Raw genomic sequence first — 48,712 nt, forward strand, 5'->3', positions numbered from 1 at the left:
CTACCGCTGCTGGCCGGCCGCCGACCACGAACACCTCGCCGACCACGCCAGGCCGGAGATCGCGCTGGCCGACCTGACGGGGTTCGCGCTGCAGGCGGCCTGCTGGGGCGCGCCGGACGCGTCCGGGCTTGCACTCCTCGACCCGCCGCCGGCCGCCGCGATGTCCGCCGCCACCCGCGTGCTGGAAGCTCTCGGGGCTGTGGACGGAGGACGGGTGACCGGCCGCGGGCGGCGGATGGCGCTCGCCGGCGTGCACCCGCGTCTGGCCCGCGCCCTGCTCGACCTCGGGCCGCGCGCAGCCGAGGTGGTGGCCCTGCTGTCGGAGCAGCCGCCGCGCGACGCCGGCGACGACCTGGTGGAGTTCTGGCGTACGGCCCGCCGCGGCGGCATCCCGTACGCCGCCCGCTGGCGCCGCGAGACCGCGCGCCTGCGCCGCACCGCCACCGGAGACCACGAGAGCGAAGACGCGGGGGTGGACGACGGGACAGCTGGGGCGGCGGTGGCGCTGGCGTTTCCCGAGCGGGTGGCGCGCAGGCGGGGCGGCGGATATCTCATGGCCTCCGGCACCCAGGCCCAGCTCGCGGAGGGCTCGAAGCTGGCCACCGCGACCTGGCTGGCCATCGCCGTGGCCGACCGCCCGGCCGGGTCGGCGTCGGCCCGCATCAGGCAGGCGGTCGTCATCGACGAGGAGACCGCCAGGCTCGCCGGCCCCGTCACCACGGAGGACGAGGTGGCCTGGCGGGTGCCGCCGGGTGAGCGGCGCGGCGACGTGTCCGCCCGCCGGGTGGAGCGCCTGGGCGCGATCGAGCTGTCCGCGACGCCTCTCAAGGACGCCGACGTCCGCGCGGCCATCCTGTGCGGCCTGCGCACGGAGGACGTCCTGACCTGGACGAAGCAGGCCAGGGACCTCAGGGACCGCCTGGCCTTCTGCCACCGCGCGATCGGCCCGCCGTGGCCCTCGGTGGACGCGCTCGTCGACCTGGCCGACCGGTGGCTCGAACCCGAGTTGTCGAGGGCCCGCCGCCGCGCCGACCTCGAACGCATCGACGTGGCCTCCGCCCTGCGGCGCCTGATCCCGTGGAGCGAGCGGCTGGAGGTGGCCGCTCCCGAACGGATCGAGGTCCCGAGCGGCTCCCGCGTCCGGGTGGACTACTCGGGTGAGCAGCCGGTGCTGGCGGTCAAGCTGCAGGAGTTGTTCGGCCTGCAGGAGACGCCGGAGATCTCCGGCGTGCCGGTGCTGGTGCACCTGCTCTCCCCGGCGGGCCGGCCGGTGGCGGTCACCGCGGACCTGGCGTCGTTCTGGCGCGACGGCTACCGTTCCGTACGCGCGGAACTGCGCGGCCGCTATCCCAAGCACCCGTGGCCGGAGGATCCTCTCGCGGCCACGCCGACCAGGCAGGTGAAACGGAGCTTGTCATGACCGACCCGCAGGCTGCGGCCGTGCACGACAACGCCGGGTGGTGCGACGTGATGTGCCGCGCCCACGGTGTCCCCGGCACGTACGGCGACGGCAGGGTCTGGGCCAGTTCCGTCAGGACGCCGGTGTTCTACCCCGACGCCGTCACGCTCTCTCCCGGCGCGACGGCGGAGGACGTGCTCGCGCGCATCGACGCGGGGCCGGGCGCGTCGGTGAAGGACAGTTACGCGGCGCTCGACCTGCCGGGCTTCGAGGTGCTGTTCGAGGCCCAGTGGATCCACCGTCCGGCGCCCCGGCCGGCGGGCACCGCGATCGCGTGGGAGGTCGTCGGCGACGCGGCCACGCTGCGCGAGTGGGAACGGGCGGCCTTCGGCGGCGAGGTGACGGGGTTGTTCCTGCCCACGCTGCTGAAGGAGGTGCGGATTGTCTGCGCCAGGATCGGCGGCGAGATCGTCTGCGGTTCGGTGCTCACCGCGAGCGGCGGGGTGGCGGGCGTCTCCAACGTCTTCGCCTCCGGCTGCGACCCGGACACCGCGTGGGCGGGCACGCTGGCCATGGCCGCCGACCTCCTGCCGGGCCGCCCGCTGGTCGGCTACGAGAGTGACCTGGAGGTCCCCCTCGGTCACGGCTTCACCCCGGTCGGCCCCCTCCGTGTCTGGCTCAGGCCCTGACCACCCATCGCGCGGTAATCCGCCACCCCCGCCGCCCCCGACAGCTCCTGCCACGTGCCCTGCCCGGCCAGGTCGCGCTGCGCGGCGCGCAGTTCCTCGCCGGCCGAGGGTCACCGAGGGAGCGCTGACGGCGGGCGAGGGACGGTCCGTTCACGCGTACCGACCTCATACAGGCTCGCGTCCCCATGGGAAAAGCTGCACACTCTAGTCATGTTGTGGGCAGGCAGGTCCGCTGTCGAGATGGCGACGGCCGTCAGGAACGGGGACGTCACGGCCGTGACCGTCGTCGAGGAGCATCTCCATGCCATCTCGGAGCGCGACCCGAGGTTACGGGCGTTCCGACTGGTCAGAGAGCAGGCGGTGGACGAGGCGCGCGCGTTACAGAAGCGGCGCGACCTCGCGGAGCTGCCGCTGGCGGGCGTGCCGGTGGCGGTGAAGGACAACGTGGAGGTCGCCGGCGAGGCCATGCGCGCCGGTTCGAGGGCGACGCCCGACGTGCCCGCGCGGCAGGACCACGAGACGGTGGCCCGCCTGCGCGCGGCGGGCGCGGTGGTCGTCGGCCTGACCAACCTGCCGGAGCTGGGGCTGGTCGCGTTCGGCGACAGCGCCTACGGCATCGCGCGCAACCCTTGGGACCTGGCGCGCACGCCGGGCGGCTCGTCGTCGGGCAGCGCCGCGGCGGTGGCCGCTGGCATGGTGCCGCTGGCGCTCGGCAACGACGGCATGGGGTCGGTACGCATCCCGGCGGCGTGCTGCGGGGTGCTGGGCATCAAGCCGGGCAGCGGGCTGGTGCCGCCGCCCTCCGACGACTGGGACCGGTTGTGCGAGAACGGCCCGCTGGCCCGGACGGCGCCGGACCTGGCGCTGGCGCTGTCGGTGCTGGCGGCGGACCCGGCGCTGGCCCGTGCGTGGCGGTCGGGGCGGCGGGAGGAGCCGAGCCCGCCCATGTTGCGTTCGGTCTGGGCCGACGACGACAAGGTGTGGGAGCCGCAGCCGCCGTCCGACGGCCCTGAGCCGTTCGACCTTCGGGTCGCGTACGCCCCGCAGCCGCTGCCCGCGGGCCTGACCGTGGACAAGGAGTTCCAGGCCGCCGTACGCGCGGCGGGCGAGACGTTGCGCGTGGCCGGGCACACGGTGGTCGAGCACACCCGGAAGCTGCCCGCCTTTCTGGGGCCGGCGTCGGTGGCGGCGTGGCTGGTCAGGACCGCGGCGGCGGCGGAAGGCCTGGACAGGGGGCGGTTGGAGCGGCGTACGCGGGCGCTGAGCCGCGCGGGCCGGGCCCTCGGCGCGCTCAAGCTGGACGGCTCGCACGGCCGGGAGCGCTGGAGCGGCTACGGCGCCGACCAGTGGTTCGGCAATGCCGACGCCATGATCATGCCCGCTCTGGCCGCGCTCCCGCCGCTGGCCGACCGCTGGGGGTCGCGCGGTTTCGTCCGCAACACGGTGACGAACGTCAGGTACGCCCCCGCGACCGGCGCGTGGAACATGTGCGGCTGGCCCGCGATCAGCGTGCCGATCGCCACGCATTCGACCGCGCTGCCCATCGCGGTGCAGATCGTGGCCCCGCCGGGCGGCGAGCCTCATCTGCTCGGCCTGGCGGCGCAGTTGCAGGCCGCGCATCCGCCGCTCAGGCCGCCGGGCCTCGGCTTCTGAGACCCCGACGACGTCCGGCAGGCCGCCGCCCGCTCCACCGCCGGGGGACGGCGTGGTCAGATGCCGATCGGGTGCCAGACGGTCTTGGTCTCGAGGAACCGGGTCATCCGCCCGGTCCCGGGGTCGGCCGTCCAGTCCTGCGGCGCGGGCCGCAGCACCCGCTTGAGGTTCTCCGCCGCCGCCTGCTCGCACCGCAGCGCGAGATCGGCGTCGTCGACCCCGGTCAGGTCGAGCCCGTTGACGTCCATGTGGCCGGCCAGCCAGGGAGCCAGCTCGGCCTGCGACCCGGTCAGGATGTTGACGACCCCGCCCGGCAGGTCGGACGTGGCCAGCACCTCGGCCAGGGTGATCGCCGCGAGCGGGGACGGCTCGGAGGCCACCACCACGCAGGTGTTGCCGGTGACGATCACCGGGGCGACCACCGACACCAGCCCGAGCAGCGGATCGGCGGGTGCCACGACGGCCACCACGCCGGTCGGCTCGGGCGACGACAGGTTGAAGTAGGGTCCGGCCACCGGGTTGGCCGCACCGTGCACCGCGGCTATCTTGTCGGACCACCCCGCGTACCAGACGAGCCGGTCGACCGTCGCGTCGACCCGCTCGGCCGCCGCCCGCTTGCCGCCGCCGAGCTCCTCGGCGAACTGGCCGCGCCGGCCCTCCAGCATCTCGGCCACGCGGTAGAGGATCTGCCCCCGGTTGTAGGGGGTGGCGCCCGACCAGCCGGGGAACGCCTTGCGGGCGGCCACCACGGCGTCGCGGGCGTCCTTGCGCGAGGCGCGCGAGGCGTTGGCGAGAAAGTCTCCCTTGGCCGAGGTCACAGGGTAGGACCTCCCACTTTCCGAGCGCGGGAACGCCCCTCCGATGTACAGCTTGTAGGTCTTTCTGACGGACAACCTACTCATCGCCGCGCCCCCTCCACGTGGACTCCTGCGACATCTCGACCAGCACGAACACGTGGCCGCACCGGCTCACGCCACAGCGGTGCGCGAACAGGCCGGTGCGCACGGGACGCCCGGCCCTGGCGAAGGCGTGCCCGGTCGCGGCGCGCCCGCGGCGCAGCCCGCACCTGGAGCCGGGCGTGCGGCCCGGTTGGTGACGCTCACACATCGAGGTACGCCTCCAGCCCGTGCAGCCCGCCTTCCCTGCCGTATCCCGACTCCTTGTAGCCGCCGAACGGTGAGGCCGGGTCGAACTTGTTGAACGTGTTGGCCCAGACGACCCCGGCCCTCAGCCGGTCGGCCATCCACAGGATGCGCGAGCCCTTCTCCGTCCAGATGCCGGCGGACAGCCCGTACGGCGTGTTGTTGGCCTTCTCGACGGCCTCGGCCGGCGTGCGGAAGGTCAGCACCGACAACACGGGACCGAAGATCTCCGCCCTGGCGATGCTGTGCGACTGCGCGACCCCGGTGAAGACGGTCGGCGGGAACCAGAACCCCTTGTCCGGCAGCTCGCAGGCGGGCGACCAGCGCTGGGCGCCCTCGCTCTCGCCGAGGTCGCTCAGCGAACGGATCTTGGCCAGCTGCTCGGCGGAGTTGATCGCGCCGATGTCGGTGTTCTTGTCGAGCGGGTCGCCCAGCCTGAGCGTGCTCAGCCGCCTGCGCAGCGACTCCAGCACCTCCTCCTGCACGGACTCCTGCACCAGCAGCCGCGACCCGGCGCAGCACACGTGGCCCTGGTTGAAGAAGATGCCGTTGACGATGCCCTCGACGGCCTGGTCGACGGCGGCGTCCTCGAACACGATGTTGGCCGCCTTGCCGCCCAGCTCCAGGGTCAGCTTCTTGTCGGTGCCCGCCACCGCGCGCGCGATGATGCGGCCCACCTCGGTGGAGCCGGTGAAGGCCACCTTGTCGACGTCGGGGTGGCCGACCACCGCGGCGCCGGTCTCGCCCGCGCCGGTCACGATGTTGACCACACCCGGCGGCAGCTCGGCCTGGCGGCAGATGTCGGCGAAGACCAGCGCGGTCAGCGGCGTCGTCTCGGCCGGCTTGAGCACCACCGTGTTGCCGCAGGCCAGCGCGGGAGCGATCTTCCAGGCCAGCATGAGCAGCGGGAAGTTCCACGGGATGACCTGCCCGGCCACGCCGAGCGGCCTGGGCTCGCCGAACCCGGCGTAGGCCAGCTTGTCGGCCCACCCCGCGTAGTAGAAGAAGTGGGCCGCCACCAGCGGCACGTCCACGTCGCGCGACTCGCGGATGGGCTTGCCGTTGTCGAGCGACTCCAGCACGGCCAGCTCGCGGGCTCGTTCCTGGATGATCCGCGCGATCCTGAACAGGTATTTCGCCCGCTCCGCGCCGGGCAGGGCACTCCAGACGCCGAACGCCTTGCGCGCGGCCTGCACGGCCCTGTCGACGTCGTCGGAGGACGCCGTGGCCACCTCGGCCAGCGTCTCCTCGGTGGCGGGGTTGACGGTCTTGAACGGGGTGCCGGAGCCGTCGACGAACTCACCGTTGACGAACAGCCCGTAGGACGGCCTGATGTCGACGACGTCGCGCGACTCGGGCGCGGGTGCGTACTCGAAGATCGCCATCATCAGTCCAGGGTGAAGTAGTCGGGGCCCGCGTAGCGGCCGGTGGACAGCTTCTGGCGCTGCATGAGCAGGTCGTTGAGGAGCGACGACGCGCCCAGCCTGAACCAGTCGGGCGAGAGCCAGTCGTCGCCGGCCGTCTCGTTGACCAGCACCAGGTTCTTGATGGCGTCTTTGGCGGTGCGGATGCCGCCGGCCGGCTTGACCCCCACCTGGCGGCCGGTCGCGTCGCGGAAGTCGCGCACCGCCTCCAGCATGATCAGTGTCACCGGCGGTGTCGCCGCCGGCGACACCTTGCCCGTCGAGGTCTTGATGAAGTCGGCGCCCGCCAGCATCGCCAGCCAGGACGCCCGCCGGACGTTGTCGTAGGTGGCCAGTTCGCCGGTCTCCAGGATCACCTTCAGGTGGGCCGCCCCGCAGGCCGCCTTCACTGCGACGATCTCGTCGTACACCTTCATGTAACGGCCGGACAGGAACGCGCCCCGATCGATCACCATGTCGATCTCGTCGGCGCCGGCCGCGACCGCGGCCGTGGTCTCACCGACCTTCACGTCGAGGGAGGAGCGGCCGCTCGGGAACGCGGTCGCCACGGAGGCCACCTTGACACCGGTGCCGCCGAGCGCCCCGACCGCCACCGGGACGAGGTCGGGATAGACGCAGACGGCCGCCACCCTGGGCGCGTCACCGCCGGGCCGCACGGCCTTGGCGCACATCGCGCGCACCTTGCCGGCCGTGTCGGCCCCTTCCAGCGTGGTCAGGTCGACCATCGAGATGGCGAGGTCGATGGCCTGCGCCTTGGCCGTTGTCTTGATCGAACGGGTGCCGAGCATCGCCGCCCGCTGGTCCGCGCCGACCCGGTCGACACCGGGCAGGCCGTGCAGGAATGCTCGCAACGCGGTGTCGGACGAAGCGACGTCCGTGAGCGAGGTAGTCACAGTTGACACCCCCACAGCATCGCCGACCAGGGCCTCCACCTCCAAACCAGACCCCCTTAGGGCGGTCGTGCCCCAGGTCCTAGGTATGGCGGGCGTGCCCGCGTACCAGAGATAAGGCATCCACCCGATGTAGGGGCCGGGACCTTAGCACGAGTCTTGAAGGTGTCAAGAAGAAGCACGAGAACGCAGGAGACACCGTGAATCCCGAGATCGAGTACGAGCTCATGAAGAACCACGCCAGCGAACTGCGCAGGACGGCCGCCGAGCACCGGCGTGTACGCGAGGTGGAGCGGGCGAACAAGGCCGGGCGCCGCTCGGTCTTCCGCAAGCGCCGTTCGTCATGACCGTCCCACGAGTGCCCGGCCACGTTCTCCCTCGTGGCCGGGCCCACGTGCCTCCGTGAAAGCCCGCGCAACCCCCGTAAAGGCGTCGAAAGCAACCGATAAGGCATGACATGCTGGATGACATGCGGGGACGATCAGTCAGTCCCGTCTTCGTGGGGCGGCAAGAGGAGCTGAAGGCGCTCTCCGAATCGTTCGACGAGGCGCTCAAAGGGGCGGTGACCGCCGTCCTCGTCGGCGGTGAGGCGGGGGTCGGCAAGACCAGGCTCGTCCAGCGCTTCGCCGAGCACTGCGCCGCCGGGGGCGCGCACGTGCTGTACGGCGGCTGCGTCGAACTGTCCACCGAGGGTCTGGCCTACGCGCCCTTCACCGCCGCGCTCCGGCAGCTCGTCAGGGAGCGGGGACCCGACACGGTGACCGGGCTGCTGCCCGACGGCGCCGCACGCGACCTCGCCCGGCTGCTGCCCGAGTTCGGCGAGCCCAACGGCGACGGCGAGACCGACGCCGGCCGCGCCAGGCTCTTCGAGCAGTTCCTCACCCTGCTCGAACGCCTCGCGGCGGGCGCTCCCACCATCCTCGTCATCGAGGACATCCACTGGGCCGACAGGTCCAGCCGCGACCTCATCGCCTTCCTCAGCCGCAACCTGCACACGCCGCAGGTCCTCATCGTCATGACCTACCGCTCCGACGACCTGCACCGCCAGCACCCGCTCAGGCCGGTGCTGGCGGAGCTGGGGCGGGTCAACGGCGTGCACCGGCTCGACCTGCCCCGCCTGTCGAGGGACGAGGTCGCCCAGCAGATGACCGGCATCCTCGGCGAGGTCCCGCAGTACGCCAAGGTGCAGAAGGTCTACGAGAGCAGCGAGGGCATCCCGCTGTTCGTCGAGGCCCTGCTCGACAGCGGCGAGGACTGCACCGTCCCCGACTCCATGCAGGACCTCATCCTCAGCGCCGTCGAACGCCTGCCCGAGGAGACCCAGCGTGTGCTGCGCGTCGCCGCGGCCGGCGGCACCCGGGTCAGCCACGCGCTGCTGGCCGCCGTGAGCGGCCTGTCCGACATCGAGCTGGAGACCGCGCTGCGCCCCGCGATCGCGGGCAACGTGCTGCAGATCGCCGACAGCCGCGCCTACGTCTTCCGCCACTCCCTGATCCGCGAGGCCGTCCACGACGAGCTGCTGCCCGGCGAGCACCAGCGGCTGCACGCCAGGTACGCCGAGGAGATCTCCAAGGACCGCAGGCTGGTCCCGCCGGGCCGCGCCGCCGTCGAACTGGCCCACCACTGGTACGGCGCCCGCGACGACCACTGGGCGCTCATCTCCGCCTGGGAGGCCGCGCAGAAGTCGTTCAAGGCGTACGCCTACACCGAGGCCGTCCCGCTGCTCGAACGGGTCCTCATGTTGTGGGACCGCGTGCCCGACGCGGCCGAGCTCATCGACGCCGACCACACCGCCGTCCTGGAACGGGCCTCCGAGGCCGCCAACGCCGGCGGCGACGTCGACGCGGCGCTCAAGTTCGTCAAAGGCGCGCTCTCCGGGCTGGACGAGGCCGTGGAGTCGGCGCGGGTGGCCCAGCTGATCGTGCGGCGGGCCGGCATCAAGAACTCCAAGGGACATCCGGGGGTCATCGACGACCTCAGGCACGCGCTGCGGCTCGTACCCGAGAACAGCCCCGACTGGGCCGAGGTCGTCACGCCACTGAGCCGCCAGCTCATGCTGAGAGGCGAGATCACCGAGGCGAGCGAGCTGATCGCCGACGGCCTGCGGCTGGCCAGGGAGTACGGCGAAGCCGGCCTCGAAGCCGACCTGCTGATGAACCTGGCGCTCGGCCACTCGCTCAACGGCGAGCTGGAAACCACGATCATGATCAACGAGCAAGCCCTTGAGCTCGGCAGGGCAGCGAACGCCGGTCGCATCATCACCAGAGCCATGGGCAACAACATCGACGCCCTGACCGACATGGGCCGCCACGACGAGGCCCTGCGCATGGCGCAGGACGGCTGGCGGCTCGCCAAGCAGTACGGCAGGCTGCGCGGCAGCGGCCTGTTCATCCTGAACAACCGGGCCGAGGTGCTGGAGTCGCTCGGCCGCTGGGACGAGGCCATCGAGACCGTCGAGACCGCGCTCGGCCACGGGCCCGTCCTGCGCACCCGGTACGCCCTGCTGCGGGTGCGCGCCGACATCGCGCTGGCCAGGGGCGAGCTGCAGCTGACCGAGGGCATCCTGTCCGAGGTCGGCATCCTGAAGGAGCGCCAGGAGGAGTTCGTCCAGGACATCACCCACAACGCCCACCTGCTCATGCGCCGGCACCTCGCCAAGGGTGAGCCCGGCGCCGCCCTGGGCGTGGCCGAGCGGGTGTTGTCGCGTCCCCGGCAGTCGAGCAAGGCCATGCTCGGCTGGCGGCTGCTCGCCCTGCTGCGCGAGGTCTGCGACGCCGCCGGGACCGCCGAGCCCGAACGGGCCGCGGCCGTACGCCGGCAGGCCGCGGAGGTGGCGGCCGAGCTGTCGGTCATCGGGCCGGTCGTGGAGGCGTACCGGCTGTCGTACGCGGGGGAGTTCGACGCCGCGGCGGCGGCCTGGGAACGGCTCCAGCGCCCCCACAACCAGGCCAAGGCGCTGCTGCTGGCGGCGTCCGAGACAGCGCGCCGCGGCGACCGCGAGGGGGCGGCGACGCGACTGAAGGCGGCCCTGCCGCTGGCCGAGGCGCTGCGCGCGACACCGCTCGTCGCGGAGATCGAGGCGCTGTCCCGCCGGGTGGGCGGGCTCACGCAGGGGCAGGACCAGTCGGAGCTGCTGACGCCGCGCGAGCTGGAGGTGCTGCGGCTGGTCACCCAGGGCCGGACCAACCGGGACATCGCGGCCGAGCTGTTCATCTCGGCGAAGACGGTGAGCGTGCACGTGTCCAACATCCTGGCCAAGCTGGGCGTCACCACCCGGGGTGAGGCCGCCGCGGCGGCCCACCGCCTGTCGCTGCTGTCGCCGTGAGCCTCCTCAGAGGAACGGCTCGACCAGGAGCGCGATGCCGAACACCGCGAACGCCCCGGCGGCGCCGTACCTGATGATCTTCTCGGGCAGGTGCCTGCCCATCAGCCGCCCGACCACGATGGCCAGCGCGTCCGCCACCACCATGCCGACCGTCGAGCCGATCCAGGTGCCGACCCAGCCGTGCTGCGTCGCCAGCGTGATCGTGGCCAGCATCGTCTTGTCGCCCAGCTCGCTCAGGAAGAACGCCACCGTCACCGCGATCAGGGCGTTCCTGGTGGTGCGCTTGGCCTTCTGCGCCTCGTCCTCGGTCAGCTCGTCGCCGCGCAACGTCCACGCCGCGAACCCGAGGAAGGCGAGCCCCGCCACCACCGAGATGGCCGTCGTCGGCAGCGCGTCGCCGATCAGGCCGCCCACGGCGACGCTCAGCAGGTGTACGACGGTCGTGGCGATCGTGATGCCCGCGAGCACGGGCCATGTCTTGAAACGGGTTGCGAACGTCATCGCCATGAGCTGGCTCTTGTCGCCGAGCTCGGCCACGAAGATGACGCCGAGACTGATCCAGAACGCTTCCAACGGTCCTCTTCCGCGCGACCGGGCCGGAAGCGACTGGCCCGGGGAGATGCGGGCACGGCTTCGGCCCGGCAGCGACTTGTCGCATGGCTGCCAGGCCGAAGGTCTCGTCCGCCCGCGTGAGGCCCATGTGACCGGGCACGATGAAGCGCCAGTGTGTCGATCACACGATTGGGACTACTCCCCTTCGGTTCCGACCCACCATAACAGGCCGAAATCGCCCGCTATTCCCCCAGGGCGCAGCACACCAGCACCGGCTCGTTGACCAGCGTGACCCCGAACTTCTCCCGTACGCCGTCGCGGACCTGCCTGGCCAGCGCCAGCAGGTCGGCCGTCGTGGCGCGCCCGGTGGGATTGGTGAGCGCCAGCGTGTGCTTGGTCGAGATGCGTACGGGCCCGAGCTCGTAGCCCTTCGGGAAGCCCGCCTGCTCGATCAGCCATGCGGCGGGCACCTTGACCGACCCGCCGGGCAGCTTCCACTGCGGATGGCCGGGAGCGCGCACCGCCAGCGCCTTCGCCTGCTCGGCCGTCAGGATCGGGTTGGTGAAGAACGAGCCGACGCTGCGCGTGTCGGGGTCGGCCGGGTCGAGCACCATGCCCTTGCCCCGCCGCAGCTCCAGAACCGCCTCACGGGCCTGGGCGAGCGGCACCCGGCTCCCAACCCCGGCCCCCAACCGGCCTGCCAGCTCCGCGTACGCCAGCGGGCCCGACGACTCGGAGACGTCCAGCGCGTACGTCACCGCCAGCACCACGTGCCGCGACAGATCGCGTTTGAAGACGCTGTCACGGTAGGAGAAGCCGCACTGCCGCGCCTCCAGGTCGACCACCTGGCGGGTGAGCCGGTCGTAGGCGCGCACACACCTGATCGTCTGGGCGACCTCCTGGCCGTAAGCGCCGACGTTCTGGATGGGGGTCGAGCCGACCAGCCCCGGAATGCCGGACATGCACTCAAGGCCCGACCAGCCCTCGGACACGGCGCGGGCGACCAGCGAATCCCAGTCCTCGCCCGCCTCGACGGTGACCAGCACCTGCTCGCCGTCACGCGAGACGGTCAGGCCCTGGGTCGCGACCTTGATCACCAGCCCGTCGAACCCCTCGTCGGCGACCACGACGTTGCTGCCCCCGCCGAGCACCAGGGTGGGCACGCCGTTCCTGTCGGCCTCGGCCACCAGGGAGACGAGTTGCTCCGCCGTGGACCCCTCGGCGAAATCGCGGGCGGGCCCGCCCAGGCCCAACGTGGTGTACGGCGCGAGCATCTCCATGGGCCCACAGCTTACGGACAGTCCGCCGAGCGGTGGGCGCGGGTCCGCCCGTCAGGCGGAGGCGTGCAGGAGGCGGAGCACCCCGTCATAGTTGCGCCGCGACTCCCGCTCCAGGTAGTCGCCGGGCAGGTCGTCACGGTCGTGACGCTCCACAGGCGGCCGGTCGCGGGGGACGACCAGGGTGCCGTGCAGGGCGAGCGAGAGCTCCAGGTCGGCGTTCGCGCCGTGGTGGGCGTGCTCGGGAAGCGCTCCGATCGCCGCCGACCGGCGTACCGCCATGAGGTCCCCTCTGAGCGCCCGCACCGGGCCCGGCCCCGCCTCGCGCCAGCTTCGACCGTCGTCGAGCGGTTCCGCCCCCCACCAGCCGGCCGCGACGGCCCCTTCGGCGACGGCCGCGATCAGCGGGGTCAGCGCGTCGCCGCGCAGCACGGTGGTCGTCTCCATCAGTACGTGGACCTCGGATTCGTCGAGCCGCAGCAGCTTGGCCCGGCTCTCGCCCCAGGTGGCGGTGCCGCCGCGCCAGTGCGGCCGCTCGGCGACGTGCCAGGCGGCCATGCGCTCGGGCCAGCGGCGGGCCAGGTCGTCCAGCACGTTGCCGGCGCCGTCGACGTTGCCGAGGTCGAGCACGAGCACGCGGGCGCGGGTGTGGTCGATCAGCGACTGCACACACCGCTGTACGTCCTCGGGCCGGCCGTCCACGAGCAGGCCCACGCTCGTGGTGATCTCAGCGGTCTCGACGCGCTGCCGCTCGGTGTTGACGCCGAGGTCGTCGAGGCGGCTGGTGGCCAGCGACGCGTCCCAGATGCGCTGGGCGTGCAGCATGCCGTCGCCGTCGTCCCCGTGCTGGCCGGGGTCTCCGGAGAAGCCCAGCTCGGCGGCGGGGTTCTGGCGTGCGTGCGTGCCACGCGGCTTGGCCCCGGCCGTACCGACCCCGGTCGCCCGCCGCCCGCCCGCAGTCTCACGGCCCATGCCGGCGGCGTCCCGCCCGGAACCCGCGCCACCGGCGGGGTCGCGACGCGTGCGTGCGCCCTCAGTGGTGTCGCGGCCCGTGCCTGCCTGGTCGCGACCGGCGACCGCGCCGCCCGCGGTGTCGCGGCCGGTGCCGCCGCTGCCCGCCACGGCCTCGACGCGGGCGGGTCTGAGGTGTCCCGGGAGTTTCGCGTCGGTGACGGCGGAGACGGGGATCGATCGGACCGTGGGCCAGACTTCTCGCGCGGCTTCAGACATACCGTCACGGAGTACCCGGAAGCGGGCCCACTTATCATCGCCGGCCCGCCGGCGTTCAGGACAACTGCACCACCGCACGCGCCTTGGACAACACCTGAGCGTCGTCCGCCCTGGCGACGAGCCCGACGACCACGCGCTTGTCCTCGAGTTTCGCCTCTATCACGCCGCTGACCGTGATCGTGGCCCCCTGGTCGTCGTCGGGCACGACCACCATCGACGAGAACCGCACGCCGAAGTCGACCACCGCACCCGGATCTCCCGCCCAGTCCGTGACGAACCGCCCCGCCTGCGCCATCGTGTACATCCCGTGCGCGATCACGTCGGGCAGCCCCACCATCTTGGCGAACCGCTCGTTCCAGTGGATCTGGTTGAAGTCGCCGGAGGCGCCGGCGTACATGACGAGGTTGGAGCGGCGCACGCGGTAGTCGACGGCCGTGAGCTCCTGGCCGACCTCGACCTGGTCGTACTTCACCGTGGCGGTCATCAGGCGGCCCCTCCGCGCTCGACGATCGTGTTGTAGGTGACGCAGACGGGCTCGCCCTCGATGGTCGTCACGTCGCTGCGCACGGTCAGCAGCTCGTTGCGGCCGGCGGTGCGGATGTCGGTGATCGTCGCGGTGCTGACCAGCTCGTCGCCGGCGATGACGGGACGTACGTACTCGAAGCGCTGCTCGCCGTGGACGACCATGGCGAAGTTGAGCCCCAGACCGGGATCGGCCAGGGCCTCGCCGCCGCTCTGCAGGCTGAAGACGATGGGGAACGTGGGCGGCGCGATCACGTCGGGGTAGCCGGCGGCCCGCGCGGCCTCCTTGTCGCGGTAGAGAGGGTTGTTGTCGCCGATCGCGGTGGCGAACTCCCTGATCTTCACCCGGCTGACCTCGTATGGGGCGCTGGGCGGATAGCTCCGGCCCACGAAGTCACGGTTCAAGGCCATCGATGGCTCCTCGTATGTCTCCGACCGAGCGCTGCTGAGGGCGACGGTAACAGAACAACGTTCGGCTGTCGCGAGAGATGGCCGTGATTTTGCCGTGCCACCCTTGCTCCGAGCAGCCCTGTTCGGCCTCGTCGAGAGAAGGGCTCACCCGGGACTCACCAAACAGAACACTGTTCCGGATATCTCGGAATGCTGCGTTCGGGGCGGAGCACGGTCCTGGCGGGATTTCGCTGTACGAGACGCGCGCCTGGGCCGATGCGACTGCCGCGCTGGACGCCCTGCCCGAGCCGTTGGGCGGGGTCGAGTCGAGGTAGTGGGCCGGCTCAGCCACACCCGCGCTGAACGCGGCCGCCCGGTCGGCGGGCAGGTACGTCAGGGCACGCCCCCGAGAGCCGGCCACGGGCCGGAGCCACATGCGGCAGACGGGGGGCGGACACGACGAACCGGCGCCCTGCGAAGGGGACGCCGGCTGTGCGATGGAACGGATAAGGGGGGCGCGATGGCCCTGCCCGGTGCGAACCTAGCGGGTCTCGCGGTGCGCGCGGTGGCAGCGGCAGTTGGGGCAGTATTTCTTCAGCTCAAGCCGATCCGGGTCGTTGCGCCGGTTCTTCCGCGTGATGTAGTTGCGGTGCTTGCACTCCTGGCAGGCCAGCGTGATCTTCGGCCTAACGTCGGTGGCAGCCACTTGGGAGTGCCTTTCTACGTTCGGGACATGGACAGGCCCGTGCCCAGGCCGGTGACCTGGGAATGGGCAGTAGCGGAGGCCGGACTTGAACCGGCGACACAACGATTATGAGCCGTTTGCTCTGCCTGACTGAGCTACTCCGCCTTGAGCCGGTCAACGACACCGGCCATCGTAGAGAATACCCGACGCGGCGAGCACATCAGCAACTCGCTCCATCGGGCGGGATCTCTAGTATGCCTCAGAAACCCCGGCGACCAGAAATCGGGAGCGCAGCGGGGGCTCGCACGTCACCAGCGACGATAGACTCCTCCGCCGACCCATACAAGTCGGATATATCAACTATCTCCCCGTTGTCGGCGACGCAGGCGTTCGGTTGCTACCGGGACGGGCAGGCACAGGTCGCCCCGCGCGGTGATCTCCCGTTCGCTGGTCGCGGGGAAGTTTCTCAGCAGCTCAACGGGGCGGCCGGCGGGCCAGGGCAACGAGAAAAGCCCGGCACCGCGTGTGCGGACCGGGCGTTCTGCCTGTCGGGATTGCGAGCCCCCAAACGGAATCGAACCGTTGACCTTCTCCTTACCATGGAGACGCTCTGCCGACTGAGCTATAGGGGCCTGTCCGTCGCTGCGGACAGGTGTAACCATACACGGCGCTCAGCCCTGATGCGAACTTGTTCCGGCCTCCACGGGCGCCTCCGCGTGGCGCCGTGCGGGCAGCTCGATCACCTCGCACAACTCGGCCAGATCGACCAGCCTGGCCACCTGCGCGACCGACGTGCAGTCGGCGATCAAGCACCCGTGCCTGCGCACGCGTAGCACCTGCCGGCCGGCCCGGATGGCCGGCAGGACCTCGTAGCCGTCGAGGCCGACCCATCGCCTGTCCATAGCGGCACACATTAGCCGTCGGGTCTCTCAATTTCCGGCCGCCACATGCGTTTCCGGCATACCGGATGGTCAGCGGGATCCCGTAGGTGGCGGGCGGTAGCGGTAGAAGCCGGCGAAATTCTTCTTCTCGGCGATGTCGTCGACGCGCACGATGGCCCCGGTCTCGGGCGCGTTCATCATCGTTCCATTACCCAGGTAGATGCCGACGTGATGGGTCTTGACGGTCTTTTTGGTGATCTTGCCGAAGAACGCCAGATCCCCGGGCTTCGGGGACTTCACCCGGCGCATCCTGCGTACGTGCGCGTCGGTGTTGCCCGGTCCCAGCACGTCCCTGCCGTGCGCCAGCGCGTACACCCACCGGGTCAGCCCCGAGCAGTCGAGGCCGCGCGTCCTGGCCGCCGGGCACGGCTTGATCTTCCCTCGGTAACCCCGGCAGGTGCCCTTCGACGGTCCCGGCTCGCCGGCGTGGCCGCCGCCCCAGGCGTACGCGATGCCGTGCCGCTCGATCTCGTAGGCGAGCTGGACGATCCTGGGCGGGAGGGGCAGGCCGAGCGGCATCGAGGCCGTGGCGGTCAGCAGGATCAGCGCTGCCGCCACCGCTGACCGCCGCTTCACCCAAACACCCCTTATAGCCGGGTCTTGGGATACATCCTGCCTTATCGGGCTTTAAGGGTGAGCTTCACCGAACCGACGGTGATGTTCATGCCGACCGTGCCCTTCGCCTTCCTGGGCTTGGTGGTGAACACGAACAGCACCTTCTTCGCCTTCGGCAGCTCCTTGACCCGGCACGTCACCGCCGTACCGCTGAACTTGCACGCCGGCGCCTCGACCACCCGCTGCCCGCCGAACGCGCGCCCGGACACCTTGATGTCCTTGACCGGGTAGGGGCCGGTGTTCGTCACGACCACCTTGTACGACGTCCTGCTCATGGTTTCGCCCGAGACCATCACCTCGGCCGGCGGGTTGGCCAGCGCCCTGAGCCGGGACTCGCTGCCGTTGAACGAGTTCTGGCCGCCGGCCAGCGTGCCCTTGTCCGCCGACTGCCAGAACGTGTGCCGCTTCCAGCCCTTCGGCAGCGACCCCGGATCGCTCCCCCAGCGGGCCAGCCAGAGGGGGTTGGACGCGAACGCGGCCGAGTTCCCCGTACAGGTCCGCCACCAGCTCGTCGTGGTGTGGATGATGGCGTGCCGGCCAGACGCCCGGCGGTATTTGACCGTGAATTCCTTGATCCAGGCGACCATGCCCTTCGTGGACAGGCCATAGCAGGAGTTCTTGCCGTTCTTGTCTTTGTACGGATTGTCCTCCAGGTGGAGGACTCCGGGGAGGGTTTGGCCGTCGCTGATCCAGTCGCCGCCATTTTGGAGGAAATAGTCGGCTTGTGCTCTCCCATCGGATTCATGAGGTTGCGCATAGTGATAGGCGCCGCGGTAGAGGCCCGCCTCCGCGGCACCGCCGAACTGTCCGTCGAAACGCGGGTTGCGGTAGTCGGCGCCCTCGGTGGCCTGCACGAACGCGAACTTCCCGCCGCCCAGGGCCACGTTCTCCCAGTCGACGTCACCGGTCCGGTCGCTGACGTCGACCCCACGGACTCCGCCGTCGGCCTCGGCGACTCCCGTCATCCCGGTCGCCGCGATCACCATGGACAACCACAGACGTTTCACGCCGGAGATCCTTGCGGAGCTGCACACAAATCCGCAAGTCGAGCTATATTCACGCTCTTTGACGTATCGACTGAATAGACCGGCCCCAGCGCGAGCGGCCGCGCCGCCGCCGACCATTCCCGCCACCGCTCGTCATCGACCTCGGCGTCCTGGTGGATCGAGTGCCGCGCGCGCCGCTCGTACCGGCTCCTCGCCAGCGTCTCCTTGAGGGCATCCTTGGAGAAGACCGGCAGCCCGAGTTCGCGGCCGAGCGCGCGGGCCAGTGTGGTCTTCCCCGCTCCCGGCAGCCCGTTCACCAGCACGGTGAGCCTGCGCATGACCCGACATGCTGCCAGAAGCGGCGGCCGAGAGCCCTGTCGAAACAGATTTTCTCCAGCATCGGGATAACCGCACCTCAGAGCCCCGAAATCGGCTTCCGCGGGGTGTACGTCGACTACGTCGTTTCCGCAGGTCAGCGCCGTATGTGTACGTCATGTTCGCGTTTGCCAAAGAGGGTTTTCCTCCTCAGACTGGACTCATTCCCGACCCCCGCCCCGACCAGGGGTTTCTTTGCCATGCCCGGAGGAGACCGACCATGATCCACGCCCGGGGCCTGACCCGAGAATTCAAGGTCAAGAAGGAGACCGTCACCGCCGTCGCCGGCATCGATCTCGATGTGGAGGCCGGCCAGCTCGTGGCGTTCCTCGGCCCCAACGGCGCAGGGAAGTCCACCACCCTGCGCATGCTCACCACCCTGCTTCCGCCCACCTCCGGCACCGCCACGGTGGCGGGCCACGACGTGGCCTCGCACCCGGCCGCCGTCCGCCTCCGCATCGGCTACGTCGGCCAGAAGAACAGCGCGGGCGAGAACTTCCTCGTCCGCGACGAACTCGTCACCCAGGGCCGCTGCTACGGCCTGAGCATCCGCGACGCCGCCGCCCGCGCGGACGAACTGCTGGACCTGCTCGACCTCCGTCCGCTGGCCAGACGCAAACCCGGCACCCTGTCCGGCGGCCAGCGCCGCCGCCTGGACATCGCTCTCGGTCTGATCCACCGCCCCGGCCTGCTCTTCCTGGACGAGCCCTCGACGGGCCTCGACCCGAAGAGCCGCGCCGACATCTGGCAGCACATCCTGCGGCTGCGGGAGACGTTCGGCACGACGCTCTTCCTCACCACGCACTACCTGGAGGAGGCCGACAACATGGCCGAGCGCGTGGTGATCATCGACGGCGGGAGGATCATCGCGGACGGCACCGCCGAACGGCTCAAGAACGACCTCGCCGGCGACCACATCACCATCACCACCAGCACCGAGCGGGAGGCGCGGACGGCCGCCCGCATCGGCGACGGGACAGCGACCGGCACCACCGTACGTCTCCAGGTGCCCAACGCCGCCGCCGCGCTGCCCGACTATCTCCGCACCCTGGACGGCGCCGGCATCAAGGTCACCACCGCCGAGACCGCCCGCCCCACCCTTGACGACGTGTTCCTCGCTCTTACCGGGAGAAGCCTCACCGATGACGACATTCCTGCGTGACACCACCACCGTCTTCTCGCGCGAGGTCAAACCGTCCCTGCGCGAGCCCGTCGGGCTGCTCTTCGAGATGGGTCAGCCGCTGCTGTTCCTGTTCCTGTTCGGGTCGCTGCTGGACGGCACGGTCGGCTCGTCGTGGCAGTGGTTCGTGCCGGGCATCCTGGTCATGATGTGCCTGACCGGCCCGCTGGCCGCCGGCTACACGCTGCTGGTCGAGCTGATCGGCGGCTCGATGGAGCGCATGATGGTCACCCCGCTCAACCGCACGGCGATGCTGGTCGGCAGGACCATGAAGGAGATGATCGTCCTGCTGGTCCAGGCGGTGCTGATCATCCTGCTGGCGCTGCCCCTGGGCTTCGAGCTCCATCCGGTGGGCGTGCTGACCGGCCTGGTGCAGCTGGTGATCTTCGGGGTGGGGCTGGGCTCCCTCTCGTTCGTCCTCGCCATCAAGTCGGCGCCCGGCGGCACCCTGTTCTACATCGTCAGCCAGTCGATCATGTTCCCGCTGCTCCTGTGCTCGGGCGTGCTCCTCCCCCTGGACGCCGCCCCCGCCTGGCTGCAGACCATCGGGTACGCCAACCCCGTCACCTACGTCGTCGACGCCCAGCGCGCGCTGTTCGCCGGCGACCTCGCGAACCTGTCCGTCCTGTACGGCACCGCCGCCGCCTGCGCGGTGGCCGCCGTCGGCCTCTACCTGGGCAACCGGGCCATGCGGCGGGGCGTCTGATCGCGGGCACGATGGAGGCATGACTCACCTGGTCGTGACCGGCACGCTCTCCTACATCCCCGTGGCGCACCGCATGGACCTGATGCGGTGCGAGTCCGTCCCGCCGCTGGAGCAGACGACGTGCGCGTTCGCGTTCGTGTCGGACCGTGCGGGCAGAACCCTCATGACGCGCGTGGACCGGCGCGGCTGGGACATCCCCGGCGGCCACCTCGAACCCGGCGAGACCGCGGTCGACGCCGCGGTCCGCGAGCTGTACGAGGAGACCGGCCTGCGCCTGCCCCCGTCCGCGCTGTCCGTCTTCGCCTGGGAACGCATCGAGCTGCTCGCCCCGGCGCCCGACGGCTACCGTTACCCGCCGCTGACGTACATGGTGATGTTCCGTGCCGCACTCCCGGCCCTGGGCTCCCCGACCCAGCCGCCCGCCGGGTCGGAGGCCACGGGGGCCGGGTGGCTGGAGGTCGAGGAGATCACCCGGGTGTGCGCCGGCCGGTCATGGCTGGCCCTGCTGGACACCGCGGGCCCGCTCTAGGTCGGCGCTGCGGTAGAGCCGCTCGGGGATCCGCGCAAGCGTGGACGGGTGGCCTGCGGGCCGAGGCCGTACACCTTCTGGAAGCTCATGATGAGGGGCGCCAGGTGTCCGGGGCGACGCGGTCGTCCGTACCGGCCATGCGGATCTCCTCGTGCACCCGGACCCGCGGTGCCGTCCTCGTTCATGGAGGAGATGGGGACCACGGGGGTGCCGAAGTGGAGGATGTTCGGCTCGATGCGGGTTTGCGTGTCGGTGACGGCGCGCACCACCACCTTTGCGGCGGATCGGGGACGGCGCTGGCGGCCTTCGGACGTCTCGTGGAGGTCACGGCTCGGCTCGGCTCCCCGCGACGCTTGCCTCCGAGGGCGCGGGCGGCAAGGATCGTGAGCCCGCACCATCCGCCGGAGAAGGACTGCTTCCTCCATGAAGATCCGCTACAACCCGCTGCTGGGCTGGACGTTCCTGATCCTGGGCTCGGTCCTGGTCCTCCTGCAGCTCTGGCTCTTCCTGCTCGGGACCTTCAGCCCGACGATCGTCGTCGGGCTGATCGTCGCCGGACTCGGCGTCATCTATCTGCGGCGGCCGTACTTCCGGGTCGAGCCCCAGGCCATCGTCCTCACCGCGCCGGTCGGGCCGGCCGAACGCAGGTTCCCCGTCAGCGCGGGCGGGAGCCCGCGCATGGAGGGCAACCGCATCGTCATAGACGAGGCGGGCGCCGTCCGGAAGGTGCCCGTGCGCAAGGGGATGGCGCACCCGGCGGACTGGGCGGCGTACACCGGCACCCTTCCGCGCTGAGCGGGCACGCCCGTCATTGCCACGCGGGGTCCTGCGCCAGTTTCTCGGCGATGCGGTCGTGGAAGCTCTTGCGGGACAGGGCCTGCTCGATGTCGGTGACCACCTGGGTGAGCGGGTAGGGGATCTCGGCCTCGATGTCGGCGAGGGCCGCCTCGGTGGCCCGCCACTCCGACGCGAGGCGGCCGACGACCGCGCGGGCGTGGTCGGTGAGCGTGACCTTCTTGCTGCGCGCGTCCTCGCCGGTCACGGTCTGGACCCAACCTGCCTCGCGCATGGCGGCCACCTTCTGGCTGAGCGCCGAGTGGGTCCGTCCGACCGACTCGGCCAGTTCGGTGATGGTCATCGGGCCCAGGGCGTTGAGCCGGAGCAACTCCATCACGAAGCTCGGTTTGAGGCCGTCGATCTGTTTCTCGGAGTAGAGCCGGGCGATGTCGGCGTCCATCGACGCCTGCAGGGTCCGCAGCGGCCGCCAGAGGCTCTCGCTGGTGGGGTCGTCATCCGTCATGAGGCCATTGTAACAGCACTTATATAAACCCTGTTGATTCTCGGCGGGATTCGCCGCCCGGAGCCCTGCACCTCCTGGGGAATCCGTGCCAGACTGCCTGCTCGGTGGTGCCTTTTCGGCAGAGGAGGAGGACCCGGATGGGGTTGCACGTCGAGAGCCGGCCGTCCGATTCGCCGTACATCGAGCGGGTGTGGCGCAGCACCAGCCATGACGTCGCCCGCATGACGTCGATCGCGACCGCGCATCACGAGCTGGTGTTCTGGGAACACCGCGGCGAGGTCAGCGTGGCCGTCCGGGGGCCCGAGAGGTCGGCGAGCGCCGCCGGCGTGCCCGAGGACGCGACGTTCTTCGGGATCACCTTCTCGCTGGGCACGTCCATGCCCCACCTTCCCGGCCGCCTGCTCGTCGACGGGGCCGTGGAGATCCCCGGCGCGACGCGCAGGTCGTTCTGGCTGAAGGGCTCCACCTGGCGCCTGCCCGGCTACGACAACGCCGAGGAGTTCGTACGGCGGATGGTGCGCGAGGCGGTGCTGGACCGCGACCCGATCGTCGCCACGGTGCTCCACGGCGCCACACCGGACGTGTCGGAACGCACCGTCCAGCGGCGTTTCGTGGCGGCGACCGGCCTCACCCGGGGCGCCGTCCAGCGCATCGCCCGTGCCCGGCAGGCGGCGCTGCTGATCCAGGACGGCACGCCGGTCCACGACGTGATCCACCGGCTCGGTTACTTCGACCAGCCGCATCTGGCGCGGTCGCTGACCCGGTACGTCGGGCGGACCGCCACGCAGCTGAGCGTCCCGGCCCCGGACGAACCTCTGTCGCTTCTGTACAAGACGTGAGAACTCCGCCCGCATACCGTTCACATCGACGCATTGAGCGACACCTTCTGACAACTCCAACGGCTAGGGAGCCCAGCGATGGCCAAGATCATTTCGAGCTTCTTCATCTCCCTCGACGGCGTGGTCGAGTCGCCGGACCAGTGGCACTTCCCGTACTGGAACGACGAGATGGGCGCCGTGGTCGAGGCGGGCATGCAGAGCGCGGCGGCGATGCTGATGGGCCGCAGACTGTACGACGAGTGGTCCACCTACTGGACGTCGACGGACGCCGACCCGGAGGTGGCCGCCTTGCTCAACAACGCCCGCAAGTACGTCGTGTCCAACAGCCTGCAGAAGGCCGACTGGGGCAACACCACCATCGTCTCCGGTGACGTCGCGGCCGGGCTGCGCGAGATCAAGGAGGAGATCAGCGGCGGCGACGTCCAGATGTCCGGCTCGGCGACGACCGTACGATGGCTGCTGGCCAACGGGCTGCTCGACGAGCTCAACCTGCTCGTCCACCCGATCGCCGTCGGCCACGGCCAGCGGTTGTTCGAGGACACCCCGACACACCCGCTGAAGCTGGTCAGGTCGGAGACCTTCCGGACCGGCGTGCTGAACCTGGCGTACGTCCCCGACGCCGGCTGAGCGGCCTCAGAGCAGCCGTCGCTGCACGACGTCGGCGATGACCGTGGTCACGACCTTCTCGACGGCGGCGGGGTCCGGCGGGGAGCCTTCCCTGCCGGCGTAGAGCAGGTGCGCGGCTCCGACGAGCGTGAGCGCGAGCGTGTCGACGTCGGCGTCCACCGCGATGCGGCCCATCTCGACCTCGGCGGCGAGGTAGGAGGCGATCATCGCGGTGGCCTCGGCCAGGAGCGGAACCCCCGCCGGCCGGGTCCGGCGCAGCCGGGCGCGCAGCTCGTCGCGGAAGGTGATGAGGCCGACGATGGCCACGGCGACCGACTCGAACACGCCGGTCAGCGCCGCGGTGAGGTTGCCGGCGACGGTGCCGGTGCCGGTGCGGTCGAGCAGGGCGACGGCCTGGGCCTCGATCCGGCCGACGCGGTCGAGCACGAGCTCGGCGAGGAAGGCGTCGAAGTCGGCGAAGTGCCGGTGCAGCACACCCTTGGCGCAGCCGGCCTCGCTGGTGACCGCCCGGCTGGTCAGCCCGCTGGGGCCGGCCCGGAGCAGGACCCGCTCGGCGGCGTTGAACAGCTGGTCGCGCACGTCGCGCAGGGCCACCCCAGTCGGCACCGTGCGTTCCTCCATCAGCGTAACCGGACCTCCAGGCTAGCTGAGTGGGCATGCGCCCATTAGAGTGGGCACATGCCCACTTCACCGACGGAAAGCAACCAGCCCCATCGGCTCCGTCAGGTCGCCGAGTCGTTCGGCACCGACGCCGAACGCTACGACCGCACCCGCCCGCGCTACCCTGACGCCCTGGTCGAGCGGATCGTCGCCGCCGGCCCCGGGCCGCTCCTCCTCGACGTCGGCAGCGGCACCGGCATCGCCGCCCGCCAGTTTCAGGCCGCCGGATGCCAGGTGCTCGGCGTCGAGCCCGACCCGCGCATGGCCGCCCTGGCCAGGCAGACCGGGGTCGAGACCGAGGTGTCGACGTTCGAGGACTGGGACCCGGCGGGCCGCACCTTTGACACGGTCGCCGCCGCGCAGGCCTGGCACTGGGTCGACCCGGTCGCGGGCGCCGCCCAGGCCGCGCGGGTGCTGCGTCCCGGAGGACGGCTGGCGCTGTTCTGGAACGCGTTCCAGCCTCCCCCCGACCTGGCCGAGGCCTTCGCCGCGATCTATCGCCGGGTGCTGCCCGAGACGCCGGTCCACGACCCCACGAAGCCCCTCACCGAGGCGTACTCCGCGATGTGCGACACGGCCACGGACGGGATGCGCCAGGCAGGCGCATTCGGCGAACCGGAGCGGTGGCACTTCGACTGGGAGCACACCTACACCCGGGACGAGTGGCTGGACCAGACCCCCACACACGGAGGCAACAACCGGCTCCCGGCCGCCGAACTGGACGAGGTGTTGTCCGGCATGGGGGCCGCGATCGACGCGGTGGGCGGCGCCTTCACGATGCACTACACCGCCGTGGTGGTCACCGCGGCACGGACCGCCTGACGACTCAGGGCCGTGCCAGGAACCCGGCGAGAAGGTCGCGGCCGCTCTGAAGATCGTCGATGCGCCGGTCCATGGTCGCCAGTTCGCCGTTCAGGATGTCCCACAACTCGGCGCACCACTCGATGTCGGGACGCTCGCCCCTTGACGCTGACCGGCGGTCGGGTAGAGGCGGACCGCTTCACCCCCGGCAAGGCCGGAGCACTGCGGACCAACCCGAGCGCAGTAGGCGGGTGCTGACCCCGGTGCGCCGGGACAACTCACCGATCAGCATGCGGGTTGGCCTTTCCATCGATGTGAGGCCGTAACGTCGCCGTTGTCACGGACATTCCATCTGTTGAGCATGCTGGAGCGACGTATGTCTTCCTTCGTTGTCCACCGCGACGGCCACGCGGCGAGCGCCGGCGACCTGGCGCCGCTCGCCTTCGCCGGCTACGCCCACTTCACCGCCATGCAGGTGCGTGGCGGCCGGGTGCGGGGGCTCGACCTCCACCTGGAACGGCTGCGCTCCGCCTCGCTGGAGCTGCTCGGCCGGGCCGTGCCCGACGACCGCGTACGCGCCTGCCTGCGGGCGGCGCTCCGGGCGGGCCCCGCGGACCTGTCCTTGCGGGCCACGGTGTACCCCCCTGCCGGCGACTTCACCGTGGCGTCGGCCGAGGAGGAGCCGGAGCTGCTCGTACGCACCGGGCCCCCCGCGACCGGCCCGGCGGGGCCGCTCGCCCTGGCGGCCTTCGAGCACGAACGGTTCCTGCCGGCCGTCAAGCAGGTCGGGGAGGCGGCCAAGACGTACTACCTCCGCCAGGCCGTCGCCCGCGGCTTCGACGACGCCGCCTTCGTCGACCGGCGGGGGCGGCTCAGCGAGGGCTCGATCTGGAACCTGGCCTTCTGGGACGGCTCGGGGGTGGTGTGGCCCGAGGCGGAGATGCTGGTGGGGACCACGATGGGCATCGTACGCAGGCAGCTCGACCGCCTCGGCGTGCCCCAGCGCGTCGAGGAGGTCGGGCTCGCGGACCTGTCGTCGCTGGCGGGCGCGGTGGTGCTGAACTCGTGGACGCCGGGCCTGGCCGTGCACCGGATCGGCGCCGCGTCCCTGCCAGTGGCGCCGTCCTTCGTGAAGGTGCTGCACGAGGCGTACGAGGCCGAACCGCTCACCGCGCCGTAGCGCCCCGTCGGTCGTCCGTGCCGCCACGGCCCCGGGGTCGGGCCGAAGTGCGGATGGCCTTGTGATCACGTGCGCGGGGGCGACGCCCTGACGGCCCTGTTCCAGGCCAGCAGTACCGGGGTGCCCAGGCCGAACGAGGCGGCGTACGGCACCGCGATCGCCTCGGGGATGACGTGGAAGCCCGACAGCATGGCCAGGCCGAGCAGGCTGCGCAACGCGCGATGCCCGGCCACCAGCCGCAGCCCGCCGAGGAGGGCCGCAGCCGGGGTTGTAGTAGCCACCACCGTCACCTCGCCGGGACCTCCTGCCCCGTCGCCGGGGCGCAGTGGCGGCAGGGCCGCCGGCGGCGCAGCCCGTAGGCGCACGCGGCGGCGGCGAGCGCGGCGCCCCAGACGATCCAGAGCACGCCGGGCCCGTTCATGGCCCACGTCCGGCCGGCGTCGAAGCCCATGCGCAGGTTCATCAGGCCGGCCGGGATCGCGGCGAGCGCCACGAGGGACGCCGGGACGACCGCGAGCGCCGGCGGCACACGTTCGCCCGCCCTGAACCAGATCCAGCGCGGGTAGACCTCCCCCCACCTGCGGATCAGGCCGTGGGTCAGGACTGCCCCGCCGATCGAGGCGAGGGCGCAGCCGAGTCCCACCTCCGCCATGCCGGGCGTCTCCCGCATCATGCGGAGGAAGTCGTCGGAGATGCCGAGCGGGATCCCGAGGTACCAGGCGATCCTCGTGATCTCGTACGGCACGGGCGCGGCGCACGCGACGTACACGGCCCACCGGCCCCAGCGGCGCGTGGCCTCCGGCGTCGTCCAGCGCCCGGCGTCCTTGCCGCCCCTGCCGCAGTGCGCGCAGGCCCGGCGGGTCCGGCGCTGGTGGGCGAGGGTGGCCAGGGCCCAGAGCACCCCGCCGGCGAACATGATGATCAGGTTGACCCGGTGCCAGTACAGGATGTCCCCGATGCCCTCCTGCGGACCGGGAACCCCGGTGAAGGCGAACACCAGCAGGAACGGAGCGAAGGCGACCAGCACGAGGAGGGTGTAGTCCTGGACCACCAGGGCGAGCGTGCCGGCCAGGGTCCACCCGAGGACGAGCAGCATCGTGCGCGCACGCCCCCATCGCCGGGCCATGGCCAGCGCGGCCGCCACGCCGACCAGCCCGGCGGCGGCCATGACCGGCGCGACCGACCCTGCCTGGCTGCCCTCCAGGATCGACCCCGTCGCCCGGTCGTCCTCGACGGGCGCGAACGGGAACCCGCCGCCGCCCAAGGCCCAGTAGAGCCCCAGCGCCCCATAGAGCGCCGACCACCCGGCCGCCGCGTACGCGGACCAGGCGGGCCAGCTCGCCAGAAGGCGGTACACGTGCCTCATCACACCCCCACTGTCTCGATCACGTCCCTGACCAGCTTCGGGGCGACGAGGCGGGCCGCCCATGGGCCGGCCGGCACGGCGGCGTACGGGTTCGGGCGCGGAATGTGCCGTTCGGCACAGGTGGAGTGCGGGGCTGGATGTCTAAGCTCGGGATGTGCGTGCGGGAAGAGCCTTGTGGTGGCGTCAGCGGGCCGCGGCGGTCACGGGCGCGGCCGGCGTGGTGTCGCTGACCGCGACCGCCGGCCTGCTGCTGCTCGGGCGGGAGCACCGGCAGGACGCCCCCGCCGGCGGCTGGCTGCTCGGCGAGTCCGCCGCCCTGCTCGTCCTGATCATGGTGACGGTTCGCGTCGCGCCCGCCCGTCACGCCCTGCTCTCCGTGGGGCCGGCGGGCGTCGCCCTGCCGGTCCTCCTGCTGCGTTTCGGCACGGGGCCGCCGACTCTGGCTGCGGTGGCCGGCTTCGCCGTCTGGGTGCTGTCCGCGCTGCTCGCGGCCATGGTCGGGCTCTATCTGCGTTCGCTGGACGAGCGGCGGGCCCGTTCCGTGCGAGCGGCCCGCCAGGCGCAGCGCGCGCAGCTCGCCCAGGACCTGCACGACTTCGTGGCTCACGACGTCAGCGAGATGCTCGCCCAGGCCCAGGCCGGCCAGATCCTCGCCGAGCAGGACCCGCGGCAGTCGGCGTCGGTGTTCCGGCGCATCGAGCACGCCGCGCAGCAGGCCCTGGCGTCGATGGACCGCACCGTGCGGATGTTGCACGAGGACGACCTCGCCGCCGAGCAGCCGGCTCACCGCACGCCGCTGCCCGGCCTGGCCGGTCTGAGGGAGCTGGCCGGCAGGTTCTCGTCGTCGGGCTCCGCGACGGTCCATCTCGACGTCGACGCGGCGGACGGCGTGCCCCGGGAGGTGGCCGCGACTGCTTACCGGGTCGTCGTCGAGTCGCTGACCAACGTACGCCGGCACGCCGTGACGGCGAGCCGGGTGGAGGTGAGCGTCCGTCGCACCCCGGCCGGCGACGCCCTGGAGGTCACCGTGACCGACGACGCCACCACCGGGCCCGCGCCCAGTGGCGTGACCCGTGGCGTGACCCACGGCGGGCTCCACGGCGGGCTCCACGACGGGCTCCACGACGGGGGCCGTGGCCTGGCGGGTCTGGCGGAACGGGTCGAAGCGCTCGGCGGCACGCTGACCGCCGGCCCGCATGCTCCGTGCGGATGGCGCGTCGCCGCCACCTTTCCGCTGGCGTCCGCGCCCTTACCCACCCGGCAGGCCCGCGCATGAACCTCAGGCCGACGCGGATCCTGATCGCCGACGATCAGGAGAACATCCGCCATGCGTTCCGGATCATTCTCGACAGCCAGCCCGACATGACCGTCGTGGCCGAGGCCGCGTGCGGCGCCACCGCGCTCGAACAGGCCCGTCACCTGCGCCCGGACGTCGTGCTCGCCGACATCCGCATGCCCGGGGTCGACGGGCTCGAAGTGACCCGCCGGCTCGCCGGGCCCGACGTGGCCGACCCCATGCGCGTGGTGGTCGTCACCACGTTCGACCTCGACGAGTACGTCTACAGCGCGCTGCGCAACGGCGCCTGCGGCTTCCTGCTCAAACGCTCGGGCCCGACGCTGCTGGCCGAGGCCGTGCGCGCCGCGATGTCCGGTGAGACCCTCATCAGCCCGCAGGTCACCGTGCGCCTCCTGCGGCACCTGCTGCCGCCCCCGGCCAGGGCGGCGCGCGGGGAGCCGCCACTCACCGGGCGCGAGCTGCAGATCGCCCGGCTGGTCGCCCGCGGCCGGACCAACGCCGAGATCGCCGCCGCCCTGTTCATCTCTCCCGGCACGGTCAAGAACCACGTCGCCGGCATCCAGCGCAAGCTGGGCACCCGCAACCGCGTGGACATCGCCGTCTGGGCCTGGGAGAGCGGCGCCGTCACGCCCTAGCCGCCACCGCTTCGAGGTGGACGAGCACCGACTGGTCGGGGAAGAGCGGCGGCACGGCGATGCCCGCGGCGTGCCAGGCTCGGCCGATGTGGTGATCGAGGCGGACGACTTCCGCGAATGGGCGCGCGGCGGGGCCGTGGTGGCCGTCCAGAGCTTCGTGACCGGCAGCGACTAGGGAGCCCCCTGCGGGCGGAGCGCGTCGATGACGAGGTCGAGCAGCCGGCCCGTCTGCTCCCACCTGTCGCTCGCGGCCGTGGACAGGAACACCCCGAGGAGCATCGCGGTGACGTCATCGGCATCGACGTCCGCGCGGAGCGTGCCCGCCTGAGCGCCACCGGCGAGGATCGTTCCGATCGCGGCGGTGATGCGCTCCCTGGTCGTCGGCGTCGCGATCCGCCCGGAGGCCCAGCCGGCGCGCAGCGTGTCGACCATCCCGCGTTTCGTGGCGACGAACGCCGCGTAGCGGTTCATCCACTCACGGAGTGCGACCTCGGGCGTGAACTCGTCGAGCAGGGTCGCGGCGCTCGCGGTGACGTCGTCGAGCTCGGCGGAGTAGACGGCCTCGACGAGCGCCTCGCGGGTGGGGAAGTGGCGATAGAGCGTGCCGATGCCGACGCCGGCGTCCCGGGCGATGCCTTCGAGCGACACGGTGTCCTCGGCGGCTGCGAAGGCGGCCCGCGCGACGGCGAGCAGCTTCCCGCGGTTGCGCCGGGCATGGGCGCGAACAGGCCTGTCGGGTCGGCCGGCGGGGTCAGCGCGGTCGACGGGGTTGCGGCGGTCGGCGGGGTCGGGGCGGTCGGGCTGGTTCGTTCGCGCCGCGGACGGCGTGGTTTCGGGAGAAGTCAAAGCGGAGGCACCTCCGATAGTGCTACAGTCACATTAGCGGAGGAGCCTCCGCTTTCTGGCCATCCACACGAGGACGGACTTCCATCATGCCCACCGGCACCTCATCGTCCGACGTCACGGCCACCGGCGTCGCGCGTCCCGGCGGCTCCGGCCGGCTCGCCGGCCACACCGTCTCCCGCGTCGGCTTCGGCGCGATGCAGCTCGAACGCCTGCACGGTGACCGCGGCGCCGCCGTCACGCTGCTCCGCCGCGCCGTCGAGCTCGGCGTCGACCACATGGACACGGCCCAGTTCTACGGGAACGGCTACGTCAACAAGCTCATCCGCGACACGATCCGCCCCGAGGACGGCGTCGTCGTCGTGACCAAGATCGGCGCCGACCCCGACCCCGACGGCCCCCTCCCGCTCCGAGCCGCGCAGCGCCCCGAAGAGCTCCGGGCCGGCGTCGAGGACAACCTCAGGAGCCTCGGCGTCGACCAGCTTCCCGTCGTGAACCTCCGGCGGCTCGACATCGGTCCGGGCATCCAACCCGCGGGCGACCAGGTGGTCGACCTCGACGACCAGCTCGCGGTCATGACCGCGATGCGCGACGAAGGCAAGATCGGCGCGTTCGGGCTGGGCAGCGTGACCGCCGACGGGCTGCGCAGGGCGATCCCGGCGGGCATCGCCTGCGTGCAGAACGCGTACAGCCTCGTGACCCGCGACGACCAGGACCTCGTCGAGCTCTGCGCGGAGGAGGGGATCGCCTGGGTGCCGTTCTTCCCGCTCGGCGGCGCGTTCCCGCAGATGCCGAAGGTGGCCGAGGAGCCGGCGGTGCGCGACGTGGCCGCGTCCATCGGCTGCACCCCGTCGCAGCTCGGCCTCGCCTGGCTCCTCCGGCACGCCCCGAACGTGCTGCTCATACCCGGCACGGCCAACCCGGCCCACCTTGAGGCGAACGTGGCCGCGGGAGCCATCACGCTCGACGACGCGACCCTGGCCACGCTGGACGCCGTACCGTCGCGCTCCGCCGACATACGGCTCTGACGGACCACGGCTCATCGCCCTCGCGGGCCAGAACGGTGCTCACCGGGCTGGGAGCACCGTGACGGTGTCGATCGTCAGGACGTCCCGGCCGGTCATGGGCGTCGGCGCGCGAGGTGCACGGTGACGTCGGCCGTGACCTCGACGGTCGCGGGCAGGACGCGTACGATCCGGCCGAACACCTCCCGCTGCTCATGGGCCGGCAGCACGAGGTAGGCCGAGACGGTCGAGAGATAGCCGACGTAGTCGCGGGCACTCATCGTGAGCCGCCGTTCCACCACGGACTGCCGGACGTCCTCGAACCATCCGGACCGCTGGAGCTCTGTGCCCGGCCACTGCATGTGCTGCTCCGGAGGCGTGCCGTCCGGCGACGGCACCTCGTCGGTGGCGAGGAACGGTGACCGCGCCGCGCGAACCGCCGCCTCCACGGCCGGGTCGGCCAACTGGACGGGGCCGCCGAACGAGGCGAACACGCCGCCCGGCTCCAGCAGCGCGACCATGCGAGGCCACCGGTTCTCCGGGTCCGTCCAGTGCAGCGCCGCCGCCGCATAGACCAGTTCGTACCGTTCGCCGGGTCGCAGGTCCTCGAAGGCGGACCGCACGGTGCCGACGTTCGCCGGCACGTGTGCGCGCAGCTCGGCGAGCATGGCCGCATCAGGCTCCGTCGCGGTGACGGTGACTCCTCGCCGGGCGAACAGACGGGTCGCCTTGCCCGTGCCGGCGCCGATTTCGAGGGCGGTCCGCACCGGCCGGCCCGCGTACGCCGTCACGAGGTCGACCAGCCGCACGGGATAACCCGGTCGGAACCGTTCGTACGCTTCCGCCATCGCCCCGAAGCTCAATGCGCGACTCGACATGCCGAGATCCTGGCACGAAACCGCCTGGGCCGCGGGCCGGGCTCGTGGTGGCGACGAAGGCTCGCCGCGCGGGTGGCATACCGCGGATATACCGCCGTTCCCTAACGTCGGACCGGCCGGAAAATCCACGCGGACCTATCGGGTCGCGAGAAGGAGAAGATCGCACACATGCGGAACATCGTGGGGCGCATCGCGTCCGTGGGCACTGTCGCGCTGGCGGCGTCGGCCGCGCTCGTCATGGCGGCCTCCAGCGCCCAGGCGGCGGGTTACTGGTCGAAGGACGCGCCGAGGCACGCCACCGGCGTCGGCAACCTGACGACGAAGAGCGTCACCGTCGCCAAGAGGACCTACACGCTGCAGCTTCGCGCGGGCAAGTGGGGGGCGAACACCTACATCTGGGCCCGCGTCCCGAAGAACTCCGGGGCGAACGGCAACAATGTGTGGTTGTCGGTCTACAACCCCTCGACGAAGAAGTGGCAAAACTCGCCGTCGCAGTCGATCAAGAACACGACCTACAGCCAGGCGCACCGGGCCAAGGCCAACTGGCTGTACAAGGCCTGCACGAAGCAGCCGGGCCTCGGAGGCAGCGCCGCCAAGTGCACCAGCACCTGGAAGGTATGACGTCCTGACCGGCGGGCTCGCGCCTGTCGGCTGCCGGTGAACGTGCGCGTTCACGAGGCGAGGGTGATGCCGGACCGGGTAACGCCGTCCGGCATCCCCGCGGGGTTCCTCCGGTGGGTCGTCGCCGATCTCGAGTGCATGCCGCAGCTGAGCGTTCATCACGCCGAGTTCGGGCATGACGGCTCCGGATACGCCTCGCACCGTCTTCGACGCCTGGTTCCACTGGATCGACTGACGTCCGGGGGCCGGGTCATGTCAGCACGGCAACGGTTCGGTGTCAGGGCGCCCGCCGATGGTGGACACCATGAACGGTTCAGCGATCGCGGCCTCGGGGCTGCGCAAGGCGTACAGAGACAAGGTCGTGCTGGACGGCGTCGACCTGGAGGTCCGAACCGGTACGATCTTCGCCCTGCTCGGGCCGAACGGCGCGGGGAAGACGACCACGGTGAACGTGCTGACCACGCTGCTGACCCCCGACGCGGGCAAGGCGGTGGTGGCCGGGCACGACGTCGTCACGGAGACCAGCGCGGTGCGGGCGGCGATCGGGGTCACCGGGCAGTTCGCCTCGGTGGACGACCTGCTCACCGGCGAGGAGAACCTGCTGCTGATGGCGGACCTCCTGCACCTGCCCCGGGCGGAGGGCCGACGGGCCGCGAGCCGGCTGCTCGACCGGTTCGAGCTGGTGGAGGCGGCGGGCAGGCCGGTGGCGTCCTACTCCGGTGGCATGCGCCGCAAGCTCGACCTGGCCATGACGCTGGTCGGCACGCCGCGGATCATCTTCCTTGACGAGCCCACCACGGGGCTCGACCCGCGCAGCCGCCGTACCATGTGGGAGATCGTCAGGGAGCTCGTCGCCGACGGCACGACGATCTTCCTCACCACCCAGTACCTCGACGAGGCCGACCAGCTCGCCGACCGCATCGCCGTGCTCGATCAGGGCCGGCTGGTCGCGGAGGGCACCTCCGGCGATCTCAAGCGCCGGGTTCCCGGCGGCCACGTCCGGCTGCGGTTCGCCGATCGCCACGAGCTCGACGTCGCGGCGCGGGTGCTGCGCGAGTCCACGAGGGACGACGAGGAGCTGGCCCTGCGGCTGCCCGGCGACGGCGGGGTGCGGGCGCTGCGGGCGCTGCTCGACCGGCTCGACGCGCACTCCGTCGAAGCCGAGGAGTTGTCGGTGCACACACCGGACCTCGACGACGTCTTTCTCGCCCTCACCGGCCACAGCCCCAAGGAGGCTGACGCACGATGAACGGCGTCACAGCTTCCCTGGCCGACTCCGCGACCATGTTGCGGCGCAACTTCCGGCACTCGACGCGCAATCCGGTGGCCCTGTTCAACGCCGTCGTCATGCCGATCGTGCTGATGTTCCTGATGGTCTACATCCTGGGCGGCGCGTTCGACGTCGGGGTCGGCTACGCCGACTATGCGACTCCCGGGTTGATCATAACGACCGTCTGCTACGGCATCAGTCCCACCGCGATCGCGGTGAACTCCGACATGACGAGCGGGTTCATCAACCGGCTGCGCGTCATGCGGGTGTCCAGGGCCGCGGTGCTGAACGCGCACGTGGTCGCGACCATGCTGCGCAGCCTGGTGGCCATCGCGTTCGTCGTCGGGGTCGCGTTCCTGATGGGCTTCCGGCCGTCGGCGGGCCTGCCGGAGTGGCTCGGCGTGATCGGCATCGTCGTGCTGACGGTGGTGGCGATCGGGTGGCTGACCGTCGCGTTCGGTCTCGCGGCGAAGACGCCGGAGAGCGCGGGCCTGGCCGCCGTCCCGCTCATGCTCCTGCCCTTCCTGAGCAGCGCGTTCGTGCCGGCCGGGACGATGGGGCCCGGGGCGCGGCAGTTCGCGGAGTACCAGCCGTTCACCCCGATCATCGAGACGCTGCGCGGGCTGCTGAGCGGCACGCCGGAGGCGGGCCCGGCCGTCACGGCGATCGCCTGGTGTGTGGGGCTCACGCTCGTCGGTTACCTGTGGGCGCGCACGTCGTTCACGAGGCGAGGGTGATCTCGGCCAGCTCACGCCAGTCCCGCCGCCGGCCGTCACGGGCCGCCTCCGCGAACACGGTCTCACCGAGGCGGCTCCGCGCGTCGGCGGCGATCCTCGCGGCGTCCGGCAGCGAAAGATCCGGCGTGCCGCGTACGGCGTCGCTCGCCGCGAGCAGGCGTACGGCCTGCTCGTCCTGCCCCTGGCGCAGCGCGAGGTCCGCGAGGCCGACCAGCACCTCGGCGATCAGCGGCGGATACGCCGTCTCCACGGCCGCGCGGAACGCCTCGGCCCGGTGCGCGCGGGCCTTGCCGGGGTCGTCGGTGAGGTAACCGTACAGGTGCTGGACCGCGGCGCGGAGGGAGCTGGTCATCTCCGAGCCGGGCTGCACGGTCCACGCCGTGGCCAGAAGGCGGTGTGCCTGATCCCGATCGCCGCGCCAGCGTGCCAGTCGCGCCTTCGCGAGCGCCAGTTCGGCCAGCGTGTCGGGCCAGGCGATCCCGTCGGCGTAGCGCTGCGCCTCGGCCATGGCGGCGGTGCTGGAGCGCTCGTCGCCGAGCAGCCAGTACAGCAGGGCCTGCCGCGCCCGCAGCTCGACCACGTCCTCGGTCGCGCCCACCTCGGCCAGCGCAGCGGCCGCCTCTTCGTACAGCTCGCACGCGCGTGCGAGCTCGCCGCGCATCGCGAGCCGCTCGGCCAGGAACGTCAGCGCCAGCGAGATCCCCCATCGGTCGCCGAGCGCGCGGAACTCGGCCAGGGCTGTCCCGCCGTCGGTGTCCACGCCGGTCTCGTCGCCGTCGAGCGTCAGCCGCAACCGGCCGCGGGCGAGCCTGGCCTGCGCGCGTACCCATGGATCGTCGTCGGCGATGAGCGGCTCGAACGCCGGCAGGAACGCCATCGGCACCTGCAACATGCGCTCCAGCGGCGCGACGAACCCGAGCATGGGGTGGCGGCGCCGGCCGACGCGCTGGGTCAGCCGGTGCGCCTCGTGGATCCACTTCTCCGCCTGGAACTGGTCGCGGCCCGGGGCGGAGGTGACGAAACTGGCCACGGTCGCGTACGCCAGCGCCCGCACCTCGTCGGACGCCTCACCGTCCAGCGAGGCCGCCGCGATGCTCAGCTCGGCGCCCTCGGCCCTGTGCCCGCTGAGGAAGTAGTACCAGCCCGCGGCGGAGGCCAGCCGCATCGCCTCCTCGGCCCAGCCGTCGGCGATCGCGCCGCGCAGGGCCGCGGTGAGGTTGTCGTGCTCGGCCTGCAGCGTGGACAGCCACTCCAGCTGCTCGGCTCCGCGCAGGTGCGGATCGGCCGTCTCGGCCAGCTCGGTGAAGTAGGCGAGGTGCGCCGAGCGCGCCGCCTCGCTCTCCCCCGCCTCGGCCAGCCGGTACGCCGCGTACTCCCTGATCGTGTCGAGCATCCGGTAGCGTGGCGCGTCCTCCCCGTCGGCGAGCAGCAGCGACTTCTCCATCAACGCGGTCAGCAGTTCGAGCACCTGCTCGCCGGCGACCGTCGCGTCCGCGCACACCCGTTCGGCCGCTTCGAGGCTCGCCCCGCCGGCGAACACCGACAACCGCCGCAGCACGCCGCGTTCGGCCTCGGTCAGCAGGTCCCAGCTCCAGTCCACGACCGCGCGCAGCGTCTTGTGCCGGGCCAGCGCCGTACGGCTGCCGCCCGTCAGCAGGCGGAACCGGTCGTCGAGCCGGCGTGCCAGCTGGTCGACGGACATCGTACGCAGCCGCGCCGCGGCCAGTTCGATCGCCAGCGGCACCCCGTCGAGCGCCCGGCAGATCCGCGCCATGGCCGCCAGGGTTTCGGCGTCGGAGCCCATGTCCTTGCGCACCAGGCGCGCGCGGTCCCGCAGCAGCCGCACCGCGGGCGACGACCCCGCGTCGGACGGGTCGGCGCCCTGCGAGGGCAGCGCGAGCGGCTCGACCTGCCACAGCACCTCCCCGGTGATGCCGAGCGGTTCCCTGCTCGTGGCCAGGATCCGCAACCGGCGGGACTCCCCCAGCAGGCGATCGGCGAAGGCCGCGGCCGCCTCGATCACGTGCTCGCAGTTGTCGAGGATCAGCAACATCGCCCGCTCGCGGACCGCGGCGACGAGCCGATCCATCGGTTCGCCGCCCCGCGCGCCGCCGAGCAGGGGCTGGTCACGCAGGCCGATGGCGGTGAGGGCGGCCTGCGCCAGCTCACCGCCCGCGCGTAGTGGGGCCAGCTCCACCAGCCACGCACCGTCCGGCAACTCGGCGAGCATGGCCCTGGCGGTCTCCCTGGCCAGCCTGGTCTTGCCGGAGCCGCCGGCGCCCGTCAACGTGACCAGCCGGTGCCTGACCGCCAGCCCGGCGACCGCGGAGAGGTCGTCGTCCCTGCCGACGAAGCTCGTCAACTCGGTGCGCAGGTTGGTCCTGGGATGCTCGGCCCGCGCGCTCACCTCGCCCCGCAACACCGCGGTGTGCAGCGCGGACAACGCGGCCGACGGAGCGGCGCCGAGTTCCTCGGCGAGCCGCACGCGCGTCCGCTCGTACACGGTCAGCGCCTCGTTGCCGCGCCCCGCCTCGGCGAGCGCCCGCATCAGCGCCGCCGCGAACCCCTCCCGCAGCGGATGCGCGGCCACCAGCCCGGTCAGCTCGGAGACCAGCTCCGGGCCGCGGCCGAGGCGAAGGTCGGCGTCCACCCGATCGCCGAGCGCGGCGAGGTGGAGCTCCTCCAGGCGGGCGACCGTGGCGTCGAACACGTCGCCGCCCCGCAGCGCGATGCCCGTCATGGGCGTGCCGCGCCACAACGCCAGGGCCGAGCGCAGCAGGTCCGCCCGCGCGGCGGGCTCGGCGGCACGGGCCTGGCCGACGAGCCGCTCGAACCGGCACACGTCCACGGCGTCGGGCGCCACGGCCAGCCGGTATCCGCCGGAATCCGCCTCGATCGCGCCGTCCGGCAACACCCTGCGCAACCTGGACACCAGCGCCTGCAGGGCGTTCACCTCGTCGGAGGGCGGATGGTCCCCCCAGATCCAGTCCACCAGCCTGGCGCGGGTGACGATCCGGCCCGGTTGCAGGGCGAGCGCGGCGAGCAGCGCGCGCAGCCGCCCCCCTGGGACCTCCAGCACGGCGCCGTCGTGGTCCCGCACCGCGAACGGTCCCAGCAGTTCAACTCGCACACCACTCATTTTGCCGAACCATCACGACATTCCGGCCGGGGCCGCCGTGTCAGCACGGTGACGGCCCCGTATCAGAGGCGTCCGCGAAGGTGGACTCGTACACGACCTCCGAAAGGAACGCCCATGCAGCACACCATCACCACGATGCCGGCCACGCGTCAGCCCGGCTGCCCCTTCGACCCGCCCAAGGAGCTGACCCGGCTCGGGCCCATCACCCCCTACACGTTCCCCGACGGGCATCAGGGCTGGCTGGTCACCGGTTATGACCAGGTCCGGGCGATCCTGGCCGACCCGCGGTTCAGCTCGCGCAAGGAGCTCATGCGCCACCACCCGACCATCGACTACGGCGACATCGAGGTCCCTCCGGCGCCGCCCGGCGAGTTCCTCCTCATGGACGACCCCCAGCACAGCCGCTACCGCAAGCCGCTGGTGGGCAAGTTCACCGTACGCCGGATGCGCCTGCTCACCGAGCGCGTCGAGCAGATCACCGCCGAACACCTCGACGCCATGGAGCAGGCGGGGCCGCCGGTCGACCTGGTGACCGCGTTCGCCAAGCCCATCCCCGCCGTCGTGATCTGCGAGCTGCTGGGGGTGCCGTACGACGACCGCGGCCGTTTCCAGCAGCACATCGACAAGTTCCTCGGCGGCGAGACCAGCGACGACGAGCTGATCGCGGCCTACACCGCCACCCAGCGCTACCTCGCCGAGCTGGTGGCCGCCAAACGTGCCGACCCCACCGACGACGTGCTCAGCGACCTCACCGACACCGACCTGACCGACGAGGAACTGCGAGGAGTCGCCCTGATCCTGCTGGCGGCCGGGCTCGACACCACCGCGAACATGCTCGCGCTGGGCACCTTCGCGCTGCTGCGCAACCCCGCGCAGTGGACGGCGCTGCGCTCCGATCCCGCGCTCGCCGACCGGGCCGTGGAAGAGCTGCTGCGGTACCTGAGCGTCGCCAAGCAGTTTTTGCGGGTCGCGCTGGAGGACGTCGAGGTGGGCGGGCACAGCATCAGGGCCGGCGCGACGGTCATCCTGTCGCTCAACACCGCCAACCGCGACCCCGGGCGCTTCCCCGACCCTCACGTCCTCGACCTGCGCAGGCAGGACGGCGGGCACCTCGCCTTCGGCCACGGCATCCACCAGTGCCTGGGCCAGCAGTTGGCCCGCGTCGAGATGCGGGTCGCCCTGACGGCGCTGCTCGGCCGTTTCCCCACGCTGCGGCCGGCCGCACCGGAGGAAGAGATCGCCCTGCGCCCGGAGAGCGCCGACATCCACGGCATCAAGAGACTCCCGGTCACCTGGGACGCCTGAGCGCAGCCGTGATCAGGGGTCCCGGTCCCCGATCACGGGCGAGATCTCGTCGGCGACCAGACTCCGGTAGGGCTGAACGTTCGATCATCCGCGCACAGGTGCGGGAGGGCGACGGGTTTCCGGCGGGCCGCCGGTCTGCTTCGGTGACCACCGTACGAAAGGATGCCACCGCCGCGGCCCGTCGCCGGGCGGCTCGTTCGCCGTCGTGACCACCATCAGTCGCAGAACTGCCACCGCGTGGTGGTGGTGGCGATGATTCCTCCACCGTAGATCCTCTTGATGGATCCCATCCACCTGATGCACGTGCCGGCGGCCTTGGCGCTGACCGCCGCGTAGTGGGCGTAGTTTCCCTCGTCCGTGATGGGCTTCTTGCCCTGACGTTCCAGCATGGCCTCCGTGTAGCCGGCGACGCCATCCGCCCGGCCGACCCTCAGGGTGACCACGCAGTTCTCCTGGTACGTGCCGCTCCACAACACGTAGACCTCACCCAGGGGCATGTTGTTCTTGTCGTCCCAGAGGTCTTCCCTTTTGAGCTGCGTGTAGCTCCCGTTCGACCAACCGCATCCCTTGTCGGACACGACGGCCTGGCTCAGGGTGTGGGCCGAGGCGGGCGAGGCCACGAACGCCACCGAGGCGAGCACAAGGCCGAGACCCAAGCCGATAAGCACAAATAAGCGCCGGTACATCCGAGACATGACAGGTCCTTCCAGGTACGGCTAGATCGCTCCCCGACGGCGGGGAGGCGCTGATCGCCGCATGGACCACGTGGGTCGAATCCCCCCGCCGGCTCAAAGCCCAGCATGCCGTGCCACACGCACGTTGTCGTTGGCCGAGCGTGCACAGTTCCTTGACCGCCGATCCACTCACGTCAGCCCCCCGACCGCGCCACGGGCAGGCCGCCGGCGAGGACATGGATGCAGCCGGCCGAATGCGGCGACGGCACCGACCGGGCTCCTCCATGGGCGCCGAGACCACCATCGGCCTGTGACCGTCGAGCGCGCCGCCAAGGGAGGCCGGACGCACCACCAGGGAACCCCGTGTTCCGGGGCCGCCGAGGACGTAGATCCCGACAGCGGCCAATGTGGCGAAAAGCCGGCAGTACGGGTCGTCGCAGCAGCGATACTGGCACCTCGCGAGGAACGAGCCGCCCGATGGGAGCCACCGATGATCGACGACCCGACCATGACTCGGATCGGCCAAGGGGTGGAGCTGCACCACCACCTAGGTCAGCGTGAGGCCGCCCGCGACCTGTTCGCGCAGATCTGGGACGACATCGGCGGCGAACAGGGCGATCCGCTGCACGTTTGCGTTCTCGCCCACTCGATGGCGGATGTGCAGGACGACGTACAGGAGGAACTGCTCTGGGACCTGCGGGCGCTTGCCGCCGTCGGCCAGGTCACCGACGAGCGGGTGGCGCAGGCCGGGGTGCCGTTCTCGGCGGCCGGCCTGTACCCGTCACTGCACCTCAACGTGGGCGAGTGCTACCGCAAGCTGGGCGATCCGGACCGCGCCCGCGAGCACCTCCAGCAGGCGCGGGACACGATGGGCGCGCTCGGCGACGACGAGTACGCGCAGCTCATCAGAAGTGGCCTGGAGCGCCTGACCGAACAACTGCAAGGCGAGCCACTGCCCCGAAGCGGCCCCGGCGAATGACAGGCCCCGGCCGCATGGCGGACTTCAGCCGACCTCAGGCCCCGTACGGGTCAGTCCCTGGCCGGTGCCGACACCGCACAGCAGCATGTCGACCACGCGGGTGGCGGCGGCGTCGGGCTCGCACTCGCGCATCCGCGCCGCCACCTCGATCAGCGCGTAGATGACCCACTTGGCCCAGGCGAGATCGGCGTCGGCGCGCAGCACGCCGCTCTCCTGGGCCCTTCGCAGCAGATGGTCGCAGCGCCGCTCCACGTCGGCATGCGCACGTGCCCACTCGTCGTCGCCCGGCCCGACCAGGTCGAGCGCGAAGGGCCACTGCCGCTTGACCTGCAGCACGTTGACCGTGACCTGGTAGAGCGCGACCAGCGGCGGGGTGGTCTCGGGATGGGCGGCGTCCACGGCCGCGGCGAACTCGCGGGCCGCCACCGTGGACAGCGCCTCCAGCAGCGCCTCGCGGGAGGCGAAGCGCCGGTGCACGGTCGTGCGCGCCACCCCCGCGGCCTCGGCGATCTGCTCCATGCTCGCCGCCGGATCCTCGGCGAACACGCGCTCCGCGGCCTCCAGGATCGTCCGCACCGTACGTTCCGCGTCGGAGCGCAACGCCCTGGTCCCCTCGCTCACGCCCTTGAGGATACGGCATCGCACCGATTGGCCATGAACTTGCAACGAGTTGTTGCAAGTAATATGTTCTTCGCTACAGGACAGATGCGTCTATCTGAGGGAGATGGCATGGACATGCAACTCACCGGCAGGACGGCCGTCGTGACCGGCGCGAGCAAAGGCCTCGGCCTGGCGATCGTCCGGGCACTGACGGTCGAGGGCATGCGGGTCGTCGGGGCGGCACGCACGATCAGCCCTGAGCTGAAGGAGACCGGCGCCACCGCCGTGGCGGCCGACCTGTCCACCGCGCACGGGCCCGGCGAGGTGATCGCGCGGGCGCTCGCCGACCTTGGCGAAATCGACCTGCTGGTCAACAACGTCGGCGGCGGAGAGGCGACCCCCGACGTCGCCGGCGGGCTCGCGGCCATGAGCGACGACCTCTGGCAGCACTCGTACGACCTGAACCTCTTCAGCGCCGTCCGCGCCACCCGCGCCGCCCTGCCCAGCCTGCTGCGGCGGCGCGGCAACGTGATCAACATCTCCTCCGCGTCCGCCAGGGTGCCGAGCGCCGGCCCGATGCCGTACTCGACGGCCAAGGCCGCGCTCACCGCGTTCGGCAAGGCACTGGCCGAGGAGGTCGGCCCGCAGGGCGTGCGGGTCAACACGATCTCCCCCGGCACCGTCCGCACCCCCATGTGGGAGGCGCCGGGCGGGTACGGCGAGCTGCTCGCCCGCTTGAACGGCGTGGAGCTGGAGCAGTTCCTTGAGGGGCTGCCGGCCGCCACCGGCGCGACGACCGGCAGGTTCATCGAACCTGAGGAGATCGCCGCGCTCGTCACGTGGCTGGCCTCACCCCACGCCGCCAGCGTCACCGGCGCCGATCACATCGTCGACGGCGGCGCCGTCAAGACGGCCTGACCCGCCCGATGCCCGCCCCCGAGGCTTCCTGCTCCACGAACACGAGACCATCGGCGAACAGGACCCCGGCTCCTCAGCCTGATGCCGGCCGGGTGCGCCGGGCGTAGGCGCGAACGGCCCGGGCACGGTCACCGCAGCGGGTGGAGCACCAGTGACGGCGGCCGTGACGCAACAGGTAGCGGCTGCAGGGGGTGGATCCGCAGGCGGTGAGGCGCTCGGCGTCGGGGCCGGTGAGGAGATCGGCCGCGTTGGCCGCGAGAGTCGCCAGTGCGTGGTCGAGGATCTCGTCCGTGGGGCACGGGACCGCACGGTAGGGGCCGTGCTCGTTCCAGTGCAGCCGGGCGGCCGTGGGAACCCTTGTCATGGCGTCATTGGCGGCGGACAAAGCCGCAGGCGAGGCGGGCAGCCCGGCGACGAGGGCGGCGAACAACGCCCTGAGGTGCTCGCGCAGTGAGCGCAGCCGCACCGTGCACGTCTCCTGCACCTCGGTGTCGGCCGGAGCGAGATCGCGTTCGGTGAGCCACTGCTTCGTCGCCTCGGGAGTTCGGAGGGCATCGATGACCTGCCCTCCGGGCAACGTGAGGACGCTGTTGACGAAGTCGAGAGCGAGGTAGTCCTCCGCTCCCGGCGCGGGCGGCAGCACAGACGGTGCGGGCAGGGTCTCGCTCATAGCTCTCATGGTACGGCTTGCGCCCAACCGTGAGGTAGCGCTATTTTTCACGGATAAACCACGTCTTATCCGTGAGGTGCCTTCATGGCCAGTACGAACAACGAGCAGAGCCCCGTCCGAGTCCTCGGTGGGCCGACCGCCCTTTTCGAGTACGGTGGCCTGCGATTCCTGACCGACCCGACGTTCGACGCTCCCGGCGACTACCACGTGCCGCGCGGCCGGTTGACGAAGACGGCGGCCCCTGCCGTCGCGCCCAGCGACATCGGCCGTATCGACGTGGTCCTGCTCTCCCACGACGAGCATCCGGACAACCTCGACGACTCCGGCCGAGCACTGCTCGCCGACGTCCCGCTCACCCTCACCACGCCAGGTGGCGGGGAACGCCTGGGATCTGCGGCCAGAGGGCTGGCCGACTGGGAGTCGATCGAGTTGGACCGCCCCGGCGGCGGCACGATCACCGTCACGGGAGTGCCTGCCATCCACGGACCCGGCGCGCGTGAGGACGTCGAACCGGTCACCGGCCAAGTCGTCGGATTCGTGCTGACCGGAGAGGGCCTGCCCACGTTCTACGTCAGCGGCGACAACGCCTCGCTCGACCTGGTCAGGCAGATCGCCGAACGCTGCGGCCCGGTGGACACCGCCATTCTCTTCGCCGGCGCTCCGCGCTTCCCCATCCTCTTCGACGGCGCACTGATCGTCCTCGACAGCGCGCAGGCCGCCGAGGCAGTCAAGATCCTCGGCGCCCGCCGGGTGATCCCCGTCCACTACGACAGCTGGGCGCACTTCACCGAGGGCCGTGACGAACTGGTCGCCGCTTTCGCCGACGCCGGACTGGCCGACCGCCTGGACCTGGGCGACCGGGGCTGACCGCGTACCGACCGCCGCCTCTGAGACACCAGCCGGCACACCGAAAGAGCTCACTCGTGAAGACAACCGTGCCCGGCACGCTCGAGGACCTTCCGCGCCTTCAGGCGCAGCGCCGCGTCATGATCGTCCTGGTCGCCGCTCAGGTCCTCAGTGGCGCCGGACTGGCGGCCGGCGTGACCGTCGGCGCCCTGCTCGCGCAGGACATGCTCGGCTCCACCAGTCTTGCCGGGCTGGTCAGCGCCCTGTCCATCGCAGGTTCGGCGCTGGCGGCCGTCACCGTCGGACGCATCTCCGAAAGGTACGGCCGCCGCCCCGGCCTCGCCGCCGGATACCTGGCCGGCGCCCTCGGCAGCGCGGGCATCGTCGTCGCCGCCATGGTCGGCAACCCCATCCTGCTTCTCGCCGCGATGTTCGTCTATGGCGCCGGCACCGCCACCAACCTGCAGGCCCGCTACGCCGGCGCCGACCTGGCCCCCGCCGCGCGCCGCGCCGGCGCCGTGTCCACCGTGCTGGTGGCCACCACCCTGGGCGGGGTGCTCGGCCCCAACCTGGCCGCGCCCACGGGCGACCTCGCCCATGCCCTCGGAATCCCGTATCTGGCCGGACCCTTCCTTCTCGCCGGCGCCGCCTACACGATGGCCACCGTGGTCCTGGCCGGCTGGCTGCGCCCTGACCCCCTGCTGCTGGCCAACGCCCTCGACGCCGAACGCGCCGCGTCCCACCCGCAAGCAGACGATGCCGGCGGCCGGCCACCCACAGCGGCCGGAGGGCGCCGGCCCGGAGTGCTGGTCGGTGCGCTGGTCATGGTGGTCACCCAGTCGGTCATGGTAGCGATCATGACGATGACGCCCGTCCACATGCAGGACCACGGCCACGGCGCCGCCGCGTCCGGCCTCGTCATCGCCGTCCACATCGGCGCGATGTACCTGCCCTCGCCGCTGACCGGCTGGCTCGTCGACCGCTTCGGCCGCCTCAGGATCGCCGCGGCCTCCGCGCTGGTCCTGACGGCCGCCGGGATCGTCGCCGCCAACGCCCCGGGCGGCTCCGTCGCCCTGTTCGCGGTGGCCCTCGCACTGCTGGGACTGGGCTGGAACTTCGGCCTCGTCGCCGGCACCACGATCATCACCGACGCTGTCCCGCTGGCGACCCGCGCCAGAACGCAGGGCCTGGTCGACGTCTCCATCGCCATCGCGGGCGCCACCGGCGGCATGGCGTCGGGCCTCGTCGTCGCCGCTTCCGGTTTCCCCCTCCTGGCCGTAGGCGGCGGCATCCTGGCACTGGCCATCATCCCGGCGGTCGTCGCCGCAACCCGCACCCGATGAGCGCCGGCGACTGGGCCGTCATCGCCTGCTCGGGTCGAGTGGATGTTCTCATACTGGCCGGCACCCGCCGCCGATCCGACCACCAGGTTCCTTCGTCGCGATCGCGGCAGCCCTCCTCTGCTACCGCCGGCTCTCCGAATGAGACGACGTCCATGGTCGCTCTCCGGCGAGCACTTCCGGGCCACGACGGCGTCGAACACCCGCCACACGACCATCGTCCGCGTACGCGTTCAGGTCTGCTTGCAGGTCCCGGACGTACCGAAGACAACGCTCCGTCGTCCGGCACACCGCCGCTATACCACCGTTTCCTACGCTCGGGACCGCCGATGTAACACAGCCCGAGGGGAAGGTCGTGCAGCCAGCGCCGAAGAAGAAGTCCCGGTGGTCCGCCGCCATCGTGAGCGGCCCTGCCCCCGCGGCCGTCGGACTTACGGTGCACGCGCCCAGCGCCCAGGCCGCGTAAGCCCCTCATCCGGATCGCCCGGCCTTCGTGCCCCGGCATGTCCGCCCCGACGTGAGGGACCGGCTGTGCCCTGCGCGGGTCGATGTCGTCGTCCGCTCATGAATCTTGTCCCGGGGGGACCGAGCCGGTTACGCGATGAGGAGGAGCACGCTGATCGCCGACATCACCACTGCGGCGGCACCGCGGATGCCGTAGGCGGCTGCCTTTGGGCCGTTGTCGCGCAGCACGACCAAGGCGTCGCCCACGGGTATGACGGTCCCGGCCGACATCACCCAGCTCGGGTGGCCCGAAGCACGGGCCGATCCGAGGTTGCGCACTCAGCGCCTGGCCTCGTACCTGGTCAGGAGTACGCCGCCGGGGAACGTCCGGGTCTCCATCAGGGTCAGGTTCACCCAGTTGTCCAGGGCCGTAAAGAACGGCGTGCCGCTGCCCAGCAAGACCGGTGCGGTGACCAGCACGTACTCGTCGATCAGCCCGGCCCGTATGGCCGCTGCGGCAAGTGTGGCACCGCCGATGTCCATGGGGCCATCGTCCTCGGCCTTGAGCCGGATGATCTCGGTGACCGCGTCGCCGGTGACCAGACGGGTGTTCCAGTCGACCGTGCTGGTCGTCGAGGAGAACACCACCTTCGGCATATCCCGCCAGCGGCGGGCGTACTCGATCTCCGCCGGTGTGGCGCCAGGCTGCTGATCGGCGGTCGGCCAGTGGGAGCTCATCGTCTCCCACAGTTTGCGCCCGTACAGCGCCAGGCCCGTCGCGCCCACCCGGTCGGACCACCACTGGAACACCTCGTCGCTCGGCACGCTCCAGCCGAGGTCGTCGCCTGGTGCGGCGATGTAGCCGTCCAGGCTCAGGTTCATGCCGAAGGTCAGTTTCCGCATGGCGTCAGCCTCCTGTAAGTCGATACCCGGCGTACAGACCAGCACGGCGCGGGAAAATCATCGGTCAGGCCACGCCGACCTATGCCGACGTACCGGAGCAGGTGGGACGGGGCGCGCGGGCGAGCGTACGCGCGGGCCTGGAGTCCCCGAGGTGGACCTCCCCGAGGTGGACAACCGACCCTCGGCCCAGACAGGTGGGACCAGCCGTGCAGGTGGCGCGCACCGATCTGATCCCAGTCGAGTGCGCTACCCAAGTCCCCAAACCGGCACCCGACCAGCGGAAACGCCGATCAACATCATTGCACGCATATTGGTGGGCCACCGACATACGCCCGAGTTTCGCAGTTGGTGGGCAGACGAGAGTTCTGAATTGGGTGCTTGGCCTGGGAAACGGGCGTGAAAGGGCCTCCGTGTCGTGTGTCCACACCTCTGTGAAGTGTTTCTCCTGGTCGAGGGCTATTCGGCGGGTTGCAGACCGCTCATCTTTGGCGGCAATGCCACGGCGCAGTCCTTGTAGAGCTGGGCCTGAGACGGGGTGAGCTTGGTGGTCTGCTGGAGCCGACCGGCCGGGCCGGACAGGGTGACCTGATGCACGCGCCCCAGCTCGCGGTTGATGGAGGGCCAGGTCTGCCCGGTGCGGCGTTCGGCGACGCGGATGAGCAGCAGCGCCAGCCAGCACAACAGCACGTGCGCGACGATGCGTTCGTCCAGCCTGTGATAGACGGGCCGCAGATCCAAGGTCGTCTTCATCGTGCGGAAGGCCGCCTCGGCCTGGAGCAGGTTCTTGTAACCGAGCGCGATGTCCTCGGGGCTCAGGTCCGGGTCAGAGGTGGCGATCAGGTACTTGCCGTCGTAGTTAGCCTCAGCCTTGACCTTCGCCGCATCGATGGACAGGCGGCCGGTTGTCGGGTGCTGCTTGAGCCACCGGCCTAACGACGGGTGATCGCGCAGGGCGCACTCGGCCTTGCGGTGCGGCGCGTCCGATGGCCTGGGAGTCTTCTTCTTGCCCTGCTGGGCGGCCTTGGCCTTCGCCTTGGCCGCGTCGGCGGTGCGGGCGGCCGCGATGCGGTCCAGCTCCGCGATGATCGCTTCCAGTTGCACCTGTCGGCGGGCCTGGTCGCGTTCGGCCTCGACGGGGTTGTGGCAGATGATCCATCGCCGGCCCTGGTCAGCGGCGAGTTTGACCTCTTTGACCCGCAGGTTGTCGCGCACCTGCAGGTAGCGGCCCTGGCGGGACATTGCCTCGCGGGACTCGGCCGAGCCGTCGCGCATCTTGACGCCGCAGATGTAGTGGCCGCCGGCGCGTTGCAGGTAGGCCATGTTCTCGCGGGAGAGAAGCCGGAGTCGACCACGGTGACCACCCGGCCCAGCCGCCAGTCCCGCAGGGCGTCCTTGACCTGCTCGAGCACTGTCATGTCGTTGGTGTTGCCGGGCCAGACCCAGCAGCGCACCGCAATGCCCTCGCGGGTAACGGCCAGCCCGATGACGATCTGCGGCAGGTCCCGGCGGCGGTCCTTGGAGTGCCCGAACCGGCGCAGCCCTGGCTCGTCATCGGTGTCGGGTTCTGGTTCGCCGTCGCGCTCGAAGTAGGTGGAGGTGGAGTCCCCCTTAACCGGCTAATTCTGTCCTGCCCAACCTTCATCCAGACTCTCTGACCTGGGGTTATTCGTGATCGGCTGGGTATACGTGTCGCATGGGCGACAGCACGAACCTGCGGGTCGATGAAGACGATGGGAGCTGGAGGCTGGCCGGAGCGGCCGTCTCCCAGTTCGCCGTGGTGAACGACTACCTCGGCTACCTGGCTGATCGGCGTTACTCGCCGCGAACGGTGCGCGCCTATGCCTACGACCTGCTCTCCTTCACGCGCTGGCTCCTCGACCAGGACCTCGCCCTGGAGGCGGTGAGGACCGAGACCATGCTGCAGTACCTGGCGTACTGTCGCACCGCGACGCACCCGGGTCGGCCAGGCGGCAATGTGTACTCCATCTGCGACGGCCGCAATGCAGGGTACGCGCCGGCGACGGTGAACCGGCGACTGGCCGCGGTGTCGGGCCTGTTTGAGTTCCAGGCGATGCGCGATCCGGGCTTCGTCAGCCCGATGCCGCGCCGGGCCGAGCGCCGACGCACCGCCGCTGGTGAGCGCGCTGGGCTGCTCGGCCACTTGGCCACGGCCAAGCCGTCCTCGCGGCTGCGGGTCCGCCAGCCGCACTTCGAGGTTCGGGCTGGTCGAAGTCCCGAACGTGAGACGGCCATCGCCGAGACCATGGGGTTGTGACGCTCCAAGGTGATCGGACGATGGCCGTGTGGTCCACGGTAGCCCAGGCCG

General features: G+C 71.3%; 52 protein-coding genes, 2 tRNA genes and 1 pseudogene. 26 read left to right on the top strand and 29 right to left on the bottom strand.

All coding sequences use genetic code 11. From position 1 onward, the window contains the following. From E1267_RS13445 to E1267_RS13455, 3 genes are all read left to right on the top strand, one after another. Positions 1–1,420, top strand: a 1,420-nt coding sequence (locus E1267_RS13445) for an ATP-dependent helicase C-terminal domain-containing protein (RefSeq protein ID WP_281283625.1), incomplete at its 5' end; no start/stop codon positions are given. Then, on the top strand, positions 1,417–2,088 hold the full coding sequence (locus E1267_RS13450; RefSeq protein ID WP_132332779.1) for a hypothetical protein: 672 nt from the start codon (positions 1,417–1,419) through the stop codon (positions 2,086–2,088). The genes E1267_RS13445 and E1267_RS13450, both read left to right, overlap by 4 nt. Positions 2,089–2,298: 210 nt before the next feature. Beyond that, entirely contained in the window at positions 2,299–3,741 is a 1,443-nt protein-coding gene (locus E1267_RS13455; RefSeq protein ID WP_132332780.1) for an amidase, read from the top strand. Between the two features lie 56 nt (positions 3,742–3,797). On the opposite strand, the gene E1267_RS13460 is transcribed toward E1267_RS13455, so the two are convergent. From E1267_RS13460 to deoC, 4 genes are read right to left on the bottom strand one after another with little or no spacing between them, the layout of a single operon-like run. Beyond that, on the bottom strand, positions 3,798–4,643 hold the full coding sequence (locus E1267_RS13460) for an aldehyde dehydrogenase family protein (protein WP_132332781.1): 846 nt from the start codon (positions 4,641–4,643) through the stop codon (positions 3,798–3,800). Next, a complete protein-coding gene (locus E1267_RS13465; protein ID WP_132332782.1) occupies positions 4,636–4,848 on the bottom strand; it encodes a hypothetical protein in 213 nt (70 codons plus the stop codon). Before E1267_RS13465 ends, E1267_RS13460 begins: the two co-directional genes overlap by 8 nt. Continuing rightward, positions 4,841–6,271 carry an aldehyde dehydrogenase family protein gene (locus tag E1267_RS13470; RefSeq protein WP_181957797.1) on the bottom strand — a complete coding sequence of 477 codons (1,431 nt, stop codon included), beginning with the start codon at positions 6,269–6,271 and terminating at the stop codon, positions 4,841–4,843. The genes E1267_RS13465 and E1267_RS13470 overlap by 8 nt, the downstream gene beginning before the upstream one ends. Then, the gene (gene deoC / locus E1267_RS13475; protein ID WP_246063839.1) at positions 6,271–7,200 is read right to left on the bottom strand and encodes a deoxyribose-phosphate aldolase; all 930 of its coding nucleotides are present in this window, start codon (positions 7,198–7,200) and stop codon (positions 6,271–6,273) included. Before deoC ends, E1267_RS13470 begins: the two co-directional genes overlap by 1 nt. Before the next feature lie 197 nt (positions 7,201–7,397). Here deoC and E1267_RS44305 point away from each other — a divergent pair, with 197 nt between their 5' ends. Next, a complete protein-coding gene (locus tag E1267_RS44305; protein ID WP_165959596.1) occupies positions 7,398–7,544 on the top strand; it encodes a hypothetical protein in 147 nt (48 codons plus the stop codon). A gap of 122 nt (positions 7,545–7,666) precedes the next feature. Then, positions 7,667–10,522: a helix-turn-helix transcriptional regulator gene (locus E1267_RS47190; protein WP_281283626.1), complete on the top strand. Its 2,856-nt coding sequence runs from the start codon at positions 7,667–7,669 to the stop codon at positions 10,520–10,522. A gap of 6 nt (positions 10,523–10,528) precedes the next feature. On the opposite strand, the gene E1267_RS13485 is transcribed toward E1267_RS47190, so the two are convergent. The 12 genes from E1267_RS13485 to E1267_RS13540 all read right to left on the bottom strand — a co-directional run bounded on the left by E1267_RS13485 (position 10,529) and on the right by E1267_RS13540 (position 18,058). Then, a complete protein-coding gene (locus tag E1267_RS13485) occupies positions 10,529–11,095 on the bottom strand; it encodes a TMEM165/GDT1 family protein (RefSeq protein ID WP_132332785.1) in 567 nt (188 codons plus the stop codon). 221 nt (positions 11,096–11,316) lie between these two features. Next, on the bottom strand, positions 11,317–12,354 hold the full coding sequence (locus tag E1267_RS13490; RefSeq protein WP_132332786.1) for a UDP-N-acetylmuramate dehydrogenase: 1,038 nt from the start codon (positions 12,352–12,354) through the stop codon (positions 11,317–11,319). A gap of 51 nt (positions 12,355–12,405) precedes the next feature. Further along, positions 12,406–13,581, bottom strand: a complete 1,176-nt coding sequence (locus E1267_RS13495; protein ID WP_132332787.1) for a hypothetical protein — start codon at positions 13,579–13,581, stop codon at positions 12,406–12,408. 55 nt (positions 13,582–13,636) lie between these two features. Then, the gene (locus E1267_RS13500) at positions 13,637–14,065 is read right to left on the bottom strand and encodes a MaoC family dehydratase (RefSeq protein WP_132332788.1); all 429 of its coding nucleotides are present in this window, start codon (positions 14,063–14,065) and stop codon (positions 13,637–13,639) included. Then, complete coding sequence (locus E1267_RS13505; protein WP_132332789.1) at positions 14,065–14,514, bottom strand: MaoC family dehydratase N-terminal domain-containing protein; 450 nt, start codon at positions 14,512–14,514, stop codon at positions 14,065–14,067. The genes E1267_RS13500 and E1267_RS13505 overlap by 1 nt, the downstream gene beginning before the upstream one ends. A 520-nt stretch (positions 14,515–15,034) precedes the next feature. Then, entirely contained in the window at positions 15,035–15,199 is a 165-nt protein-coding gene (gene rpmG / locus E1267_RS13510; protein WP_019632658.1) for a 50S ribosomal protein L33, read from the bottom strand. A 70-nt stretch (positions 15,200–15,269) separates the two neighbouring features. Further along, positions 15,270–15,343: transfer RNA gene (locus E1267_RS13515), tRNA-Met, on the bottom strand. 394 nt (positions 15,344–15,737) lie between these two features. Then, positions 15,738–15,810: transfer RNA gene (locus tag E1267_RS13520), tRNA-Thr, on the bottom strand. 39 nt (positions 15,811–15,849) lie between these two features. Beyond that, a complete protein-coding gene (locus E1267_RS13525; protein ID WP_132332790.1) occupies positions 15,850–16,080 on the bottom strand; it encodes a transposase in 231 nt (76 codons plus the stop codon). A gap of 69 nt (positions 16,081–16,149) precedes the next feature. Further along, the gene (locus E1267_RS13530) at positions 16,150–16,695 is read right to left on the bottom strand and encodes a C40 family peptidase (protein WP_246063840.1); all 546 of its coding nucleotides are present in this window, start codon (positions 16,693–16,695) and stop codon (positions 16,150–16,152) included. Between the two features lie 41 nt (positions 16,696–16,736). Continuing rightward, on the bottom strand, positions 16,737–17,741 hold the full coding sequence (locus tag E1267_RS13535) for a GH25 family lysozyme (protein WP_165959597.1): 1,005 nt from the start codon (positions 17,739–17,741) through the stop codon (positions 16,737–16,739). Continuing rightward, the gene (locus E1267_RS13540) at positions 17,738–18,058 is read right to left on the bottom strand and encodes a P-loop nucleotide/nucleoside kinase family protein (RefSeq protein WP_132332792.1); all 321 of its coding nucleotides are present in this window, start codon (positions 18,056–18,058) and stop codon (positions 17,738–17,740) included. Before E1267_RS13540 ends, E1267_RS13535 begins: the two co-directional genes overlap by 4 nt. Before the next feature lie 257 nt (positions 18,059–18,315). On the opposite strand from E1267_RS13540, the gene E1267_RS13545 reads away from it, so the two are divergent. The 4 genes from E1267_RS13545 (at position 18,316) to E1267_RS13565 (ending at position 21,305) form a co-directional block, all read left to right on the top strand. Then, positions 18,316–19,257, top strand: coding sequence for an ATP-binding cassette domain-containing protein (locus E1267_RS13545; RefSeq protein WP_132332793.1), 942 nt, complete (start codon positions 18,316–18,318; stop codon positions 19,255–19,257). Then, positions 19,238–19,981, top strand: a complete 744-nt coding sequence (locus E1267_RS13550) for an ABC transporter permease (RefSeq protein ID WP_132332794.1) — start codon at positions 19,238–19,240, stop codon at positions 19,979–19,981. The genes E1267_RS13545 and E1267_RS13550 overlap by 20 nt, the downstream gene beginning before the upstream one ends. Before the next feature lie 19 nt (positions 19,982–20,000). Further along, positions 20,001–20,510: an NUDIX hydrolase gene (locus E1267_RS13555; RefSeq protein ID WP_132332795.1), complete on the top strand. Its 510-nt coding sequence runs from the start codon at positions 20,001–20,003 to the stop codon at positions 20,508–20,510. Positions 20,511–20,933: 423 nt separating this feature from the next. Beyond that, positions 20,934–21,305 carry a hypothetical protein gene (locus E1267_RS13565; protein ID WP_132332796.1) on the top strand — a complete coding sequence of 124 codons (372 nt, stop codon included), beginning with the start codon at positions 20,934–20,936 and terminating at the stop codon, positions 21,303–21,305. A gap of 13 nt (positions 21,306–21,318) precedes the next feature. Here E1267_RS13565 and E1267_RS13570 read toward each other — a convergent pair whose 3' ends face one another. Next, a complete protein-coding gene (locus E1267_RS13570) occupies positions 21,319–21,810 on the bottom strand; it encodes a MarR family winged helix-turn-helix transcriptional regulator (RefSeq protein WP_132332797.1) in 492 nt (163 codons plus the stop codon). Between the two features lie 137 nt (positions 21,811–21,947). On the opposite strand from E1267_RS13570, the gene E1267_RS13575 reads away from it, so the two are divergent. Together E1267_RS13575 and E1267_RS13580 are read left to right on the top strand one after the other, a co-directional pair. Next, complete coding sequence (locus tag E1267_RS13575) at positions 21,948–22,649, top strand: helix-turn-helix domain-containing protein (protein WP_132332798.1); 702 nt, start codon at positions 21,948–21,950, stop codon at positions 22,647–22,649. 78 nt (positions 22,650–22,727) lie between these two features. Further along, positions 22,728–23,276: a dihydrofolate reductase family protein gene (locus E1267_RS13580; protein WP_132332799.1), complete on the top strand. Its 549-nt coding sequence runs from the start codon at positions 22,728–22,730 to the stop codon at positions 23,274–23,276. Between the two features lie 6 nt (positions 23,277–23,282). On the opposite strand, the gene E1267_RS13585 is transcribed toward E1267_RS13580, so the two are convergent. Beyond that, entirely contained in the window at positions 23,283–23,897 is a 615-nt protein-coding gene (locus tag E1267_RS13585; RefSeq protein WP_246063842.1) for a TetR/AcrR family transcriptional regulator, read from the bottom strand. Between the two features lie 57 nt (positions 23,898–23,954). Here E1267_RS13585 and E1267_RS13590 point away from each other — a divergent pair, with 57 nt between their 5' ends. Both E1267_RS13590 and E1267_RS13600 read left to right on the top strand, forming a co-directional pair. Next, positions 23,955–24,758: a class I SAM-dependent methyltransferase gene (locus tag E1267_RS13590; protein WP_132332800.1), complete on the top strand. Its 804-nt coding sequence runs from the start codon at positions 23,955–23,957 to the stop codon at positions 24,756–24,758. Positions 24,759–25,113: 355 nt separating this feature from the next. Beyond that, positions 25,114–25,917 carry an aminotransferase class IV family protein gene (locus E1267_RS13600; RefSeq protein WP_132332801.1) on the top strand — a complete coding sequence of 268 codons (804 nt, stop codon included), beginning with the start codon at positions 25,114–25,116 and terminating at the stop codon, positions 25,915–25,917. A 65-nt stretch (positions 25,918–25,982) separates the two neighbouring features. Here E1267_RS13600 and E1267_RS13605 read toward each other — a convergent pair whose 3' ends face one another. Beyond that, positions 25,983–26,198: a hypothetical protein gene (locus tag E1267_RS13605; RefSeq protein WP_132332802.1), complete on the bottom strand. Its 216-nt coding sequence runs from the start codon at positions 26,196–26,198 to the stop codon at positions 25,983–25,985. A gap of 5 nt (positions 26,199–26,203) precedes the next feature. Next, the gene (locus tag E1267_RS13610) at positions 26,204–27,274 is read right to left on the bottom strand and encodes a hypothetical protein (protein WP_220449464.1); all 1,071 of its coding nucleotides are present in this window, start codon (positions 27,272–27,274) and stop codon (positions 26,204–26,206) included. 163 nt (positions 27,275–27,437) lie between these two features. Here E1267_RS13610 and E1267_RS13615 point away from each other — a divergent pair, with 163 nt between their 5' ends. From E1267_RS13615 to E1267_RS44310, 3 genes are read left to right on the top strand one after another with little or no spacing between them, the layout of a single operon-like run. Next, the gene (locus E1267_RS13615) at positions 27,438–28,559 is read left to right on the top strand and encodes a sensor histidine kinase (RefSeq protein ID WP_132332803.1); all 1,122 of its coding nucleotides are present in this window, start codon (positions 27,438–27,440) and stop codon (positions 28,557–28,559) included. After that, positions 28,556–29,215 (top strand): response regulator, encoded by a 660-nt coding sequence (locus E1267_RS13620; RefSeq protein ID WP_132332804.1) that lies wholly within the window; start codon positions 28,556–28,558, stop codon positions 29,213–29,215. The genes E1267_RS13615 and E1267_RS13620 overlap by 4 nt, the downstream gene beginning before the upstream one ends. A gap of 16 nt (positions 29,216–29,231) precedes the next feature. Next, the gene (locus E1267_RS44310; RefSeq protein ID WP_165959598.1) at positions 29,232–29,390 is read left to right on the top strand and encodes a hypothetical protein; all 159 of its coding nucleotides are present in this window, start codon (positions 29,232–29,234) and stop codon (positions 29,388–29,390) included. Here E1267_RS44310 and E1267_RS13625 read toward each other — a convergent pair. Next, positions 29,387–30,061 (bottom strand): TetR/AcrR family transcriptional regulator, encoded by a 675-nt coding sequence (locus E1267_RS13625; RefSeq protein WP_132332805.1) that lies wholly within the window; start codon positions 30,059–30,061, stop codon positions 29,387–29,389. The genes E1267_RS44310 and E1267_RS13625 overlap by 4 nt on opposite strands. Positions 30,062–30,147: 86 nt before the next feature. On the opposite strand from E1267_RS13625, the gene E1267_RS13630 reads away from it, so the two are divergent. Next, positions 30,148–31,086, top strand: coding sequence for an aldo/keto reductase (locus tag E1267_RS13630; RefSeq protein WP_132332806.1), 939 nt, complete (start codon positions 30,148–30,150; stop codon positions 31,084–31,086). A 92-nt stretch (positions 31,087–31,178) separates the two neighbouring features. Here E1267_RS13630 and E1267_RS13635 read toward each other — a convergent pair whose 3' ends face one another. After that, positions 31,179–31,940 carry a class I SAM-dependent methyltransferase gene (locus E1267_RS13635; protein ID WP_132332807.1) on the bottom strand — a complete coding sequence of 254 codons (762 nt, stop codon included), beginning with the start codon at positions 31,938–31,940 and terminating at the stop codon, positions 31,179–31,181. 168 nt (positions 31,941–32,108) lie between these two features. Here E1267_RS13635 and E1267_RS13640 point away from each other — a divergent pair, with 168 nt between their 5' ends. The 3 genes from E1267_RS13640 (at position 32,109) to E1267_RS13650 (ending at position 34,568) form a co-directional block, all read left to right on the top strand. Continuing rightward, positions 32,109–32,561 (top strand): hypothetical protein, encoded by a 453-nt coding sequence (locus E1267_RS13640; RefSeq protein ID WP_132332808.1) that lies wholly within the window; start codon positions 32,109–32,111, stop codon positions 32,559–32,561. Between the two features lie 304 nt (positions 32,562–32,865). Continuing rightward, the gene (locus tag E1267_RS13645) at positions 32,866–33,810 is read left to right on the top strand and encodes an ATP-binding cassette domain-containing protein (RefSeq protein WP_132332809.1); all 945 of its coding nucleotides are present in this window, start codon (positions 32,866–32,868) and stop codon (positions 33,808–33,810) included. Beyond that, entirely contained in the window at positions 33,807–34,568 is a 762-nt protein-coding gene (locus E1267_RS13650) for an ABC transporter permease (RefSeq protein ID WP_132332810.1), read from the top strand. The genes E1267_RS13645 and E1267_RS13650 overlap by 4 nt, the downstream gene beginning before the upstream one ends. On the opposite strand, the gene E1267_RS13655 is transcribed toward E1267_RS13650, so the two are convergent. Next, positions 34,552–37,698, bottom strand: coding sequence for an AfsR/SARP family transcriptional regulator (locus E1267_RS13655; RefSeq protein ID WP_132332811.1), 3,147 nt, complete (start codon positions 37,696–37,698; stop codon positions 34,552–34,554). The two genes, E1267_RS13650 and E1267_RS13655, sit on opposite strands and share 17 nt — an antisense overlap. Before the next feature lie 123 nt (positions 37,699–37,821). Here E1267_RS13655 and E1267_RS13660 point away from each other — a divergent pair, with 123 nt between their 5' ends. Further along, the gene (locus tag E1267_RS13660) at positions 37,822–39,012 is read left to right on the top strand and encodes a cytochrome P450 (RefSeq protein ID WP_132332812.1); all 1,191 of its coding nucleotides are present in this window, start codon (positions 37,822–37,824) and stop codon (positions 39,010–39,012) included. A 215-nt stretch (positions 39,013–39,227) separates the two neighbouring features. Here the strand turns inward: E1267_RS13660 and E1267_RS13665 are convergent, their stop codons facing one another. Next, a complete protein-coding gene (locus tag E1267_RS13665; protein WP_132332813.1) occupies positions 39,228–39,668 on the bottom strand; it encodes a hypothetical protein in 441 nt (146 codons plus the stop codon). A 508-nt stretch (positions 39,669–40,176) separates the two neighbouring features. Between E1267_RS13665 and E1267_RS13670 the strand changes: the two genes are divergently transcribed. Further along, a complete protein-coding gene (locus E1267_RS13670) occupies positions 40,177–40,665 on the top strand; it encodes a tetratricopeptide repeat protein (protein WP_132332814.1) in 489 nt (162 codons plus the stop codon). 24 nt (positions 40,666–40,689) lie between these two features. Here E1267_RS13670 and E1267_RS13675 read toward each other — a convergent pair whose 3' ends face one another. Beyond that, positions 40,690–41,286 carry a TetR/AcrR family transcriptional regulator gene (locus E1267_RS13675; RefSeq protein WP_220449466.1) on the bottom strand — a complete coding sequence of 199 codons (597 nt, stop codon included), beginning with the start codon at positions 41,284–41,286 and terminating at the stop codon, positions 40,690–40,692. Between the two features lie 108 nt (positions 41,287–41,394). Between E1267_RS13675 and E1267_RS13680 the strand changes: the two genes are divergently transcribed. Beyond that, positions 41,395–42,183 carry an oxidoreductase gene (locus E1267_RS13680; RefSeq protein ID WP_132332815.1) on the top strand — a complete coding sequence of 263 codons (789 nt, stop codon included), beginning with the start codon at positions 41,395–41,397 and terminating at the stop codon, positions 42,181–42,183. A gap of 73 nt (positions 42,184–42,256) precedes the next feature. Here E1267_RS13680 and E1267_RS13685 read toward each other — a convergent pair whose 3' ends face one another. Beyond that, a complete protein-coding gene (locus E1267_RS13685) occupies positions 42,257–42,853 on the bottom strand; it encodes a CGNR zinc finger domain-containing protein (protein WP_132332816.1) in 597 nt (198 codons plus the stop codon). Between the two features lie 84 nt (positions 42,854–42,937). On the opposite strand from E1267_RS13685, the gene E1267_RS13690 reads away from it, so the two are divergent. Together E1267_RS13690 and E1267_RS13695 are read left to right on the top strand one after the other, a co-directional pair. Beyond that, entirely contained in the window at positions 42,938–43,720 is a 783-nt protein-coding gene (locus E1267_RS13690) for an MBL fold metallo-hydrolase (RefSeq protein ID WP_132332817.1), read from the top strand. 56 nt (positions 43,721–43,776) lie between these two features. Further along, positions 43,777–45,042, top strand: a complete 1,266-nt coding sequence (locus tag E1267_RS13695; protein WP_246063844.1) for an MFS transporter — start codon at positions 43,777–43,779, stop codon at positions 45,040–45,042. 591 nt (positions 45,043–45,633) lie between these two features. Here E1267_RS13695 and E1267_RS47650 read toward each other — a convergent pair. The 3 genes and pseudogenes from E1267_RS47650 to E1267_RS13710 all read right to left on the bottom strand — a co-directional run. Continuing rightward, positions 45,634–45,774: a DUF4267 domain-containing protein gene (locus E1267_RS47650; protein WP_342774815.1), complete on the bottom strand. Its 141-nt coding sequence runs from the start codon at positions 45,772–45,774 to the stop codon at positions 45,634–45,636. 48 nt (positions 45,775–45,822) lie between these two features. Further along, positions 45,823–46,386: a dihydrofolate reductase family protein gene (locus E1267_RS13705; protein ID WP_132332819.1), complete on the bottom strand. Its 564-nt coding sequence runs from the start codon at positions 46,384–46,386 to the stop codon at positions 45,823–45,825. A gap of 456 nt (positions 46,387–46,842) precedes the next feature. Further along, positions 46,843–47,990, bottom strand: a pseudogene (locus E1267_RS13710) (IS1634 family transposase); the annotation flags it as partial. An 89-nt stretch (positions 47,991–48,079) separates the two neighbouring features. On the opposite strand from E1267_RS13710, the gene E1267_RS13715 reads away from it, so the two are divergent. Next, positions 48,080–48,661 carry a site-specific integrase gene (locus E1267_RS13715; protein ID WP_132332821.1) on the top strand — a complete coding sequence of 194 codons (582 nt, stop codon included), beginning with the start codon at positions 48,080–48,082 and terminating at the stop codon, positions 48,659–48,661. Positions 48,662–48,712: the final 51 nt, after the last annotated feature.

Source organism: Nonomuraea longispora, from assembly GCF_004348345.1.
In the GTDB taxonomy this organism is placed as follows: Bacteria; Actinomycetota; Actinomycetes; order Streptosporangiales; family Streptosporangiaceae; genus Nonomuraea; species Nonomuraea longispora.

Excerpts from the sequence above, each read along its gene's own strand:
- E1267_RS13450 (WP_132332779.1), top strand. The coding sequence starts at position 1,417 with ATGACCGACCCGCAGGCTGCGGCCGTGCACGACAACGCCGGGTGGTGC.
- E1267_RS13455 (WP_132332780.1), top strand. The coding sequence starts at position 2,299 with ATGTTGTGGGCAGGCAGGTCCGCTGTCGAGATGGCGACGGCCGTCAGG.
- E1267_RS13460 (WP_132332781.1), bottom strand. The coding sequence starts at position 4,643 with ATGAGTAGGTTGTCCGTCAGAAAGACCTACAAGCTGTACATCGGAGGG.
- E1267_RS13465 (WP_132332782.1), bottom strand. The coding sequence starts at position 4,848 with ATGTGTGAGCGTCACCAACCGGGCCGCACGCCCGGCTCCAGGTGCGGG.
- E1267_RS13470 (WP_181957797.1), bottom strand. The coding sequence starts at position 6,271 with ATGATGGCGATCTTCGAGTACGCACCCGCGCCCGAGTCGCGCGACGTC.
- E1267_RS47190 (WP_281283626.1), top strand. The coding sequence starts at position 7,667 with ATGCGGGGACGATCAGTCAGTCCCGTCTTCGTGGGGCGGCAAGAGGAG.
- E1267_RS13490 (WP_132332786.1), bottom strand. The coding sequence starts at position 12,354 with ATGGAGATGCTCGCGCCGTACACCACGTTGGGCCTGGGCGGGCCCGCC.
- E1267_RS13495 (WP_132332787.1), bottom strand. The coding sequence starts at position 13,581 with ATGTCTGAAGCCGCGCGAGAAGTCTGGCCCACGGTCCGATCGATCCCC.
- E1267_RS13500 (WP_132332788.1), bottom strand. The coding sequence starts at position 14,065 with ATGACCGCCACGGTGAAGTACGACCAGGTCGAGGTCGGCCAGGAGCTC.
- E1267_RS13505 (WP_132332789.1), bottom strand. The coding sequence starts at position 14,514 with ATGGCCTTGAACCGTGACTTCGTGGGCCGGAGCTATCCGCCCAGCGCC.
- E1267_RS13525 (WP_132332790.1), bottom strand. The coding sequence starts at position 16,080 with ATGGACAGGCGATGGGTCGGCCTCGACGGCTACGAGGTCCTGCCGGCC.
- E1267_RS13540 (WP_132332792.1), bottom strand. The coding sequence starts at position 18,058 with ATGCGCAGGCTCACCGTGCTGGTGAACGGGCTGCCGGGAGCGGGGAAG.
- E1267_RS13545 (WP_132332793.1), top strand. The coding sequence starts at position 18,316 with ATGATCCACGCCCGGGGCCTGACCCGAGAATTCAAGGTCAAGAAGGAG.
- E1267_RS13550 (WP_132332794.1), top strand. The coding sequence starts at position 19,238 with ATGACGACATTCCTGCGTGACACCACCACCGTCTTCTCGCGCGAGGTC.
- E1267_RS13555 (WP_132332795.1), top strand. The coding sequence starts at position 20,001 with ATGACTCACCTGGTCGTGACCGGCACGCTCTCCTACATCCCCGTGGCG.
- E1267_RS13565 (WP_132332796.1), top strand. The coding sequence starts at position 20,934 with ATGAAGATCCGCTACAACCCGCTGCTGGGCTGGACGTTCCTGATCCTG.
- E1267_RS13570 (WP_132332797.1), bottom strand. The coding sequence starts at position 21,810 with ATGACGGATGACGACCCCACCAGCGAGAGCCTCTGGCGGCCGCTGCGG.
- E1267_RS13575 (WP_132332798.1), top strand. The coding sequence starts at position 21,948 with ATGGGGTTGCACGTCGAGAGCCGGCCGTCCGATTCGCCGTACATCGAG.
- E1267_RS13580 (WP_132332799.1), top strand. The coding sequence starts at position 22,728 with ATGGCCAAGATCATTTCGAGCTTCTTCATCTCCCTCGACGGCGTGGTC.
- E1267_RS13585 (WP_246063842.1), bottom strand. The coding sequence starts at position 23,897 with ATGGAGGAACGCACGGTGCCGACTGGGGTGGCCCTGCGCGACGTGCGC.
- E1267_RS13590 (WP_132332800.1), top strand. The coding sequence starts at position 23,955 with ATGCCCACTTCACCGACGGAAAGCAACCAGCCCCATCGGCTCCGTCAG.
- E1267_RS13600 (WP_132332801.1), top strand. The coding sequence starts at position 25,114 with ATGTCTTCCTTCGTTGTCCACCGCGACGGCCACGCGGCGAGCGCCGGC.
- E1267_RS13620 (WP_132332804.1), top strand. The coding sequence starts at position 28,556 with ATGAACCTCAGGCCGACGCGGATCCTGATCGCCGACGATCAGGAGAAC.
- E1267_RS13630 (WP_132332806.1), top strand. The coding sequence starts at position 30,148 with ATGCCCACCGGCACCTCATCGTCCGACGTCACGGCCACCGGCGTCGCG.
- E1267_RS13635 (WP_132332807.1), bottom strand. The coding sequence starts at position 31,940 with ATGTCGAGTCGCGCATTGAGCTTCGGGGCGATGGCGGAAGCGTACGAA.
- E1267_RS13640 (WP_132332808.1), top strand. The coding sequence starts at position 32,109 with ATGCGGAACATCGTGGGGCGCATCGCGTCCGTGGGCACTGTCGCGCTG.
- E1267_RS13645 (WP_132332809.1), top strand. The coding sequence starts at position 32,866 with ATGAACGGTTCAGCGATCGCGGCCTCGGGGCTGCGCAAGGCGTACAGA.
- E1267_RS13650 (WP_132332810.1), top strand. The coding sequence starts at position 33,807 with ATGAACGGCGTCACAGCTTCCCTGGCCGACTCCGCGACCATGTTGCGG.
- E1267_RS13660 (WP_132332812.1), top strand. The coding sequence starts at position 37,822 with ATGCAGCACACCATCACCACGATGCCGGCCACGCGTCAGCCCGGCTGC.
- E1267_RS13670 (WP_132332814.1), top strand. The coding sequence starts at position 40,177 with ATGATCGACGACCCGACCATGACTCGGATCGGCCAAGGGGTGGAGCTG.
- E1267_RS13680 (WP_132332815.1), top strand. The coding sequence starts at position 41,395 with ATGGACATGCAACTCACCGGCAGGACGGCCGTCGTGACCGGCGCGAGC.
- E1267_RS13685 (WP_132332816.1), bottom strand. The coding sequence starts at position 42,853 with ATGAGCGAGACCCTGCCCGCACCGTCTGTGCTGCCGCCCGCGCCGGGA.
- E1267_RS13690 (WP_132332817.1), top strand. The coding sequence starts at position 42,938 with ATGGCCAGTACGAACAACGAGCAGAGCCCCGTCCGAGTCCTCGGTGGG.
- E1267_RS47650 (WP_342774815.1), bottom strand. The coding sequence starts at position 45,774 with ATGTCGGCCGGGACCGTCATACCCGTGGGCGACGCCTTGGTCGTGCTG.
- E1267_RS13705 (WP_132332819.1), bottom strand. The coding sequence starts at position 46,386 with ATGCGGAAACTGACCTTCGGCATGAACCTGAGCCTGGACGGCTACATC.
- E1267_RS13715 (WP_132332821.1), top strand. The coding sequence starts at position 48,080 with ATGGGCGACAGCACGAACCTGCGGGTCGATGAAGACGATGGGAGCTGG.